The following is a 55,763-nucleotide window of genomic DNA, read 5'->3' as shown; positions in this document are numbered from 1 at the left end:
ACACGCTCGCCAACACGATCGGCCTGGCGGTCGGCTCGTTCACGATCGCCGAGGCACGCGCCGCCGTGCGCGAGATGGCCACGCCGGGCGCCGCGGTGCGCGTGGAGATCGACGGCCGTGAGGCGTTCGACACCGGCAACGTCGATCCGGCCTCGCCCAGCACCTCGTTCGCGTTCGGCGGCCGCACGTGGGCGGTGCAGACCCAGACGGCCGACGCCAGCGGCCTCAGGCTCGGCCCGGTGGCCGCGCTCGGCGGGCTGCTGCTGACGCTGCTGGCCGTCCTCGGCCGCTGGTGGCGGACCAGCCGCGTCGTGCTCGAAGGCCGGCGCGACCGGGCCGAACGCCGGTTCCGCCAGGTGTTCGCGGCCGCGCCGGTCGGGATGACGCTGGTCGACCGCTCCGGCGCCGTGCTGCAGGTCAACCAGGCGATCTGCGACCTGACCGGCCGGACCGAGGCCGAGCTGCTCGCGTTCCGTGGCCACGACGCCGCGCTCGCGGAGGACCGAGATCGGCTCATCGCCGCCTTCCTGGAAGCCCGGACGCGCCCCGGCGAGTCGATCGCCACCGAGGTCCGCGTCCACACCACCCGTGGCGCCCGCTGGACCGAGCAGCACGTCACGTTCCTCGGCGACGAGCAGGTCATGCTCATCCAGACCGTCGACATCGACGAGCGCCGCCGCTTCGAGGCTCAGCTCGTCCATCAGGCCGAGCACGACTCGCTGACGGGCCTGCTCAACCGTCGCGGGCTCACGCGCGTGCTCGCCGAGCGCCGGGAGCACGGCGGCGCGGTCGTGCTGCTCGACCTCGACCACTTCAAGGCCATCAACGACTTGCACGGGCACGAGGCCGGCGACGACGTGCTGATCGAGGCCGCGGCCCGCATCGCCCATGTCGTGCGCGACGGCGACACCGTCGCCAGGATGGGCGGCGACGAGTTCGCGCTGCTGCTCTCCGGCGCCGACGAGGCCGGGGCGCGGGCCACGGCGCAGCGCCTGGTGGAGGCGTTCGACGAGGCCCCGTTCGTGTCCGACAGCGGCTGCCACACCGTCACGGTCAGCGTCGGCGTGGCGATGCTCTCACCGACCATGCCCGAGCCCGACGACGCCCTGGTCGCCGCCGACCTGGCGATGTACGACGCCAAGGCCGCCGGCCGCGGGCGCTCCGCCGTCTACGACGAGACCTCCACCCGCTCGCACACGCGTGACCGGCTGCTGGCGGTGGCGCAGATCCGCTCCGCGCTGGCCGAGAGCCGCCTGTTCCTCGTCGCCCAGCCGATCCGCCACCTGCGCACCGGCGCGGTCGTCTACCACGAGCTGCTGCTGCGCATGCGCGAGCCGGACGGCCGCGTGCTCGCGCCCGGCGCGTTCCTGCACGTCGCGGAGGAGTTCGGGCTCATCGGCGAGATCGACCTCTGGGTCGCCCGCAACGCGATCGCGATCCTCGGCCTGCACCAGGACCGCGACCTCGCGTTCCACGTGAACCTCTCCGGCCGCTCGCTCGGCGACCCGCTGCTGCTGGCGAAGATCCACGCCGAGATCGAGCGCACGGGCGTCGACCCGCGCAAGCTCGTGTTCGAGATCACCGAGACCACCGCCGTCGGGAACTTCGAGCAGGCCCGGGCGTTCGCGACCGGCCTGAAGGCGATCGGCTGCCGGCTCGCGCTCGACGACTTCGGCGCCGGCTTCAGCTCCTTCCTGTACCTGAAGGAGCTCCCGTTCGACATCCTCAAGATCGACGGCGCGTTCGTCCGCCAGTGCACGACGACGCCCGCCGACCGCGTGATCCTCGAGAGCCTCGTCCACACGGCCGCCGGGCTCGGCAAGGAGACCGTCGCCGAGTTCGTCGAGGACCAGGAGACCGAGGACCTGCTGCGCGAGCTCGGCGTCGACCTCGTGCAGGGCTACCACGTCGGGCGCCCGACCGACGTGCACGAGGCGATCGCCGCCCTCGTGCGCGCCACGGCCGGGCGCGGCGAGTAGCTACGGCGTCTGGGTGAGCACCGGCTCGTCGGTCTCGGCCGACTCGGCGGCCGTCAGCACCTTGCGCTCCACGTTGCTGAGCGCGCGCACATAGGCGAGCGCGGCGGCCTCGATGATGTCGGTCGAGACGCCCTGGCCGGACGCGTTCTGGCCTGAGAGCTCGAGCACGACGCTCGCCTCGCCGAGCGCGTCCTGGCCGGACGTGATCGCGTCGATGCGGAAGTCGCGGAGCTTGACCTCACGCGTGGTGGCGGCGTTGATGGCGCGGAAGATCGCGTCGATCGGGCCGTCGCCGGTGAAGTCGCCGCGGACGGTCTCCCCCGCGGGCGTCTTGATCTCGACGGTCGCATGCGGCGGCCGGCGCGAGGAGGCCTCGACGTCGAACCACTCGAGCGTGTAGGCACCCTCGTCCGTGCGGAGCTCGTCGGTGACAAGCGCCTCGAGGTCCATCGCGGTGACCTGCTTCTTCTTGTCCGCGATCTCCTTGAAGCGCTTGAACGCCTGGTTGAGCGTCTGGCCCGTGACCTCGTAGCCCAGGTCGCTCAGCGCCGACTGCAGCGCGTGGCGGCCGGAGTGCTTGCCGAGCACGATCGAGTTCGTGTCGTCGAAGCCGACGGACGCGGCGGACATGATCTCGTAGGTCGAGCGCTCCTTGAGCACGCCGTCCTGGTGGATGCCGGACTCGTGCTGGAACGCGTTGCGCCCCACGACCGCCTTGTTGGGCTGCACGCCGTAGCCGGTCAGGCGGCTGATCAGGCGGCTCGTCCGCGCGATCTCCCGCGTGTTGACGCCGGTCTCGAAGCCGATGTGCTCCTCGCGCGTCTTGAGCAGCATCACGATCTCCTCCAGCGACGCGTTGCCCGCGCGCTCGCCGAGGCCGTTGATCGCGCACTCCACCTGGCGGGCGCCGGCCTGCAGCCCCGCGAAGGAATTGGCGACGGCCAGGCCGAGGTCGTTGTGGCAGTGCACGGACAGCACGACGTCCTTCAGGCCCGAGACCCGCTCGTACAGGCCGGCGAGGAACGCGGCGTACTCGATCGGCATCGCGTAGCCGACCGTGTCCGGGATGTTGATCGTGGTCGCGCCCTCTTCGATCGCGGCCTGCAGCACCTCGGCCGTGAAGTCGACGTCAGCGCGGGTGGCGTCCATCGGGGAGAACTCGACGTCGTCGACGAGGCTGCGAGCGTGCGCGACGGCCGCGCGCGCCTGGCCCAGCACGTCCTCGCGCGTGGACTGCAGCTGGTGCTGGATGTGGATGTCGCTCGTGCTGATGAACGTGTGCACGCGCGGGCGCTCCGCGTCCTTGACGGCTTCGGCGGCGCGCTCGATGTCGGCCGCGTGGGCACGCGCGAGGCCCGCGATGACCGGGCCGTGCACCTCCCGCGCGATCGCCTGTACAGCCTGGAAGTCTCCCGGCGAGGCGATCGGGAATCCAGCCTCGATCACGTCCACGCCGAGGCGCGCGAGTTGATGCGCGATCTCGAGCTTCTCGGTCGTGTTGAGGCTGATCCCCGGCGACTGCTCGCCGTCGCGCAGCGTGGTGTCAAAGATGATGACCCGATTGGGGTCCATGGCGCAGCTCCTTTTCTGGACTTTCTCGCTTCTTCTTCGGTGTGAGTTCGCGGCTAGCGGCCGCCCACGCAGTAATCCCCCTAGCGGGGGAGGAGAAGAAGAAGCAGGGAAAGACGCAGCTGCGGCATCGCGGCTTCGGACTGTAGCTCAGACATGCCACCCGTGCCAACGGTCGATCTCGATCCAGGCGCTCGTGCGAGGTTTGTCGCGGACCGGGTAGGCCTCGCCGCGGTAGTGCGTCGAGAGCCGGTCGATGTCCTCCAGGTCCGTGTCGGGCTCGAGCGAGACGACCCGGCCCTGCAGGCTCACGTGCCGGTACCAGTCGCTGTCGAGGACCGTGAGCGACACGCGCGGGTCCTCGCGGATGTGCTTGAGCCGGGCCCGCGAGTCGTCGAGGTTGACGAGCAGCCGGCCGTCCTCGAACAGGTACCAGGTGGCCACCGTGAGCGGCGAGCCGTCGGGCTTGAGGCTCGCCATCACGGCCGGATGCGGCTGGGAGAGCAGCGCCTGGAGCTCTTCGGGAAGCGGGGACTTCGGCATCGTCGGGTTCTATCAAGCGTGCGTTGTGGTATGCGTTTTTCGTTATATAGTGATGTTGGTATGCCTTACGTGCCGGTGCTCAAGGCCGAGTTCTTCAAGGCGATCGGCCACCCGATCCGCATCCGCGTGCTCGAGCTGCTGAGCGAGGACGAGCAGTCGGTCTCGGACCTGCTCGCGGCGATCGACGTCGGCCAGGCCCATCTCTCCCAGCAGCTCGGGGTCCTGCGCCGTGCCGGGCTCGTCCATGCCCGGCGTGAGGGCTCGCACGTCCTGTACGCGCTGACGGACGCGCGCATGGCTGAGCTGCTCGCCGTGTCACGGCAGATGCTGGTCGACATGGCCACCGCGACGCGCGACGAGCTGCTGAACGCGTGATCGGGTCCCTGCTCCCACGGCGAGCCGACTACGAGGGACTCCGACGCGGATGGGCCGGCGAGGTGCTGGCCGGCGTCACCGTCGCCGTCGTCGCGCTTCCGCTCGCGCTCGCCTTCGGCGTCGCCTCGGGGCTGGGCGCCGAGGCGGGACTGGTCACGGCGGTCGTCGCGGGGATCGTGGCCGGCGTGTTCGGGGGCTCCCGCGTGCAGGTCAGCGGCCCGACCGGGGCGATGACCGTCGTGCTGGTGCCGGTGGTCGCGTCCGTCGGCCCCGGCGGGGTCGTGGTCGTGGCGCTGCTGGCGGGGCTCATCCTGGTCGTGGCCGGCGCCGCCCGGCTCGGCCGCTACGCCGGCGTGCTCCCCTGGCCCGTCGTGGAGGGCTTCACGCTCGGCATCGCCGTGCTGATCTTCCTTCAGCAGGTGCCGCCCGCGCTCGGCGTCGCCACGCCGGACGGCGAGAACACGGCCACGGTTGCTGTGCGCGCGATCGCCGACTGGGCGCCCGCCCAATGGCACGCGCTCGCGATCGCGGCGCTGGTGGCGGGCCTGATGAGCGTGCTCCCGCGCGTCCACCGCTCGCTGCCCGCCGCGCTCGTCGCCGTGGGCGTCGCCACCCTGGTCGCCGAGGGCGCCGGCCTCTCGGTCGCCCGGATCGGGGAGATCCCGTCGGGGCTCCCCCTCCCCGAGCTGCCGGAGCTCGCGGCGGGCGACCTGCCGAAGCTGCTCTCGGCCGCGTTGGCCGTGGCCGCGCTGGGCGCGATCGAGAGCCTGCTGTCCGCGAAGGTCGCCGACGGCATGGCCGACGGCGACCCGCACGACCCGGACCGCGAGCTCTTCGGCCAGGGTCTGGCGAACGTGTCGGTCGCGTTCTTCGGTGGCATGCCGGCGACCGGCGCGATCGCCCGGACCGCCGTCAACGTGCGGGCGGGAGCGCGCACCCGCGCCGCGACCGTCATCCACGGCGTCGTGCTGGCCGCCTCGATGGTCGCGCTCGCCTCGACGCTCGAGCGGATTCCGCTCGCCGCGCTGGCCGGCGTCCTGATGGTCACGGCCGTGCGGATGATCGAGTTCGGCACGATCGCCCACCTGGTCCGCTCGACCCGAGGCGACGCGCTGCTCGTCGTCGCCACGGCGTTCGTCACCGTCGCGTTCGACCTCGTGCTCGCCGTCGGCGTGGGCGTCGGGCTCGCATCGCTGCTGGCGCTGATCGCGGTCGCCGACAGCACGTCCTTCGAACGCGAGCCGATCGAGTCCGTCGACGTCGACCCGGCGCTGGAGCACGCGCTGCTCCACGAGCACATCGTCGCCTACCGCCTCGACGGCGCGCTGTTCTTCGGGGCCGCCGAGCGCTTCCTGCTCGAGCTCGCGGACGTGAGCGACGTAGAGGTCGTGATCCTGCGGCTCGGGCGCCTGCGCATCATCGACAGCACCGGGGCGCAGGCGCTCAGCGACCTGATCGCCCACCTCGAACGCCGCGGCATCACCGTGCTGCTCACGTCGGTCCGCCCCCAGCACCAGCCGTTGATCGAGCACGTCGGCGTGATCGGCCGCCTGGCGCACGAGAACCACTTGCTCCCGACCCTCGCCGACGCGCTCGTCCACGCGCGCCGGCATGTGCGCAGCGTCGAGGGCGCAGCGGCCGCTCCGCTCTAGTCGATGACGTCGGCGATCAGCCGCACGATCCGGCGGGCGTCCAGGCCGGTCGGGTCCTGGTCCGGGTCGTAGATCACGAAGCTCATCCCCACGCAGCCCCCGGCTCCGACCGCAGCAGCGAGCAGCGCGGTGAGGCGGTCCCATGTGAGGCCGCCGGAGGTGCCGTCGTCGCCGGGGACGCCCTGTGCCGGGAAGTCGGCCGGGTCGAGCACGTCGAGGTCCACGTGCAGCCACCACGGCCTGCCGACGTGAGCGACGGCCTCGGCCCCCGTGGCATCGGTGATGTCGGGCAGGGCGCGCGCCCAGACCCCGTGGCCGGCGAGCGACCCGACGTTGAAGCGCGCCCGCCAGCGATCGTCGCGCGGACCGATCATCGCCAGCGCGTTCCGGTCGAGCACGGCGAAGCGGTCGCGCAGCTCGACGGGCAGCAGCCGACCGGTCAGCCCCAGCAGCAGGCCGATCTCGGTGTTGGCGGCCTCGCCGTCCTCGGACACGTCGAGCGGCATCGTGTCCTCGTGGCCGTCCACGCACAGCAGCCCGACCGGGGCGAGCGCGGGGATGATCCCCAGCAGGACGGAGCAGTCGCCGCCGACGACGACCGGAAACCGCGACGTCGCCCGCAGGCGTTCCCCGAGCCGCTCGGCCATCACCAGCAGCGCGCCCTCGTTGACCAGCCCGGTGCGGGGCCCGCGGGTCGGGTCGCCGGGCGGCAGCTCGACGTCGCCGCCGTCGTGTGCGCCGAGCGCCGCCTGCAGGCCGGCTGCGCGCAACGCCGCGGCCGCGCGGGCCTGGTTCCCGGGGCGCCCGTACCCGTCGAAGGGGACGCCGATCAGTTCGATGTCCATCGCGCCTGAACGCTACGGATCGTGGGTATCCCCCGCGCCGTGGCCGCGATCTCCCCCTCTCCCCGTCGTCGTCGCCAGGACCTCCCGCAGTGGGCGGGCACGGTCGGCATGGCGCTCGGCACCGCTCTCGGCGGTGCCGCTTGCTACGGGCTCGCGCTACTGCTGTGAGCGTGGACCGAACGCCCAGTCCGTGAGCTTCGCGTGGGCGGCGCGAAACGGCACGCCCCGCTGCTCGCGCGACTCCGCCCCCTCCAGGACGTCGACGTCGAAGTGCTCGGGCGTGGCCGTGACGGACACGCGGAAGCGGTCGAACGGCGCGTCGAACCGCTGCACGGTGAGCCACTGGTTGCCCTGGTCCAGATCGCTCATGTACTCGAAGAGGGCGCCCTCGGGGGGCTCGTCCCAGACGTCGGCGAACGTGCGGTGCACGAGCGCAATGATCGCGGCGTAGCCCGCCGGGCCGGGGGCGAACCAGCACGTCCAGTTCCCGCCTTCTTCGGGGGCATGCCAGCCGACGGCGGCGAGCGTGGCGTGCTGTCGCTCGCCGAGCTGGTCGGCCGGGTCGAGGAACGCGTTCGAGACCGCCTCGCACAGCAGCTGCTCGCCCACCGGCGAGAACTGCACGTAGTAGTTGCGGGTGGCGTCGCCCTCCAGGACGACGAACGTGCCGGAGTCCTCGGGATCGCGTGAGAGCTGCTCCAGCCCCGCGACGATCGCGGCGTCGGTGGCATCCTCGATGACCATGGGCGGTAGCGTGACAGCCGTGCAGGCGGCGGCGAAGGCACTCGGGTTCGTGGCGTGGGTGCTGCTCGCGGCCTTCGTGGCGCTGCTGTTCACCGACCACGAGGAGGCCGCCGGCGCGTGCCTCGTCGGTGCCGGCATCCTCCTGTTGGTGGCGGGCCCGATCTACCGGCGCTCCGACGACCGGTCGACGCGGCTGTCGGGCGCGGTGATGATCGGCGCGGCGGTGTTCTTCGCCGCGCTGGGCCTCGTGTACCTGCTCTAACGAGCCACGTGCATGCCCAGCGCGCGTGGGGCGGCGACCGCCGCGCGGGTGACCAGGTCAACACGCGCGCCCGCTTCTTCAAGGCGTTCCTTACGTAAAAAGGCGCGGCGTACGAGCGTTCCACCGGTGATCGCGAGCGGCTCGCCCGGCACGCGGACGGGGTTCGGATCGGTCACCGCGAGGTCCGTGGACTCGCCGCTCGCCAGCGCCGCGAGCGCGCGGCCGGCCAGGTGCGAGGGGCCGACGCCGTTGCCGGTGAAGCCGAACGCGTAGTGCACCGGGCCGTCGTCCAGGGTCCCGATCTGCGGGAGGTGGCTCGGGGAGACGTCGATCGGGCCGCCCCAGGCGTGGGTGATCGCGCGGCCTTCGATCTGCGGGAACATGTCGACGAGGTGGGCGTGGGTCTCGGTCGCGACCTCCGGGTCGACCTCGACCTTGCCGTGCAGGCGTGCCCCGGCCGCGAGGCGTCCTCCACCCCAGCCGAACGCGATCCGGCCGTCGCGCGTCGTGCGGAAGTAGTGCACGAACGTGCGAGCGTCGGTGATGCACTCGCCGCCGGTCCAGCCGAGGTCTTCGATCACGTCCGGGACGGGCTCGGTGAGGACGATGTGGGAGGAGGTCACGCTCAGCCGATGGCGGAGCGGAGGGACGCCGCGCGTGGCCGCGTTCATGGCCAGCACCGCCGCGCCGGCGCGGACGCGACCGCCGCTCGCGGTCTCGACCACGACCTCGCGCGGCCCCGACCGCACCGCGGTCACCCGCGAGCGCTCGCGGATCACGTCGAGGAGCTTGGCCCGCAGACCCAGCGCGAGCCGCGCGGGCTGGACGGTCGCGTCGTCGGCGACCAGCAGGCCGCGCCGGAAGCGCGGCGAGTCGCAGCGGGCCCGGGTCTCCTCGGCACTCAGCGGCCGTACGCGGTCGCCCGGCGCGGCGGCGAGGATCTCGTCCAGCACCGCGTCGTGCGCGGGCGCCGTCGACGCCATCACGTAGCCGCCCGGCGTGAACCAGGCGTCGACGCCCTCCTCCTCACACCAGGCGCCGATCGAGCGCACGCTCTCTCCCGACGCGAGGCACAGCTCGAGCGCCCGCTCACGGCCGAAGCGCTCCACCAGCGAGGGCAAGTGCGTCCACAGCGTCTCGCAGAAGCCGCCGTTGCGGCCGCTCGGCCCGTGCCCGCACAGCTCGCCCTCGAGCAGCAGCACGGACGCGCCGCGCTCGCGCAGCTGCCACGCCGTCCACATCCCGGTGTAGCCGCCGCCGATGATCACGACATCGGCGCTCGCCTCCTCCTCGAGCGCCGGCGCGGGCGTGACCGGGCCGGCTTCGGCGAGCCAGTACCCGTGGGCCGTATGAACCATCTATCCCTCGTAGAAGCGCTGCGAGGCGTCGGCCAGCACGGCCTCCGTCTTGGCCGCCATCTCCTCGAGCTCTTCACGGCTGGCGGTGAGGGGCGGGGCGAGGTGCAGGACGGCGTCGCCGCGGTCGTCCGGGCGGGCGATCAGGCCCTCCTCGAGCAGCCGGCCGGCGAGGAAGCCGCGCAGCAGCTTCTCGCGCTCCTCCGCGCTGAAGCGGGACTCCTCGGCGTCGCGCACGAGCTCCAGCGCCCAGAAGAAGCCGGCGCCGCGCACGTCGGCGACCATCGGGACGCGCTCCTTGATGCCGTTCAGCAGCTCGCCGATGTACGGCTCGAGCTCGCGGACGTTCTCGAGCACGCCGTCGCGCTCGAAGATCTCGATGTTCCGCAGCGCGATCGCGCTCGCGACCGGATGGCCGGCGAACGTGATCCCGTGCATGAGCATCCGGCCGTCCTCGTAGAGCGGCTCGGCGATCTTGTCGCTCACCAGCACCGCGCCCATCGGCGCGTAGGCGGACGTGATGCCCTTCGCGCACGTGATCAGGTCCGGCGCGACGCCGTAGCGCGAGGAGGCGAACCACTCGCCGATGCGACCGAACCCCGTGATCACCTCGTCGGCGACGAGCGCGATCCCGTACTTGTCACACAGCGCGCGCAGCCCGGGCCAGTAGCCCTCGGGCGGGACGAGGCAGCCGCCGGCGTTCTGGACGGGCTCGGCGATCAGCATCGCCACCGTCTGCGGGTCGGCCTCGATGATCGTGCGCTCGGCGTCGTCGAGCAGGCGCTGGCAGAACGCGGCCTCGTCGTGCCCTTCCGGATCGCGGTAGCGGTTCGTGTTGGCGATCCGCGTGACCGGGATCGGCGCGGCGCCGAACGGCTCCTTCATCGGCCGCACGCCGGTGAAGCTCAGCGCGCCGAGCGTGACGCCGTGGTAGGCGATCTCGCGCGCGATCGCCTTCACGCGCTGCGGCTCGCCCTTGGCGAGGTAGTGCTGGCGAACGATCTTCCAGGCGGCCTCGACCGACTCCGAGCCGCCGTTGGTGAAGAACACGCGGTTCAGGTCGCCGGGTGCGCGCTCGGCGAGCGCGGCGGCGAGCTTGATCGACGGCGGGTGCGCAGTCGCCCAGTTCGTGTTGAACGCGAGCGTCGACATCTGCGCCGACGCCACCGCCGCCATCTCCTCGCCGTACGAGTAGCCGATCTGGCAGCAGAACAGCGAGCTCAGCCCGTCGAAGTACCGGTTGCCCTCGGTGTCGAACACGTAGGAGCCTTCACCGCGCTCGAGCACCAGCAGCGGCTTCCCGCCCGGCCCGAACGCGCCGTTGCGGGTGAAGTGCATCAGCAGGTGCCGGTGTGCCTGCTCCTGCAGCGAGTCGGTTCCCACCATGTCGGGCACAGTCATGCACGACATGCTCGCCCTGGATCGGCGAACGAGGCAATAGGCGGAGCGTCGCATTTCCGCAGACTGCGGCCGACACTCCGTCAAGCTGGACGAAAAGGCCGCTTGTCGCTTTTCCGACGAACGCGCACCATTTGACCCAGTGACGCGATGGATCGCTCTTGCCGTGCTCGCCGCCGTCGGCGCCACGCTGCTGCTCACCTGGCCCGACGTCAAGGAAGAGACGGGGCCGCAAAAGGCCGCCTCGCTCTACGGCTTCAACTGCAAAGCGCCGTGCGCGTACGGCCCGTCATGGGTCGCCTACCGCGTGAGCAAGCTCTACGCCACCGACGTCAAGCCCGGCTCCTGGGCCGGCAAGCCGCTCAACCCGACGCCCGCGATCGGCGCGATCGCCTCGTTCGGCGGCGACCGCGTCGCCTTCGTCGAGGACGTGCTCTCCGACGACGCGATCGAGATCACCGAGCTGAGTGCCAAGACGTTCACGCGGCGCACGGTCACGCGTGGGAACGGCTGGCCGCGTGGCTTCATCCTCGCCGGTCCGCGGCCGTCGACGAAGCCGACGACGCCTCTCGATGATGGTGGCGGGGCACTGATCTAAGACGCCGTTCCGTTTGGGCTCGGCGTGATCGATTTCCGGTCGACGAACGCGTGCTGGGAAGGGGGTGTGTCCCGAAACTCCCGCTATGCGGGAGTTTGTGACCACACCCCCTTTCCTCGGAGCGCGGTCGTGCGCGATCTTGGTCGACCGGACGTGGAGCGGACCAAAGCAACCACGACCGCTCCTCCCCTTCGCCCTCGATGGCCGTTGAACGACGCGCTCACAACCCGAGGCGCGCCAACCGAGGTGCCTACCGCGCCCCCCCACGCCTGAATCGCCGCGCCCGCACGGCCAGGTGCAGCCCGAGCACCACGTCCTCGTCCTCTAAGGACACCCCGAGCGCCTCCTCGATCCGCCGCAGCCGCAGATAGAGCGACTGCCGCTCCAGGTGCAACGCTCGCGCCGCCTCGGCCTTCCTCCCACCCGCGGCCAGGTAGGCCTCCAAAGTTTCCAGCAGCACGCGCGTTCGCGGCGCCCCGTCCCCGATCAGCGGCCCCAGCTGCTCCTCGACGAACACCTCGAGCTCGGGCGTGTCCCGCAGCTCGTGCAGGAGGTCGGTGACGCCGGGCCGCCGCGCGTCGTACCAGCGCCGCACGTCCAGCGCCGTGGCCGCTCCCGCCGAGCGCCGCACGCGCCGTAGCCCCTGGCCAGCCGCCGTCCAGGTGTCCGCGGGCGCGCCGACGGCGAGCGCGGCGTCGGAAGGCCCGAGCCCATGCCGGTCCAGCGCACCGTGGAAGAGATGGGCGACGTGCTCGACGAGCGCCTCATCGTACTCGCGCGAGCCGAGCGCCAGCAGCACGAGCAGGTCCACGTCACGCGGGCCGAGCAGGACCGCGAGGCCGGTCGAGGCGAGCGCGCCGCGCAGGTCACCGGCGAGCCGGGTCCAGGTGACGCCGTCCGCCCCGTCCGAGCGGCCCCGTGTGTATGCCGGGCGCCGCCACGCGGCGACCAGCGGCAGCAGCGCACCGCGACCCGTGCCCGGGAAGCCCAGAGCGTCCGCGCGACGCCGCGCGTCGGCCTCCTCCACGCGGCCGTCCGCGAGCTCGGAGAGGAACGCGCCGCGCGAGCGGGCTCGGAGCTGCTCGTCGTGCTGCTGGGAGAGCAGATCGATGGCAACGGCCAGCGCCGCGCGCTCCACCGCGACGCGGTCGAAGTCGTCCAGCCGGTTCTCGAGCGAGAGCGCCATCAGGCGTCCCCAGCTCGAGTCGAGTAGCCGGACGTCGGCGCTGAAGACGCCCTCGGCCACCTCGCCGCGGTCCTCGGCGCGGTGCACGTCCGTCCAGGCGCTCAGCGCGAGATCGTCGCCCGGGGGCCCGGAGACGTAGTAGACCAGCGCCCCGCCCGCGTCCTCGAGGACGACCGGGTTCCCGACCGCCAGGCACAGCTCGGCGAGGATCTCGGGCACGCCGCGCCCGCGCAGGATCAGCTCGGTGAAGCGCCGGTGGATCTCCTCCCCGCGCGCGAGCAGCGCGTACTGGGCGTTTATGACCGCGGCGTGGACGGCCTCGGTGATCTCGATGAACCGCACCGGGCGGTGGAACGCGATCACCGGCACGCCCGCCCGCGCGCAGCCCGCGACGACGGCCGGCGGGACGTCGCGCCACGTCGACCCGAGCTCCACGGCCAGCGCGGCCACGCCCTGCTCGACCAGCGAGCGCGTCCACGCGGTCTGGTGCGCGGGATCGGTCGCCGGGCCGAGTCCCGTCGTCAGGACGAGCTCGCCGCCCTTCAACAGATCGTCAGGTTGGGGCATCTCGATCACGTGCGCCCAGCGGATCTGGCGGTCCAGAGCGGTATCGCCCACCACGACCTCGGGGAGCGCACGCCGGACCACCGGCAGTTCGAGCACGTCGGCGAGGCTCAACATGACGTTCTGTCAGTCATGATGGCGGAACATCCGACCCACTGTCCATTGCGACGGCTCGACGCAACCGGAAAGGTGGGCAACGGTCAGAGGAAGGGAGCGAGGGTGGCAGCAACTGAGGCCGAGGCCGACATCCATCTGGATGGCGTCAGCAAGCGCTTTGGGGACATGACGGCGGTCGACGACCTCACGATGTCGATCCCGCGCGGGAGCTTCTACGCGATGCTCGGCCCGTCCGGGTGCGGGAAGACCACGACGCTGCGGATGATCGGGGGCTTCGAGGACCCGACGGCCGGCAAGGTCTACCTCGGCGGCTCCGACGTCACCCAGCATCCGCCCTACCGGCGCGACGTGAACACCGTGTTCCAGTCGTACGCGCTGTTCCCGCACCTGAGCGTGGAGAAGAACGTCGCTTTCGGGCTCGAGCGCAAGAAGGTCGGCAAGGCGGAGGCGCTCAAACGCGCGGGCGAGGCGCTGGAGCTCGTGCAGCTCAGCCACGTCGGCAAGCGCAAGCCGGCGCAGCTCTCCGGCGGCCAGCAGCAGCGCGTCGCGCTCGCCCGGGCACTCGTGAACCGCCCCCGGGCGCTCCTGCTCGACGAGCCGCTCGGCGCGCTGGACCTGCGCCTGCGCAAGCAGCTGCAGATCGAGCTCAAGCGGATCCAGCAGGACGTCGGCATCACGTTCGTGCACGTGACCCACGATCAGGAGGAGGCCATGAGCATGGCCGACACGATCGCGGTCATGAACAAGGGCCAGATCGAGCAGGCCGGCTCGGCCACCGACCTCTACGAGCGCCCGCGGACGGCGTTCGTGGCCAACTTCCTCGGCATCTCGAACCTGATCGAAGCCAAGGTCACCGGTGACCAGCGGGTCACCACGCACGACGGCGCCCAGCTCCACGCGCCCGAGTGCGCGGGGCTGACCGGCGACGTGCGGATCGGCGTGCGGCCGGAGAAGATCACGCTGCTCCCGGACGGCGAGCCCGTGCCCGACGGCTACAACGCGCTGCGCGGCAAGGTCGTCGTGGCCGCGTTCCTCGGCGTCTCGATCCAGTACGTCATCCAGGCCGCGGGCGGCGAGGAGCTCAACGTGTTCGCGCAGAACACGGACGGCTCGGAGCCCGAAGGGCTGGCGGTCGGCCGCGAGGTGCAGCTCGTCTGGCGGCCGGAGCATACGTTCGTGGTGGAACGTGGCTGAGCAGACGCGCCGCAAGTTCCTCGGCCGCGGCGGCTCGCTCGCGCTGGCCTACGCGCTGGCGGGCTGCGGGATCGAGGGGACGCTCGAGCGGGCCCAGAAGGCCGCGACGCCGATCCCCGAGATCACCCACAAGAAGGTCCCGATCGGCAACTGGACGTTCTCGAACTGGCCGCTGTACATCGACAAGGACATCCTCAAGGAGTTCGACGAGCAGTACGGCGGGCACGTCAAGTACCTCGAGGACATCAACGACAACGACGAGTTCTACGGCAAGGTCCGCCAGCAGCTCACGGCCGAGCAGCCGATCGGCCGCGACATCGTGACGCTGACGGACTTCATGGCCGTCAAGTGGGTGCGCAACCGCTACGTGCAGCCGCTGGACAAGAAGAACATCCCGAACGTCGTCAAGAACCTCGTGGACAACCTAAAGTCGGTTCCGTACGACAAGAAGCGCGACTACACGGTGCCGTGGCAGTCGGGGGCCGTCGGCATCGGCTACAACCCGAAGAAGACCGGTCGCGAGCTCAACTCGTTCAACGACCTGTTCGACCCGGCGTTCAAGGGCCGCGTGACGATGCTCAACGAGGCCTACGACTCGTCGGGCGTGACGATGCTCGCGCAGGGCGTGGACCCGACCACCGCCAAGATCGACCAGATCCTGGCCGCGATCGAGAAGATCCAGCAGGCCGCCGACTCCGGCCAGTTCCGGCGCTTCACCGGCAACGACTACTCGACCGACCTCGCCAAGGGCAACATCTGGGTCGCCCACGCCTACTCGGGCGACATCGTCCAGCTGCAGAGCGACAACCCGGACCTGAAGTTCATCTACCCGGACGAGGGCGCGATGCTCTTCACCGACAACATGATGATCCCGGCCAAGGCCGAGCACGTGTACGCGGCCGAGACGATGATGAACTTCGTCTACGAGCCCGAGGTCGCCGCCAAGCTCGCGATCTACGTCAACTACCTCTCGCCGTGCAAGGGCATCAAGGAGATCGTCGAGAAGACCGATCCCGATATCGCCAACAACCCGCTGATCTTCCCGTCGGACGAGATCCGCAAGAAGCTGCACCCGTACCCGGCGCTGTCGGACGCCGACGAGCGCACGATGAAGGAAGCGATGGCGAAGGTGACGGGGGCCTGATGAGTCTCAATACCCGTCGCAAGCTGCTCCCCTGGCTGTTCATCGGCCCCGGTCTGCTGTGGCTGCTGCTGTTCTTCCTCTACCCGCTGCTCAACCAGGCGTCCGTGTCACTGATGACCGGCAACCCGGAGCAGGGCTACGACCTGACGTGGGCGTTCCACAACTACTGGGACGCGATCTCCGAGTACAAGGAGCAGTTCGGCCGCTCGATTCTCTACGCGGGGGTCTCGACGCTGCTGTGCCTGATCATCGGCTTCCCGCTCGCGTACTTCACGGCGTTCCACGCGGGTCGCTGGAAGAGCTTCATCCTGCTGCTGATCATCCTGCCGTTCTTCATGAGCTACGTGCTCCGGACGGTGGCCTGGCAGCTGATCCTGTCCGACGACGGCACCGTGGTGAGCTTCTTCCGCACGATCGGCCTGCTCGGTGACGACGGGCGCCTGCTCGCCTCGCGCACAGCCGTGATCGCCGGCATCACCTACAACTTCCTGCCGTTCATGGCGCTGCCGCTGTACGTGGCGCTGGAGAAGATCGACCCGCGGCTGCTCGAGGCGGCGACCGACCTCTACGCCTCGCGCACGACCGCGTTCCGCAAGGTGACCGTGCCGCTCGCGCTGCCGGGCATCTTCGCCGGCTCGCTGCTGACGTTCATCCCGGCGTGCGGCGACTTCATCAACGCGGCGCTGCTCGGCACACCGCAGCAGTACATGATCGGCAACGTCATCCAGTCGAAGTTCTTGAACATCCTCGACTACCCACAGGCGGCGGCGCTCAGCTTCACGCTGATGCTGTTCATCCTGGTCGGCATCTTCCTGTACGCCCGGTTGCTCGGCACGCGCAACCTGACCGAGGCGGCGATCTGATGTCGGCAGTCACGGAAGTCACCCCGCCCGCCCCGGCCGAGGAGACCGCACCGCCGTCGGGCGGCAGCGCGAGGACGCGCGACCGGCTCCGCCACGGCGGGCTCGCCCTCTGGTCGGTGCTCGCGCTGCTGTACCTGTTCATCCCGGTCTTCATCGTCGTCCTGTTCTCGTTCAACGACAACCAGGGCCGGTTCAACTTCACCTGGCAGGGCTTCACCTTCCGCCACTGGGCCGACCCGTTCGCGGATCCGGACCTGGCGAAGGCGCTCACCAACAGCGTGGAGATCGCGCTGATCTCGACGGCGATCGCCACCGCGCTCGGCACGTTCATGGCGATGGCGCTCGTGCGCTACCGCTTCCGTGGCCGCAGCACCGTGGACTTCTTCGTGTTCATGCCGCTGTCCTCACCGGAGGTCGTGCTCGGCGCGGCCCTGCTGGCGATGTTCCTGACACTGAACATCAACACCGGCTTCGTCACGGTCGTGATCGCCCACGTCATGTTCACCGTCTCCTACGTGGTGGTGACCGTGAAGGCGCGATTGGAGGGCATGGACCGACACATCGAAGAGGCGGCCATGGACCTCGGTGCCACGGAATGGACCACGTTCCGAAAAGTCACCCTGCCGATGATCGCGCCGGGCGTCGCCGCCGCGGCGATGCTCGCGGCCGCGATCTCCTTCGACGACTACGTGATCACGTCGTTCAACGCCGGCCAGACGCAGACGTTCCCGCTGTTCATCTTCGGCGCGACCCGCCAGGGCGTGCCGGCCGAGGTGAACGTGCTGGCGACGATGCTGCTGCTGGGAGTGCTGCTCCTGATGGCCGGGAACGTGCTGATCCAGAAGTCACTGGCGCGCCGGGACACGATGCGCGCCGACTAGGAGTCGCCGGCGGACCCGACCACGCACGATTCTGGCGGCCGCCGATCACCGCCTGACGCCACCCAGTGACCGGTCATATGCGCACCGGCATACTCCCGGTCACCGGGCGTCGCCAGCCGGCGCCGGCGACCCCCAGCGATCGCGCGCGGCCGGGTCCACCGACGACATGGGCAGCGCCTTCCCGCTCTCGACATCGAACCCGTGCAGGCGGTCGGGGTCGACGGTCAGCTCGATCTGATCGCCGACCGCGACCGGCGCGCGGGCGTCGAGGACGACCGTGAAGGACGCGCGGTCCTCGTCGGCGAGCAGGACCTCGTCGCCGGAGGCCGCGGCGTCGACCGCGTCGGTCAGCGCCGCGGACCGCAAGCGCGGGGCGTCGATGCCCGCGACCACGTGGGTCTCGGTGCCGAGCCGCTCGACGACCTGGACGACGGCCGGGATGCCCGGGCCGAGCTTGAGGTCGTGCGGGCGCACGCCGAGGATGAACGGGCCGTCGAACGCGCTCGGGACCTGGCAGGAACCGAACCGCGCTGTGCCGTTCTCGCCGTGCGCCTCGACGAGGTTCATGGCCGGCGAGCCGATGAACGCCGCCACGAACAGGTTGGCGGGGTGGTCGAAGAGCTGCTCGGGCGTGTCGCACTGCTGCAGGACGCCGCCGCGCAGGACCGCGACGCGCTGGCCGAGCGTCATCGCCTCGACCTGGTCGTGGGTGACGTAGACCGTCGTCACGCCCAGGCGCTCGTGCAGGCGTGACAGCTGAGCCCGCATGGAGACGCGCAACTTTGCGTCAAGATTACTCAAGGGCTCATCCATGAGGAAGGCTTGGGGCTCACGGACGATCGCGCGGCCCATGGCCACGCGCTGGCGCTGTCCGCCGCTCAACTCCCCGGGCTTGCGCTCGAGCATCTCCTCCAGGCCGAGGATGCGGGCCACGTCGTCCACGCGCTGCGCGATCTCCGCCTTGCTCGTCTTGCGCAGCTTCAGGCCGAAGCCGAGGTTCTGGCGCACGGACAGGTGCGGGTAGAGCGCGTAGGACTGGAAGACCATCGCGATGTCGCGCTTGCGGGGATCGAGCAGCGTCACGTCGCGGCCGCCGATGTGGATCGAACCCGAGGTGACCTCCTCGATGCCCGCGATCAGCTTCAGCAGCGTCGACTTGCCGCAGCCGGACGGGCCGACGAGCACCATGAACTCGCCGTCGGCGACCTCGAGCGACACCTCGTCGACGGCCACCGGCCCGTTCTTGTAGGCCTTCGACACCGCGTCGATCCGGATGCTCAACTTCGTCCTCCCACGCGTTCGCGGCCATCGACCAAGACTTGCCGGATCTCGAGGCGATCGTCGAGCACCACGACGTCCGCCGGCGCCCCGGGGACGAGGCGTCCGAGATCCGGCCGGCCCGCGATGCGGGCGGGCACTGCACTCGCAGCCGCCAGGGCGGCTTCGAGACTCACGCCGAGGGAGTGCAGGTTGCGCACCGCCTCGATCATCGTCAACGCGCTCCCCGCGAGCTGGCCCTCGGGGCCGCGGACGACGCCGTCCTCGGCCTCGATCCGGCGCCCGCCGAGCACGAACTCGCCGTCACCCATCCCGGCGGCCGGGGCGGCGTCGGTCACCAGGGCAAGGCGACCGCCGGCCGCGTTCCAGGCGACCCGCACCGTGTCCGGCGCCACGTGGTGCAGGTCCACGATCATCTGCACCAGCACATCGTGACGCGCGAGCGCGGCGAAGCCAACACTCGGGTCGCGCGACGTGGACGGGCGCATGGCGTTGAAGAGGTGGGTGACCGTGGTGATCCCGCGGTCGAACCCGAGGTGCGCCTCGGCGGCGGTGGCGTCCGTGTGGCCGGCGCTCACGGTGATCCCGCGCGCGACCAGCTCGTCCACCAGCTCGAACGCGCCCGGCAGCTCGGGCGCGACCGTCATCTGGGACACCGGCGCGACGTCGAGCAACCGGCGCAGCAGCGCCACATCGGGAGCCGAGAGGTGCGACGGGTCGTGCACGCCCGTCCGGCGCGGCGACAGGAACGGGCCTTCCAGGTGCGCGCCGAGGACGCGCGCGCCGATGCCGCCCACCGGCATCGCGCGCAACGCGTCCAGCAGCACGGACTCCGGCGCGGTCACGAACGTCGGCTGGAACGCCGTCGTGCCCGTCGCCAGGAGGGCCTCCCCCACCCGCACGTACCCCTCGTGGTCGGTGGCCATCAGGTCCACGCCCGCGAAGCCGTTGACCTGCAGGTCGATGAACCCCGGCGCGGCGATCCCGCTGCCGTTGGACGACGCGAGCCCGACCTCGACGATGGCGCCGCCGTCGATCGCCACGTCGCCAGGAACGAACGTTCTGTCCACCAACGCGGCTGAGACTCCAAGCCTCACGAGGTCCACCTCCCGCGGGGGAATCGCCCCCTGGGCGATTCCCCCAGCTGATGCGAGCGCGCAGCGCGAGTCATCAGCCTTTGACCGCCCCCGCCGTCCGCGCCGTCATCAGATGCTTGCGCGCGAGGACGAACACGATCGCCACCGGCAGCGTGTAGAGCACCGACGTCGCCATCACCGCGCCCCAGTCCGTGTCGCCGCGCCCCACGAACGACTGCAGGACCAGCGGCACCGTCTTGCGGTCCTCGTCGTTGATGAAGGTCAGCGCGAGCAGGAACTCCTTCCAGCCCTCCAGGAACGACAACACCGCCGTCACGGCCAGGCCCGGCGCCGCCAACGGCAGCACCACCCGCCACATCGCCCCGATCCGCGTCGCGCCGTCGATCCGTGCCGCGTGCTCGAGCTCCTCCGGGATCGACAGGACGAACCCGCGCATCACCCAGATCGCCAGGGGCACGCTGAACGCCAGGTAGGTGATGATCAGCGACCAGTACGTCCCGAGCAGCCCGGCCTTGCGCATGGTCACGAACAGCGGGATCACGAGCACGACGAGCGGGAACATCTGCGTCATCAGCACGAGGATCAGCAGGATCCGCGTGATCCGCACCCGGTAGCGCGCGAGCACGTACGCCGCGCCGGCGCTCACCAGCAGGCAGATGACCATCGTCCCACTCGCGACGATCAGCGAGTTCAGCAGCGCCCGCCCCACGTGGCCCTCGCCGAGCACGCGCGGGTACTGATCCCACTGCGGATCGGACGGCCACAGGTCCGGCGTGCGCGTGTAGATCTCCGACCGCGGCTTCAGGGACGTGATCACGACCCAGTACACGGGGAACAGCGCGAACGCCGACACCGCGACCATCGCCGCGTACATCCAGCCGCGCTTGAGCAGCCAGCGCACTAGGAGAACTCCCCCTCACGGCCGACCAGCCGCACGTAGATCAGCGCGAAGGCCAGCAGGATCAGGAACAGCACGACCGCGACCGCGCTCCCGAGCCCGTAGTGCGAGAGCGCAAAGCCCTCGCGGTAGGCCGCGACCGCCGCGGTATCGGCCGACCGGTCCGGCACGCCCGCCGCCATCACGTAGACCTGGTCGAAGATCTTGAAGTCCCAGATCGTCGAGAAGATCACCAGCACGGCGACGATCGGCCGCAGCAGCGGCAGCGTCACGAGCCGGAAGCGCTGGAACGCGTTGGCGCCGTCCACCGCCGCCGCCTGCAGCGTCTCCTTGGGGATCGTCTGCAGGCCGGCGAGCAGCGACAGGGCCACGAACGGGAACGACTGCCAGACGACCGTGACGAAAATCGCCACGTACGCGCTCTCGCGGTCCGCGAACCACGCGTAGTCCTGGAAGCCGTCGAAGCCGACGTTCACCAGCGCCCAGTTGACGAAGCCGTAGCGCGCGTCGAAGAGCCACTTCCAGATCGCGCTCGCCGCCAGCGCCGGCACCGCCCACGGCAGCAGCACGGCGATCCCGAAGAACAGGTTCCCGCGCAGGCGCTGGTTCAGGAGCAGCGCGACGCAGAACCCGAGCACCATCGTCCCGACCACGCACGCCGTGCCGAACACGACGGTGTTGATCAGCGACGTCCGCAGGTGCTCGTCCGCGAAGACCTCCTTGAAGTTCTCCAGGCCCACCCAGGTCGAGCCGCCGTAGATCAGCTCGCCGAGGCCGGTGTCCGTGAACGACAGGTAGACCGTGCGGACCAGCGGGTAGCCGACCAGGCCCGCGATGATGACCAGCGCCGGGAGGAGAAGGAGAACCGGGAGGGTCAACCGGCTCACCAGACGGCGCGCGATCACCATCGCGGGCGGACGCGGGGCGTTCCGTCGCCCCGCCTGGACGGCTGCCGGAGCCGTGCTCACCCGGCGAACTCCTCGTCCATCTTCTGCGCGAGCTCAGCGACCGCGTCCTGGGGGCTGATGTCGTTCTTCATGACCTTCTGGATCTGGCCGTCGAAGATGTTCGCGCCCTCCAGGCCGCCCCACTTGGGCGACGGCGGGTACACCGCGGAGGCGTTGAGCAGCTGCTCGGCGAACGGCTTGCGCTGCGGGTCCTCGAGGTAGCCGGAGGCCTCGATGCCGGCGGTCGTGCCCGGCAGGAAGCCGATCTCGCTCGTGAACTTGTTCAGCTGGTCGGCCTCGAGCATGAAGTCGACGAACGCCGCACCGAGGTCATGGTTGCCGGACTCGGTGAACTGCACGAGGTGACTGCCGCCCGCGAACGCGGTGCCCTTGCCGGACGGACCGGTGGGCGTGAGCGCCGTCCCGATCTTCTCCTCCAGCTCGGGCTTGGTGGCGATGATCGAGTTGTAGCCCCAGCCGCCGGCGATCAGCATCGCGACGTCACCGTTGATGAACGCGGTCTGCGCGTCCGGCTCCTCCCAGCCGATCGAGGCCTTCGGGGCCAGGCCCGCCTTGTAGAAGGACGTGTACCAGTCGATCGCCTTCGCGGCCTCGGGCGAGTTGAGCGCGCTCTTCCAGGTGTCCCCGTCCTGGGTCGCGATCTCGCCGCCCGCCTGCCAGATGGTCGGCAGGTACATGTGCTCGGACAGGCCGGTGAAGCCGACCGGGAACACGCCCTTGACCGTGCCGTTGATGGCCTTGGCCGCGGCGCTCATCTCCTCCCACGTCTTGGGCGGCTCGACGCCGGCCTTCTCCAGGTAGTCCTTGCGGTAGATCAGCGAGCGCGCGCCCGCGTACCACGGCTTGCCGTAGACCTTCTCGTTCAAGGTCGCCGCGTCCACCAGGCTGGAGACGTAGTCGCCCTTGGTGATCCCCGGCTGCTCGAGCAGCGCGCCCTGGTCGGCGAACTCGGGCGTCCACGTCGTGCCCATCTCGGCCACGTCGGGCACCTTGCCGCCTGCGATCGCGGTCACGAACTTGTCGTGCGCCTGTGCCCAGGGCACGAACTGGATGTCGACCTTCGTGCCGGGATGCGCGGCCTCGAAGTCCGTGCCGTACTGGTTCACGACGTCCTGGATCTTCGGTGACCCCGGGTCCATGATCCACACGCTGATTGAACCCTCGAGCTTGGCCTTGCCGCCGTCCGAAGAGGCGTTCTGGGCCGTGCCGTTGTCGTCGCCGCCACCGCATGCCGCTACCACGCCCGCAAGCACCGTCGCGAGCGCCACGCTGAACTTCCTCATGTTCCCCTCTCTCCTTCTCTCTCCCGAACAACCCGCGCGCTATCGCAGCGCGGGGCGCAGCTCCGTCACCAACCGGTACCGGTCCCCGCGATACACGGACCGGACGAACTCCACCACCTCCCCTCCGTCGCTCGTGGTGGTGCGTTCGAACAGGAAGGCGGGCGAGTGCACGGGCACGCCGAGCAGCTCGGCTTCCTCCGGTGAGGTCACGGTCGGCTCGATGGTCTGCACGCCGGAGGCGATCGTGATCGCCTGGCGCTCGCGCAGCAGCTCGTAGTACGAGTGGTCCGAGAGCTCCTCGCGGCGCAGGTCGCCGAGCAGGCGCCGCGGCGCGTGCAGCCACTCGATCGCCATCGTCTCGTCGTCGGCCAGGCGCAGGCGGGTGATCACCCAGACCTCGTCGACCGGCGAGATCTGCAGCCGCTGGCCGAGCTTGGCGCCCGCGGCCAGGCACTGGAAGTCCACGACGCGGCTGCCGGGACGCATCCCGCGGCGCGTCATGTCCTCGCTGAAGGACGTCATCGTCAGCGGGAGCGCGATCTTCGGCTCCGCGACGTAGGTGCCGCTGCCGTGGCGGCGCAGCAGGAGGCCTTCGCGGACCAGCTCGTCGATCACGGCCCGCAGCGTCGGGCGGGACACGCCGAGCTCGGTCGCGAGGCGCCGCTCGCTCGGCAGCGCGTCGCCGACCTGCAGGTCGTCGAGCCTCCCGAGGATCTCGTCGCGCACGAGGGCCTGCTTGTTCCCCCGACCGTTGGTGTTGGCCAGTCCCGTCATCTCTCCGGGGCGGCAAGCTACCAACTGGTCAACTAGTGGTCAAGACCACTTTCGCTCGGATCAAGAAACATCAGGTCCTTCCGATGATCCGGGCATGGCTCGGACACGGCTGCTTCCCGCCCTCATGCTCCTCGCGGCCCTCGTGCCCGTCGCCGCCGTCGCGCTCGTCGGCACCCGCCACGCGATGATGAGCCCGGAGATGCACTTCGGGCTGGTCGTGACGGCCGCCGCGTTCGCCTGTGCCGGCGCGCTCGCGTTGACCATCGCCGGCGCCCGCGGCCGTGACGGCCGTGCCGTGCTGATGGGCACCGCGTTCAGCACGATGACCGCGCTGTTCCTCGTCCACGGCCTGGCGACGCCCGGCATCTTCGCCGAGTTCAACGGCATGCTGCCGCTCGCCGGCGGGCTCTCGGTGCCGGTCGGCGCCGGCCTGCTCGCGCTCACGGCGCTGCCCGCGCTGCGCCGTCCGCTGGACGTGCGCCCGCTCGTCGGGCTGCAGGTCGCGCTGTTCGTCGGCGTGCTCGTGTTCGGGCTCTACGGCCTGCTGAACCCGACGGTCATGCCGTCCGTGCCCAAGGCCAAGTCGCACCCCGCGATCGGCCTGCTGATGGCCGGCGGGTTCTTCCTCATCGTCCTGGTGACGCGCGCCGCGCGCACCTACCTGCTGACCCGCCGCACCGCCGACCTGACCGTCGCCCTCGGCTGCGTGTGGCTGGGCGTCACGCTGATCGCGAACCTCGTGATCGGCCCGATGACGATCGGCTACTACGTCGGGCACGTGCTCGAGATCGCCGCCGTCGCGCTCGTCGGCGTCCCGGTCGTGCTCGACCTGCGCCGCGCCGGCGCCTCGCGCCCGCTCGTCGGCGACCTCACCGCGACCGAGCTCGTCGCCTCCGAGGAGGCCTACCTCGGGCCGCGCGTCCGCGCGCTCATGGTCCAGCTCGAGCGCCGCGACGTCTCGACCGAGGAGCACACCCGCCGCGTTGCCTTCCTCGCCGCCCGCGTCGGCGAGGAGCTCAAGCTCTCCGCGACCTCGCGTCGCCACCTCGCCGTCGGCGGCCTGCTGCACGACATCGGCAAGCTGTCGGTGCCGCTCGAGATCCTCAACAAGCCGGGCAAGCTGACCGACGCCGAGTTCGCTGCGATCAAGCGCCATCCGGACGACGGCCGCCGGCTGCTGGAGGAGCTCGGGGGCTTCCCGGAGACGGTGAAGGCGCTCGTCTCCGACCACCACGAGCGGCTCGACGGCAGCGGCTACCCGCGCGGGCTGACCGCCATGGACATGAGCCTCGAGACCCGCATCCTCGCGGTCTGCGACGTCTACGACGCGCTCGTCTCCGACCGCGTGTACCGCGCGGCCTGGTCGCCGGAGCGCGCGTTCGCGCTGCTCGAGGACGAGGTCGACGGCTACGACCAGCGCGTCGTGGCGGCCCTGCAGCGCGTGATCACGCCGGAGGCCGCGCCGAGCTGGGTCGCCGACCTGAGCGCACGTGCGGCCGAGGCGGCCGGGAACGTCGTCCCGGCCCCTCGCACCACTCCAGCTGGTTAGAGCTCGATCGAGCGGCCGCTGACGAAGCCGTCGCTCTTGGCGATCTGGTCGATCACGGTCTCCGGCACGGGGCCGTCGGTCGTGATCGCCATGACGGCCAGGTCACTGGCCTCGCCCTCGCCCGGAGCCTGGCGGCCCACCGCGGCGGCGGAGATGTTCACGCCGGCCTCGCCGAGGCTGGAGCCGACACGGCCGACCATGCCCGGGACGTCGCTGTAGCGGAACAGCGTCAGGTACGGGTCGTCGATCTGCAGGTTGAAGCGCTGGCCCCACGCCTCGAGCAGGTGCGGGCGGTGCTTCTGGCCGAGCGTCGTGCCGACGACGCGGACGGTGCCGTCCTTGCCGACCAGGGTCACGCGGACGAGGTCCGAGTAGTCCTTGGCCTGCGCCTCACGCGTCTCGGAGATCGTGATCCCGCGCTCCTCCGCGAGCGTCGGCGCGTTGACCAGGTTCACGGCCTCCTCCGTGCGGCCCGAGAACAGGCCGGTGAGGACGGAGAGCGTGAGCAGGCGCGTGTCGCGCTCGGCGATCCGGCCCAGGTGCTCGATCTCGACGCGCTCGACGGAGTCCGCGAGGCTCGCGGCGATCTTGCCGAGCTTCTCGGCGAGCGGGACGAACGGGCCGAGGACCTGCATGTCCTCCGGGGCGATCGCCGGGATGTTCACGGCGGTCGTGACGGAGCCGCCGGTGAGGGCGGCGACGACCTGCTCGGCGGTCTGCACGCCGGCGCGGTCCTGGGCCTCCGCGGTGGAGGCGCCCAGGTGCGGCGTGACGATCACGTTCGCGTAGCTGAACAGCGGGTGATCGGTGATCGGCTCCTTCGTGAAGACGTCCAGCGCGGCGCCGGCGACCTTCCCGGAGTCCAGCGCGGCCTGCAGGTCCTCGTCGACGATCAGCGGCCCGCGGGCGACGTTGATGATGCGCACGCCGTCCTTGGTCTTGGCCAGCGTCTCGGTGTTGATGAAGCCCTGCGTCTCCGGGGTCTTCGGCAGGTGCAGCGTCAGGAAGTCCGCGGCGCCCAGCACCGCGTCGGCGCTCTCGGCCTTCTCGGCGCCGATCTCGCGGTAGCGGCTGTCGGCGGTGAAGGGGTCGAACGCGACGACGCGCATGCCGAAGGCCTTGGCGCGGATGGCGACGAGCTGGCCGATGCGGCCGAAGCCCAGGACGCCGAGCGTCTTGCCGTCCAGCTCGGTGCCGCCGAGCTTGGAGCGCTCCCACTTGCCGCTCGTGAGGCTCGCGTGCGCCTGCGGGATGTTGCGGGCGAGGGCGAGGATCAGGGCGACCGTGTGCTCGGCGGCGGCGACCGTGTTGGCCTCCGGCGCGTTGGCGACGATGATGCCCTTCTTGGAGGCGGTCTGGACGTCGACGTTGTCCACGCCCACGCCGGCACGACCGACGACCTTCAGGTTGTCCGCGCGGTCGAGCACTTCGGCGTCGAGCTGCGTGGCCGAGCGGATCAGGATGCCGTGGAAGGAGCCGATGCGGTCCAGCAGCTCCTCGCGGGACCAGTCGGTGCCGACCTCGACGTCGAAGCGCTCCTTGAGCATGTCGACGCCGGTGGCGGCGATCTTCTCCGCGACGAGAACCTTGTAGGGCTCGGTCAGTGCGTTCATGGGGAGAGGGGTTCCTGACAGTGAGAGGGGGACCCCTCGCAGGGTAGAAGCCGGGATCGTGCGCCGTTGAGCGATTCGGCGCACGAACCCGACGAATGCACTAGCCCTCTTCGAACTCCGTGTCGATCCAGGCCATCATCGAGCGCAGCTCCTTGCCCTCGGTCTCGATGGCGTTGCTCTGGCCCTCGGCGCGCATGCGCTGGAAGTTCTCCTGGCCGGCGCGGTTCTCCGCGATCCACTCGCGGGCGAACGTGCCGTCCTGGATCTCCGTCAGGACGTCCTTCATGTTCTGGCGGGTCTGGTCGGTGATGATCCGCTTGCCGCGGGTCAGGTCGCCGTACTCGGCCGTGTTGGAGATCGAGTGGCGCATGCCCGTGATCCCCTTCTCGTACATGAGGTCCACGATCAGCTTGAGCTCGTGGAGGCACTCGAAGTAGGCCATCTTCGGGTCGTAGCCCGCGTCGACCAGCGTCTCGTAGCCGGCGGTGACGAGCTCGGAGACGCCGCCGCAGAGCACGGCCTGCTCGCCGAACAGGTCGGTCTCGGTCTCGTCCTTGAACGTGGTCTCGATCACGCCGCCGCGCGTGCCGCCGATGCCCTTGGCGTAGGCGAGCGCGAGGTCCTTGGCGTTGCCGGTCTCGTTCTTGTGGATCGCGATCAGCGCGGGGACGCCGGAGCCCTCGGTGTACTGGCGGCGCACGAGGTGGCCCGGGCCCTTCGGGGCGACGAGCGCGATGTCGACCTCCGGCGGGGCCTCGACCTCGCCGTAGTGGATCGAGAAGCCGTGGCCGAAGAGGAGCAGGTTGCCCGGCGCGATGCCGTCCTTGATCGACTCCTCGTAGACGTCATGGTGCTTCTCGTCGGGGAGCAGGACCATGACGATGTCGCCGCGGCTCGACGCATCCTCGATGGTCGTGACTTCCAGGCCGGCGGCCTGCGCGTGCTCGACCGACTTGCTGCCCTCGCGAAGGCCTACGACGACGTCTACGCCCGAGTCCTTGAGGTTGCGGGCGTGCGCGTGGCCCTGGGAGCCGTATCCCAGGATGGCCACGGTCTTGCCCTTCAGCAGGTCCAGATCCGCGTCGTCGTCGTAGTACATGGTTGGCGATCTTAGGCGGTCGCCGTCGCCACCCACGTCCGCGCGGGGATGATCAGGCTGTCGTCCGGCTGGGTGAACGGCTGCGCCGCTTCCTCCAGCTCCGCGAGGACGTCGCTGCGCGTGGCGAAGTCGAGCCGGGCGTCCGCGTCGGCCGTTCGGGTGGACAGCTTGGTCTGCGCGACCCACCAGTCGTCGACGTCCTCGTAGCGCATCGTGAAGTCGACGGCCTCGATGCTCGGCTCGATGAAGCCGGCCGTGGCCATCGTGTCCTCGATGTCGTTCGGGTTGGCCCAGGCGAACTGGCCGGGACCGGGTTGATCGGGGTCGAGGATGCCGCGGTTCTGGAGGATCCGGACGGGCAGGACGCTCCAGAGGTTGTCGTCCGGGCCGGTCCAGGCCGCGAGCGCGACCGGGGCGTCGTGCTTGAGGATCCGCCGGGTCTCCCTGAGTGCGAACTCGGGATCGTCGAGCAGCATGTAGCCCCAGCGGCACAGGACGCCGTCGACCGAGGCCGCCTGGATGTCGATCGGCGCGCCCAGGTCGATCTGCTTGAAGCGGACGTCGATGTTCGCCGGCGCGCGCCGTTGCGCGGCGGTGAGCATCTCGGGTGCGAAGTCGCTCGTGATCAGCGTGCCGCCGGGCTGGATCAGCTCGGCGGCGAGGAACCCCGTGTCGCCGAGTCCGGCGGCCAGGTCAAGGATCGTGTGGCCGGGTTGCGGTGCGATCCGGTCGACCAAGCGCGCGGACACGGGCATCGTGTCGCGCGCCAGCTGGGAGGCGCGTGCCTCCCAGCCTTCGGCCGCTCGGACCCAGCGGTCGCGGGATTCGAGGGTCAGAGGTTCTCCACCACGTAGTCGATGCAGGCCGTGAGCGCCTTGACGTCGTCCGGCTCGATGGCCGGGAACATCGCGACGCGCAGCTGGTTGCGACCGAGCTTGCGGTACGGCTCGGTGTCGACGATGCCGTTCTCGCGCAGCGTCTTGGCCACCGCGGCGGCGTCGACGGCGTCGTCGAAGTCGATCGTGCCGACGACCAGCGAGCGCTTGGCGGGGTCGGCGACGTAGGGCGTCGTGTACTCGGTCTTCTCGGCCCACTCGTACAGGTGGTTCGATGAGGCCGTGGTGCGCGCGACCATGCCGTCGAGACCGCCGTTGCCGTTCATCCACTCGATCTGGTCGGCGAGCAGGATCAGCGTGGCGAGCGCCGGCGTGTTGTAGGTCTGGTCCTTGAGGCTGTTGTCCAGCGCGGTGGTCAGGCTCAGGAACTCGGGGATCCAGCGGTCGGTGGCGCCGATCTCGGCGATCCGCTCCTGCGCCGCCGGGCTCGTCAGCGCGATCCACAGGCCGCCGTCGGACGCGAAGCACTTCTGCGGCGCGAAGTAGTAGACGTCGGCGTCCGCGGCGTTGACGGGCAGGCCGCCGGCGCCGGACGTCGCGTCGATCAGCACCAGGCCGTCGCCGACGCGCTCGACCGGGACCATCACACCGGTCGACGTCTCGTTGTGCGCCCACGCGACGACGTCGGCGGACGGGTCGGACGTCGGCGCGGGCGCGTCACCCGCATCCGCCTTGACGTTGATCGAGTCCTTCAGGAACGGCGCGTCGTTCGTCGACTTGTAGAACTTCGAGCTGAACTCACCGTACGTCAGGTGCAGCGCGCGCTCGCGCACGAGCCCGAACGTCGCGGCGTCCCAGAACGCGGTCGTGCCACCGTTGCCGAGCATGACCTCGTAGCCCTCGGGCAGCTGGAACAGCTCGCTCAGCCCGCTGCGGACCTGGCCGACCAGGTTCTTGACGGGCTTCTGCCGGTGCGACGTGCCCATCAGCGCGGCGGCGTCGCCCTCGGCGAGACGCGCGAGCTGCGCGGGACGGACCTTCGACGGACCGCAGCCAAAGCGACCGTCGGCGGGCTTGAGCTCGGCGGGGATGGAAAGGGACACTTGACTCCTCGTGAGATCGCGTTGAAAGGTGCCCAGGCGCGCGACCATGCCACGCCCGTCGCTCCCCGGTGGTTCTCCACCTAAGCGCCAGTTGCGACGGCCGTTGGTCAATGTAGCGGGGGCGAGTCTTTCCGCCCGTGACCTACGTGTAACGAACGTTTCGCTATGCGAAAGCTTCGTTACATCCGCCACGGAGTCGTCTGTGCACGCGGAGGGTGACGGCACCGCGCTCACCGGGTTCAGTGCCGGCGCGTACTGGAAGATCTCGCGCTTCCGGGAACGCGCGATCCAGGTCGCCGTCCCGAAACGGCGCCGCACGCAGCCGGGCTTCGAGATCGTCCCGGACCGGCTCCTTCTCGGTGAGTCGTTGACCCGTGACGCGATCCCGGTCTGCACCGTCCCGCGCGTGCTGTTCGACCTGAGCCGCGAGTTGAACGTCGAGCAGGTCGCGAACGTGATCCACGCGGCCGCGTTCATCAAGCGCTGGAACGAACGGGCGGTGACGCGGAGGACGCCTGCGCTGGAGCGTGCGATCGCGCTGTACAACAGCGGCAGCGGGGCTTCGAGCTGGACTTCCGCTGGCCGGGACTGAACGTCGAGATCGACGAGGACCACCACGACCGGCCGGGCGAGGTTCTACGCCAGCTCGCGGCGCAGGATCTTTCCCGCGGCGTTGCGGGGTAGCTCCGCTACTTCCTCAATGGCTTTTGGCACTTTGAACGGCGCCAAACGAGACCGGGCGAACTCACGGAGGTCAGGCGCTTCGTCTCGCAGGACGACGAACGCGGTCACCGCTTCACCCCACTCCGCCGAGGGACGGCCGAACACCGCGGCCTCGGCGACTGCGGGGTGCGAGAGCAAGACCGCCTCGACCTCCTGCGGCATCACGTTCTCGCCACCGCTCACGATCGTGTCGACCTTGCGGCCGTGCACGACGAGGCGATCCCCGAGCCACGCGCCGAGGTCGCCGGTGGCGTGCGTGCCGCCGACCACCGACGGGCCGGACACGATGATCTCGCCGTCCGCGGCCAGGTCGATCGTCACGCCCGGGAGCGGACGGCCGCTCGTCTCGAGGTCACCGACGTCGGCCAGCGCGACCGCACTGCAGGCCTGGGTGAGCCCGTAGGACGGTCGGACGGGCCAGCCCGCGTCCCGCGCGCGGACGAGCAACGTGGGGTCGGCGGGCGCGCCACCGAGCATCACGCACTCCAAAGACGACGGCGGCGGGCGGTCAATCAACCGGGCCAGTTGAGTCGGCACCAAAGACGCGACCGTGACGTCCGGCGTGTCGGCGGGCCCGAGCACCGCGGTCGTGCGCGTGAGCCACGAGCGCAGGAGCACCATCAGCCCACCGATGTGCGACAACGGCAGCGGGCAGAGCCAGCGACCAGGCGAGATCACCGACGTCACGGCGTCCGAGTTCGCCTGGATCTGCGCGTGGGAAAGACCAATTGGCCGGGGCGTGCCGGTCGTCCCGCTCGTGTGCACCACGAGGCCGAACCCGGCGCCCTTTTCCTGTCTGCCGTTGTCTATCTGCTCAAGCACCTGGCCCGCTCCGGCGAGCCGCCGCGACGGCTCGCGCAGGTCGACCGGCACCGCCTCGACGCCCGCGAGCATGCACGCGCGCAGCGCGATCGCGAACTCGAGCCCGGGCGGCAGCGCGAGCGCCACCCGCGGCGCGCTGATCCGCACCGCCGACGCGCGTTCGTCCAGCTCGTCGTACGTGAGTGAGCCGGCGGGTGTCTCGATCGCAAGCACGAGAGCCGAGACTAGCTATGGTCATCCGCCGTGAACTGGACCTCCGCCGCCGATTACCAGGACATCCGGTACGAGCTGTCCGGGGACGGGATCGCCAAGATCACCATCAACCGGCCGGAAGTCCGGAACGCGTTCCGCCCCGAGACGATCATCGAGATCTCCGACGCGCTGGAAGTCGCGCGCGAGGACGAGTCGGTCGGCGTGATCATCCTCACCGGCGAGGGCCCGCTGGCCTTCTGCTCCGGTGGCGACCAGAACGTCCGCGGCGACACCGGGTACGTGCCGGGCGGCAAGTCCGTCGGGCGTTTCCACGTGACCGACCTGCACGTCCAGATCCGCCGGTTGCCGAAGCCGGTCGTCGCCATGGTCGCGGGCTACGCGATTGGCGGCGGGCAGATCCTGCACCTCGTGTGCGACCTCACGATCGCGGCCGACAACGCGCGCTTCGGGCAGACCGGCCCGCGCGTCGGCTCCTTCGACGGCGGCTACGGAGCGAGCCTGCTCAGCCGCCTCGTCGGCCCGAAGAAGGCCAAGGAGTTCTGGTTCCTGTGCCGGCAGTACGACGCACAGCAGGCGCTCGACATGGGGCTCGTGAACACGGTCGTCCCGCTCGACGAGCTCGAGGCCGAGACCGTCAAGTGGTGCCACGAGATGCTCGCGCTCTCCCCGTTCGCCCTGCGACTCGTAAAGCTGAGTTTTCACGCCGAGGAAGACGGCATGGCGGGGATCCAGCAGCTCGCCCACGACGCCAACCTGCTCTTCTACGGCTCCGATGAGGCGAAGGAAGGGCGCGAGGCCTACAAAGCCAAGCGCCGCCCCGACTTCTCCCAGTTCCCCAAGCGCTCGTGAATCCGCACATCTGGTTGATGGCCGCGCGGCCGCGCACGCTGCCCGCCGCCGCGGCGCCGGTCTTCGTCGGCACCGCCTACGCCGCCGCGCTCGACACGTTCCAGCCGCTGGTCTTCATCGCGACCCTGCTCGGGGCGCTGCTGATCCAGATCGGCACGAACCTGTCCAACGACTACAGCGACGCCCGCCGCGGCGCTGACACCGAGGACCGCCTCGGCCCGGTGCGCGTCACCGCCGGCGGTCTGGTCCCGCCCAAGCAGGTGCTGATCGCGACCTACGTCGCGTTCGGGCTCGCCGTGCTCGTCGGCGTCTACCTGATCGTGGTGGCCGGCTGGCAGCTGCTGCTCGTCGGCATCTTCTCGATTCTCGCGGGCGTGCTCTACACCGGCGGCCCGCGCCCGTACGGCTACGAGGGTCTCGGCGAGGTGTTCGTGTTCCTGTTCTTCGGCATCGTCGCCGTGACCGGCACGTTCTTCGCCCAGGTCGAGGAGCTGCGGTGGGAGGCGTTCGTCCTCGCGGTGCCGGTCGGCCTGCTCGCGACCGCGATCCTGATGGTCAACAACATCCGCGACCAGGAGACCGACCGCCGGGCGGGCAAGCGCACACTCGCGGTCCGGCTCGGGCGCGACCGATCGCGCGTCGGCTACGCGATCACCGTCTACCTGGCGTTCGCGACCGCGCCGCTGGCGTGGGCCTTTGGCGGCGAGCACCTGACGCCCTGGCTCCTGCTGCCGTGGCTGGCGCTGCCGCTGGCGGCGCCGATCGTCCGCGTCGTGCGCAACAAGGTCGACGGTCCGTCGCTGAACGGCGCGCTCGCGCGCACGGGGATGCTGCAGCTCGCGTTCTGCATCCTTTTGTCGGCGGGGCTGCTGCTGTCCAAGTGATCGCGCTGAGCGTTCGCACCGAGCGGTTCACGCTCGCGGCGCCGCTGCGGGCGTCGTGGGGCGAGTTGCGCGAGCGCGAGGTGTTGGTGGTCCGGCTGGACTTCCCGGACGGGCTCTGGGGCGAGGGCGAAGCGGCGCCGCTCGAACCGTACGACGGGGTGTCGATGGCGTCGGTGCGGGAGGCGTTGGACGCGTACGCGGACGTGCTCCGCGGGCTGGAACCGACCGCGGACGTGCTCGAGGCGTGCCGTGTCGTATCCGATCTCCCCCAGGCTCTGGCCGGAATCGACCTCGCGCTGTGGGACCACGCCTCGCGCCGCACAGGAACGCCACTCGCGCGACTGATCGACCCGCGTGCCGTCGGCGCCGTGCCGGTGAACGCGACGATCGGCGTGTCGGATCGCGCGCGTGCCGCCGAAGCCGCGGCCGCCGCCGCGCGCGAGGGGTTCCGGTGCGTGAAGGTCAAGGTCGGGATCGGCGACGACGCGGGCCGTCTGGCGGCCGTGCGCGCCGCGGTAGGGCCGGAAGTCGGCATCCGGGTGGACGCGAACGGCGCCTGGGGCACGGTCGAGGTCGCGCTGGAGTCGCTGGCCGCGTTGGAGCCGGTCGGGCTCGAGCTGTGCGAGGAGCCGGTACACGGCGCCGAGCTGCTGCGCGCCGTCCAGGCGGGGACGAAGGTGCCGATCGCGATGGATGAGACGCACGCGCCGGGCGCCGGCGGGGTGCGCGCCGTCTGCCTGAAGATCACGCGCGGCGGGATCACCGGCGTGCTGGCCGACGCCCGCGCGGCCCGGGCCGCCGGCGCCGACGTCTATCTGGCCTCGACCTTCGACGGTCCGCGCGGGATCGCGGCGGCCGTGCACACTGCGGCGGCGTTGCGGGTCACGCGCTCCTGCGGACTGGCCACGCTGACCGCGGCCGGAGCCCTCGCGCCGCAGGCCGGCGTCATCCAGGTGCCCCAGAGCGTCGGTCTGGCCTGAGCGGCTTGTAGTGTTCCGGCCATGGCACCCGAATGGCCTGAAACCCCTGATGACAAGGTCGATCCCGCACTCGCACCCCTGATCGAGGCGGGCGAGGGCGAAAGCGAAGGCTTCGAGCTCGCTGAGGGCGATCTGATCGAACACGCCGAACACGGCGATCAGCACGGCACGGACCCGATCACGCGCGACGCGGCCGGGTTCGACTCGATCCTGGAAGAGGACTTCGAGGGCGACGACTACGCGGAAGCCGACGAAGAGGGCGACCCCAACTGGTAGGCGACCGCGTCGGGATCTTCGAGCTGCGGGGCGTGTCCCGTGCCGGGGATCACGACGTGGTTCGCGTTCGGTAGCCGCTCGGCCATCTGCTCGGCGATCGCGCGGAACTTCGCGTCGCGCTCGCCCGTGATGAGCGTGACCGGGACGGTGAGCTCGGGCAGCCGGTCCCAGAGCGGCTCCATGGTCCCAGTCCCCAGGCCACGCAGCGCCTGCGCGAGGCCGTGCGGCGTGTTGCGCAGCCGGTCGGCGTAGGCGGCCGCGCGGACCCGGTCGGGCTGGCCGTCCCACAGCGGCAGCTCCCCCCACTCACGGGCGAAGGCCTCGACGCCGAGCGTCTCGATCTTCGCCGCGAGCGCGTCGTCCGCCTGCTTGCGGGCCTCCCGCTCCTTCGGGTCCGGAATGCCGGGGCTGGCGCCGATTAGGACGAGGCGGTCGAGCGGCAGGCTGAAGGCGGCGTTCAGGGCGATCCGGCCGCCCATCGAATAGCCGACGAGCGTGAACGGGTGCGTTGGGGCGAGCGCTCGGATGTAGGCCGTGACGGCGTCGAAGCTCGGCGTGCGGTCCGCCGCTTGGCCATGGCCGGGCAGGTCCGGGGTGATCGCGCGATAGCGTGGGCGCAGCGCCGTCGCCGTTCGCCGCCAGCTCTGGCGGGTCTGCGTGAAGCCATGCAGCAGGACGAGCGGCGGAAGCATCTCTTGGGGAATCATGCCTGGAACTGACACGTACCTCTCCCTGCGCGCCTTCGTGGACGAGCTCGTCCGCTGCGGCCTACGCGATGCCTGCACCTCTCCGGGGTCCCGCTCGACCCCGCTCGCGCTGACGTTCGCGTGGGCGCCCAAGGTGCGCGCGACGTCGCATCTCGACGAGCGCTGCGCGAGCTTCTTCGGGCTCGGCCTGGCGAAGGCGACCGGCGTGCCGCCCGCGTTGGTGTGCACGTCGGGGACCGCGGCCGCGAACTACGCGCCGGCCGTGCACGAGGCGTACGAGGCGCGGGTGCCGCTGTTGGTGTTGACCGCCGACCGGCCGCCGGAGCTGCGCGAGCTCGGCGCCGGGCAGACGATCAACCAGACCGGGCTCTACGGGCGCGCGGCGAAGTGGTTCTTCGAGGTCGACGACTTCCCGGCCTCCCCCGCCCGCGTGCGCTGGCTCCGGCAGCTCGCGTGCCGGGCGTTCTGGACCGCGGTCGACGGGCGTCCCGGGCCCGTGCACCTGAACTTCGCGTTCCGTGAGCCTCTGGTGCCGGACGGGGAGTCGGGCGTGCCGGCCGAGGACGTCGTGGCCGGCCGGCCGGACGGTCGCCCGTGGGTCGCGCGGACGCGCGTGCCGCGACTGCTCGCCGACGAGCAAGGGCTGGAGCTGCGCGCTGCGGTGCGAGGTGCCGCGCGCGCCGTGCTCGTCGCCGGCCGTTCGGAGCGGGATCCGCGACTCGGCGCGTCCTTGGCGGCGTTCGCCGAGCGGGCGGGGATTCCGCTGCTCGCCGATCCGCTGTCGGGCGCGCGGCGCGGGCCGGCGGCGATCGCGCACTATGACGCGCTGCTGCGGTCCCCGGAGTTCGCGGCCTCGGTCGTGCCCGACCTGGTGCTGCGCGTGGGCGATCTGCCGACGTCGAAGCCGTTGCGGGGCTGGTTGGCGGGGCTGTCCGCGCCGCAGATCGTGTTCGACCCCGAGACGGCCTGGCAGGACCCGGACGGCTCCGTCGAGACGATCGTCCCCGCGAACGTGCGCGCGACGATCGACGCCCTGGCGGACTCGCTGCCCAAGCGCCGCCGGGAGCAGTCCTGGTTGGAGCAGTGGCACAACGCCGACCGGGTCGCCTCGGGCGCGATCATCTCGACGCTGGGGCCGGAGCTCAACGAGCCGCGCGTCTCGGTCGAGCTGGGCTCGGTGCTTCCGGACGAGGCCGTGATGGTCGTCGCCTCCTCGATGCCGGTGCGGGACGTGGAGACGTTCTTCCCGGCGCGGCCCGCCTCCTCGGTGCGCGTGTTGTCCAATCGCGGCGCGAACGGGATCGACGGGACGGTCTCGACCGCGTTCGGCGTCGCCGCCGCGGGGCACGGTCCCACGGTGCTGCTGATCGGCGACGTGGCGCTGGCGCACGACGTCGGCGGGCTGATCGCCGCCGGTCGCCTGGGCCTGAAGCTCGTGATCGTCCTGATCGACAACGACGGCGGCGGCATCTTCAACTTCCTCCCCGCCGCCGGTCAGGGCGAGCCGTTCGTCGAGCACATCGCGACCCCGCACGGCCTGGACTTCGCCCACGCCGCCGACCTCTACGGGCTGGGCTGGGAGCGGGTCGCCGAGGTCCCCCAGTTCCGCGACGCGCTCGCCCGCGCGCTGGCGTCCGATCAGACGACGATCATCTGCGTGCGCACCTCCCGCGAGGAGAACGTGGACCTGCACCGCCGCGTGTGGGAGTCCGTCCGCGCCGCGACGTAGCGTTCTTTCCGCCGTGTCGTCCGACATCCATCAGGTCTCGCTGCTCAAGATCGAGCCGTCCGCGCCCTCGACCAAGCGCACGACCTCCAAGGGCATCGCCCCGGGAGACATCGTCGAGATCGACAAGCGCGGCCGCCGCTTCCACGCCCTGGTCCTCGAGCTCCAGCAGCTCGAGACCAACCGCTTCGAGCTCAACGTCCGGCCCCTGGATTCCCGCATCTCCTACCGAACGGCCAGTGTCCGCGAAGTCGTGGAAGTCTGGCGCCGCGGCGGTCGCTAGCCTGCCCGCCGTGATCGACGACGACGACCACCAGATCGGCTACCAGGCCCTCCCCCGCGGCGTCCCCGTCGTCACCGCCGACGGCGTCCAACTCGGCGTCGTCCACCGCGTCCAGGACAACGCCCGCGAACACATCTTCGACGGCATCGTCGTCAAGACCGACAAGGGCCGCCGCTTCGTCGACGCGCCCGAAGTCGCCCGCATCACGCTCCGCCAGGTCACGCTGAACATCGACCACGAGCAGGCCCTCGAGCTCCCCGAGCACCGCGGCATGCTCGGGTCGGTGGAGACGAACCTGAAGCGCTCTGGGCGGCGCTGGAAGCGCCGCCTCGGCGGTTAGCTGCAGACGACGATCAGGTGGAACCCGGCGCCGACCAGGCTTGCGCCCTGGTAGGTCCGGACTCGCACACCGTCGTTCTCGGAACTGACGACGACGCGATCAGCCTGCGGTTCTCCCTGAACATTCGCAAGCGTTGCCGAATAGACGCACTCGTCTGTCGACCGTGGGAACGTCACCAGATAGTCGCCGCCGTTCCCGACCGCACGATCACTGACGGTCGTCCCAGCTGTGCCTCTCCACACGACAGCGTTAGCGCTCACAGCGGCTCGGAATGTCGTGGCCGGAGCGCCTGGTACCCCGGAGTCGCCTCTGGGGCCTGGAACGCCGGACGCACCGGGCGCTCCTTGAGGTCCTTGCGGTCCCGCGGGGCCGATAGAGCCTGCACGACCTGAAAGTGCCGCTCGGGCAGTGTCTGAGAGGTCGCGAACGTCGATCGAGCCGTTGCGAATGCTGCTCGACGTCACCGCATTCGGCCGTAACTCCGCTGGCCCGACGGACCGCGATCGGAGTTCCCGCGCGCCCACACTGTCGCGGGGCAGTGAAAACGCGGCGTAGCTCGTCCCGCCCAGCGCGATGAAGAGCGCCAGCGATGCACAAACGTTCGCGTACGTGAGGTGTGCTCTGGCTTTGGTCTTCATCATTGGTCTCCACGAACCAACACACTCGTAATGGTCGATGACCCCGAAGCGTAGGGGTAGCTCGACTCTTCGGGAACCACAACGCGGAATCGGTAACGCGACGTAACGGTGGTGCTCAAGAAGCGGTAAGGCACGCTGAACCGGCCGTCGGTCGCGCGAGCGCGGGGCGTCGCGAACGTCCGCCATCCTCGCGACGTTTGCGCTTGCAGTGCGAGAATCTTGCCTGCAGGAGGAATCGGCCCTCCGAGCACACGACCACCGAACGTGATCTGCGCGCCGTTGCGCACACGGCGTCGGCTCGGAATCAGAGTGACGCCCGCCCGCACGCGGAGTTCAACGTCCTGGCTGTGCGGCCGGGTCGTGGCCGTGCCCACGTACTGAAACCGCAGGGCGCGAGCCGGCCCGGGGAGAGCCCGGAACTTGAACGCGCCTCCGCTGCCGGTGCGGACGCTCGCGATCTCTTGCCAGTCGCGACCGGGAAGTCCCACGCGCTCCAGCACCTTGACCTCGGTCCCAGCTCGAGGATTCCCGACTCGGTCAGACAGGGTGCCCTCAATCTCTACGGGGTCGCCATATCGCGTCGTCGGCTTGGGCACGAGCACCGTGCGGTAGCGCTTCCTCTTACCCTTCGCGGACTTCACACGCACCCGTTCGGGGCGACCAACGGCGAGCGCGCTATCTGCTCGAACCGGCAGTCGAATCTCAAGCGACGTTCCGTCGCCGAGCGTCATCGCCGTGCGTTCGTGCCCGGCGCGGTCTCGGACCAACGCGCGCAAGCTGTAGACGCCCTCCGGTAGCTCCGCGTCATTGAGCAGAGCGGTGAACCGACCGTTGGAGTGTGCTGTCGGCAACGAGTGCCACGTAGTCGCTCCCTGTCGCCGCGCCTCGATCTCGACGCCGGCGACTCCCGACATGTCGTCCGCCGCGGTAAGCCACACACGCGCCGGATCGGCCGGGTCGAACGGGAGAAATGAGGCGGACGGAGCATCGCTGTCGAACTCGATCCCTTCGCGGTCCGCCGTCTGGTCCCAGTCGATGTTGCCGGCTTCGTCGCGCAGCGCAATCCTCAACCGCCATGCCCCGGAGTGAGGAACGGCCAGGTCGTCGATCCGTGCGATGTCCGCTCCAGATCGCTCACCGCGGACGCATCCATCTAGGTCGCCAACGTCGTTGTCGTTCGGACACAGCTCGTACTCGGCCGCCACCACCCCCGCGTTCTCTCTTGGCGGATTCAGCCAAGTGACTGCCATCGTGTCACCCGCATGCCATCCGTCGCCCCCGACCACTGTGAGCCTCCGGGGCGCACGCGGAGCCGCACGATCCAACCAGACTGGTATGACCCGGGTCGTCTCGTTCCCACTGGCATCGGCCGCCAATATTTTGACCTCGTGCCGTCCGTCGTCGAGCGACGAGAGATCGAGCGTGGTCTCGACGGTCGGCGCGGTACGAGTGCAGGGCATGCGCAGCGTGTTCATGCCTCCACTGCACTCGCCGGTGGAGGTCGCCTTGGTCGTCGTATTGAGAAGGGCGTTGATCCGAGCCACGCCGACATTGTCGGTGGCATCAACGCTCAGATGCAGTGAATTGGAGCTCGTCCACGCGTGCGAGGGTGCTTGTCGGAGATTGACCGTCGGTGACTCGTCGTCACGGATCGTCAGCGTGATCGAGTGTGCCGCCACATACTGGATGTAGTCCGTCCTGCCAATCCCAGGCCCGTAGGGTCCTGACCAGCCCGGGAACCAGCAGTAGAGGTCGAGACACCGGAGGCCGAACACGACTCGTTCGGCGTTGAGATTTCCGAGCGTCACCGGCTTCTCGCTTCCCTCTATCGCCGCCGCGGCGGCGGAGTCCGGGTCCCATACCCCCCTGAACCAGGGCCGAGCGATCGAAACTCTGGAGTTGCCCGCACTGCTCCAACCGACGGCCGTGAACTTGGTGATGCGAGTCCCGCGTGGAGCTGTAAACGCCCACCCTGTCGACGCGCCGCTGGGCCATACCGCGTCGATCGGCCACGCAGTTGCTCGCATCGGCGTGCCCGTCGACACGCCGGCGCAGTCGCTTCGAACCTCAGTGGAGGGTCCGAGTATCACCGGGTGCCAGCCGTCGTAAGTGGCTTCCCAGCACGCACGCACCGTATAGGTGCCAGCCTGCGCCGGCGAACCGCTGATACAGGCCGCGACCATGGCTGTCGCGACGTATATGACTCGACCGATTCTGCTCACCAATCCTCCCTCGTGCTCCTCGAGACTCGCGCCTCGCAATCAAGGTCGCAACGCGCTCAATGAACGCGCACTGCCGTTCGTCTAGGCCGAGCAGGGAAAAGTTCGCCCCCCAGAAACCGGGGCGTTGTCAGCGCGCTGACTGGTGAGGTCAGCCTGCGAGGATCGGGAGGAGCGCGCCGAGCTTGATCTCGGTCTCGTTGAGCTCGGACGCGGGGTCCGAGTCGCGCACCACGCCGACGCCGGCGTAGAGCCGGGCTTCGGTGCCTCGCAGCAGAGCGCAGCGGAGGGCGACGCAGAACTCGCCGTCGTCGTTGGCGTCGGTCCAGCCGATCGCGCCCGCGTACCAGCCGCGGTCCAGGCCTTCGAAGGCCGGGATCAGCGGGGCGGCCGTGGCGTGGGGTTCGCCGCCGACCGCCGGGGTGGGATGGAGCAGGGAGGCGAGCTCGATCGCGCCGACCGGGTGCGCGAGTTGCGCGCGGATCGGGGTGGCGAGGTGCTGGATGTTCGCGACCTTGATGACCTCGGGCTCGTCCGGGGCGGCGACCCAGACTGCGTGGGGACGCAACGCGCGGGAGATGCGACGCACGACGATCGCCTGCTCTTCGCGGTCCTTGGTGGACCGTAGGAGCTGCTCGCCGAGGTGGTCGTCGACGGCGGGGTCGGCGCTGCGGCGGGTCGAGCCGGCCAGGGCGACCGTCTGGGCGCGGGCGCCCTCGCGGCGGACCAGGAGCTCGGGTGAGGCGGCGACGAAGGCCGCGTCGCCTCGGCCGGCGCAGAAGACGTAACAGGACTCGAAGCCGGCTCGGAGCACGCCGAAGACGGCGGCCGCGTCGTGGGCCGTCGGGGCCTGGACCGTCACCTCGCGCGCCAGCACGATCTTCTCGAAGGCGCCGGCCCGGATGCGCTCGACGGCTCGGGCGACGGCCGCCTCGTAGTGCTCGGGCGGCGCGACGGAGTCGACCCTGAAACGCCCGACCGGCGCCGGGTCGAGCAAGGGGAGCGGTGCCAGCGACAGGCCGGCCGCTCGCGCCGCCAGTCGGGCGGCGACGTCTTCGGCCACATCGTCGGGCGCGACCATCGCCGCGAGCGTGAGGCGCACGTCGTCGCCCCGCCGCGCCAAGGACACCTCGGGCACCACCAGATCGGCCGACGCGAAGCCCGCCCAGTGGGGCGCTTTGCCGCCGTCCGGCGCGAAGGCGAAGCCGCCGACGGCGACCAGGCCGGCACCAGCGGGACCGTCGGGCACGTCGCAGACCGCCTCGGAAGCGAGCTCGCGCCAGGCCGCGGCGATCTGCTTGAAGCGCGACGGTCCTGAAGCCGTCAGGCGCTCGACGATCCCCAGTGCGGCGATGGCGGAGCCGTCGCGGTCCGGCTGCTCGAAGCAGAACCAGTGCTCGTCGGCACCTCGGGAGGCGAAGACGACCGCGCTGGGGTCGACGGACGCCGCCACCCGCTCGGTGTGGCCGAGCAACACGGGCGACCCCGCCTTGCGGGCGGCACGAACCGCCCGCTCGGCGCGTCGCGCCAAGGCGGCCCCGTCAACCGCGAGGCCGCCAGAAGGCGTGAGGCTGCCGACGCTCAGGTCTCGCCCCGTCCTCGGGAGATGGCGATCTCGCCGGTGCGGGCCATCTCGATCAGGCCGAACGGGCGGACCATCCGCTCGAAGGCCTCGATCTTGTCGAAGGAGCCCGTGACCTCGATGATCACGGACCGCTTGGAGACGTCGATGATCTTCCCGCGGAAGATCTCGACCATCTGCATGACCTCGGCGCGGGTCGAGCCGTCGGCGGACACCTTGAACAGCGCCAGCTCACGCGCGACCGTCTCGGACGGCTCGAGGTCGCGGATCTTGATCACGTTGACCAGCTTGTGCAGCTGCTTGGTCACCTGATCGATGGGGTGCATCGCGCCGTCCAGCGTCAGCGTGATGCGCGACAGCGTCGGGTCGTCGGTGGGGCCGACCGCCAGCGTGTCGATGTTGAAGCCACGCCGCGCGAACAGGCCCGCGATCCGCGTGAGTACGCCGGGCTTGTTCTCGACGAGGATCGAGAGGATGTGCTTGCGGCCGGTGCGCAGGCCGACGGAGGCCTCGAGCTCCTCCAGCGACAGGACTTCCTTGGTTCCGGGTTCGCCCATGCGATCAGCCCACCATTTCCCGGGCCGCGGCGCCCGGCGCGATCATCGGGTACACGTTCGCCTCGCGCGTGACCTTGACGTCCACGACCACGGGGCCGGGAGTCGCGAGCGCGGCCTTCAGGTCCTCCACCAGCGTGCCCTTGTCGGTCAGCTGGATGCCGGTGGCGCCGTACGCCTCGGCGAGCTTGACCCAGTCCGGGAACGAGCCCATGTCGACGTTGGAGTAGCGGCGATCCCAGAACAGCTCCTGCCACTGGCGGACCATGCCCAGGTAGCCGTTGTTCATGATCACGCACTTGACCGGGACGTCGAACTGGCGGGCGGTCGCGAGCTCCTGGATGTTCATCTGGAACGAGCCGTCGCCCGTGAGCAGCACGGACGGGACCTCCGGTACGGCGATCGCGGCGCCGATCGCGGCCGGCAGGCCGAAGCCCATCGTCCCCAGGCCGCCGGAGTTGATCCAGCGGCGCGGCTTGTTGAAGTGGAAGTACTGCGCCGCCCACATCTGGTGCTGGCCGACGTCGGAGCTCAAAATGCACTCGCCGTTGTCCGTCGCCTTGTAGAGCGACTCGACCAGGAACTGCGGCTTGATCTCGCTGTCGGCCGAGTCGTCGTACTTGAGCGGGTGCGTCGAGCGCCAGTGGTCGATCCGCTCCCACCAGCCCGTGAGCCGCGCGTTGTCGGGCTCCAGCGCCCGGTACTCGCCCACGAGCCGGGCGAGGATGCGCTTGGCGTCGCCGACGATCGGGATGTGCGCCGGCACGTTCTTGGAGATCTCGGCCGGGTCGATGTCGATGTGGATGAACTTCGCGCGCGGGGCGAACTCGCTCAGCTTGCCTGTGATGCGGTCGTCGAAGCGGGCGCCGATCGCGACGATCAGGTCGGCCTCGTCCATCGTGTAGTTGGCCGCGCGGGTGCCGTGCATGCCGAGCATGCCGACCCACTGCGGGTCGGGCGCCGGGTAGGCGCCGAGGCCCATCAGCGTGCAGGTGACCGGGAAGTTGCCCGAGCGGGCGAGCTCCCGCAGCTCCTCCGACGCCTCCGCGTTGATGACGCCGCCGCCCGCGTAGAGCACGGGCCGGCGCGAGTTGGCGAGCGCCTTCGCGGCCAGGCGGATCTGCTTGGAGTTGCCGTCCAGCGTCGGCTGGTAGCCGGGCAGGTGGACGTCCTCGACCGGCTGGTAGTCGATCTCCGCGCGGGACAGGTCCTGCGGGATGTCGATCAGCACGGGGCCGGGACGGCCGGTGCGGGCGATGTGGAACGCCTCGTGCACCACGCGCGGGATCTCCGCCGGGTGCTGGATCACGAACGAGTGCTTGACGATCGGCATCGTGATGCCGAAGGTGTCGGCTTCCTGGAAGCCGTCCGTGCCGAGCAGCTCGGTGCGCACCTGGCCGGTGAAGGCCACGAGCGGGACTGAGTCCATCATCGCGTCGGTCAGCGGCGTGACGATGTTCGTCGCCCCTGGGCCGGAGGTCGCGAACACGACACCCACGCGGCCCGAAGCCTTGGCGTACCCCTCGGCGGCGTGACCGCCGCCCGCCTCGTGACGAACGAGGACGTGCTTGATCCCCGCGTCCACGAACGCGTCGTAGGTAGGCAGGTTGGCCCCGCCCGGGTAGCCGAATACGACGTCGACGCCTTCGGCCTTGAGGCATTCCATGATGGCGTCGACAGCACGCATCATCGGCGTTGTCAGCTCCTTCCAGAGACTTGCGAGGGGAACGGCGAACAGCCGAGTTTACCGGCGAACAGCAGCCGATTCAGGCTCGACCGCGAAGTCCGGGAAGTCCAGATCGGTCCCACAGCGCATGCACATCTGGTCGTGGAGCTTGATCACCTTGCCGCAGGTGGGGCACTGACGCCGCACCTCGTCACGGTCCGAGCGGTACAGCAGCGCGATAAACAGGCCGATGACCGGCACCACGACGCCGATCACGAACCAGATGAAGAACGAGGATCCGCGCACCCGCCCGATGAGCCCTGTCGCGAGCCCGAACCAGGCGCTCAGCAACAGGTAGATCACAGCTTGCGGAGCAACTTGCCCGCGATGAAGATGACCGCGACGATCAGGGCGAGCGTCAGGAAGAGCTTCACGATGCCGGCGATCGCGCCGATGACGACGTTGATCAGGAAGATCGCGACGAACGCCACGATGGCGACGGCGATCAGCTTGAGGACGATCGAACCGGACGTGTTCTTGCTCATGAGGCGCAATGTAACGCGCCGCGCTGAAGACCGGCTAATCGTGGGAGCGCTTCAGATGCGCGAAGCGCTCGGCGCGAGCGACCTCGCGGTCCTCGAGGCGCAGACGCGCGAGGCGATAACGACGCACCGCGGCGTCACCGCGGCCGGACGTGGGCACCAGAGACAACCGGCGCACGGGCAGCGCGGTGGCGGAAGCAGTCGCGGTCGGGTTGATCATGGACAACATCCTGCTCTTTGCGGGCATCGATCCCCATGGCCCGACTGCTGAAGTTTGGCGGGGTCGAACTATCCACTCTGTCGAGTGGCGGCATCCAGGGCCGCGCGCTGGCCCTTGGGCAGGCGTCGGCGCACGCGCCAGCGCGCGCCCGCGAAGGCGTGGTTGGCCACGGTGGCGAAGCCCTCCTCGTCCTCGCGCAGCGCGAGCAGCAGGTGGGCGATGCGATCGGATGACGGCAGCGAGGGCTCCGGGACGCGGACGCACCAACAGTGCACGCGACGGCCACGGACGAGCAACGCGCCCGCCTCCCCCACGAGCCAGACGCCCAGCGCGCCGCGCTCGAGCACCAGCCCGGTCCGCGCGTGCAGCTCGCGCGCCTCGTGGCCGACCAGGTCGCCGAGGAGGCCCAGCGCCGTGCGTTCCGCGTCCTCGCCCGTGCGCGCGCGAGGCTTGACGACCTTCGCGCCGCGGTTGGCATACAGCTCCGGAATCGCCCACGCGTGCGCGAGCAGGATGAGCGCCACCACCGCGGCGACCGGGTGCAGCGTGGCCAGCAGCGCCGCCACGGCGACCATCGGGACGACCTGGGCGGCGGTGGTGACCGTCCACGAGCGCGCGTACGAGGACAGCCGCTCCGGCGTCATCGGCGCGCGCCAGGACACCGACGCGCGCTCGGGGAGAGCTCCAGCGCTCACGCGAAGGTAAAAGGTCTGACCCTTACCCGCCGGCGATCGGCCTGCGCAGGATCACGAGATCGGCGTCCAGCGGCAGCTCGGACACCTGCGTCGCGTGGCCCTCACCCTGCGTCACCACCGCGTAATACCCCTGCTCGAGCGAGCTTCGCAGCTCGGCGGCGGCGTGCTCGGCGTCCTTGGCGGACGTCCATTCCGCCAGCGTGGTGTGCCCCGTCTGATCCATGCGTACGAGCCGTGCCATGCACCCATCGTACGCCCAACATGGTCAAGAAGTCCTTGTGTTTAGCCGATCAAGGAATCGATGGACGAGTCGACGACCCTGCTGCGCCGGTTGCATCTCTCGCCGCGCGAGCTGCTGGTCTGGGCGTACGTGCTCACGTTGACCGTCGCGGCGGTGCTCGCGTGGGCGCTCGTGACCCACAACGCGGTCCCGCACGGGGAGCCGCACCTGCCGTGGTGGGCCGTCGCGCTGGGCTTCGCGGCCGCGGAGCTGTGCGTCGTCCACGTCCGCTTCCGCCGCAGCGCGCACTCGTTCAGCCTCGCCGACCTGCCGTTCGTGTTCGGCCTCGTGTTCGCGACGGGTGACGACTTCATCCTCGGCGCGATCGTCGGCCACGCGATCGTCCTCGGCCTGATCCGCCGGCTGGAGATCGTCAAGCTCCTCTTCAACCTCGCCCAGCTCGCGCTCGCCGCTACGCTCGCCGCCGGGATCCTCAACGCGATCGCCGGGAACGCGAGCGCGATGGAGCCCGCCACCTGGATCGGCCTGTACGTCGCCACGCTCGCTTCGGGCGGGCTGACGATCGTGCTGCTCGGCGTCGCGATGGCGTTCGCCGAAGGCCGCCCGAGCAGCTCGATGCTCGCGCAGATGTTCGCCACCGACGCGCTCGTGACGCTGATCAACGCGTCGATCGCGATCGCCGCCGCGCTCGTGGTCGCGACCGACCCGCGCGCCGTGCCCGTGCTGCTGATCCCCGCCCTGACCGTCTTCGCCGTCTATCGCGCGTACATCTCCGAGCGCCAGCGCCATGAGCGGCTGGAGTTCCTCTACGACGCGAACCGCACGCTCTCCCGCTCCCCCGAAGTGGCCGAGGCGCTCGAGGCGCTGCTCGCCCGCTCCCTCGAAGCCTTCAACGCCGACGTCGCCGAGGTCATGCTCCACACCGCCGACGGCGACCCGCTGCGCACCACGCACGGCCCGGGTGACCTGCGCACGTCGATGGAGCCCGCCGACCGCGCGATCGCCGAGGAGCTCGCCGGCTTCGTCGACGCCGACCACCCGGTCGTCAGCCTCACGCCGCCGTTCGGCTCCCCGCACCTGCGCGCGCACATGCAGGCCCGCGGCATCCGCCACGCGATGATCGCGATGCTCCCGGGCGAGGAGCGCGTGATCGGCACGATCCTGCTCGCCAACCGCGTCGGCCTCGAGCGCTCGTTCGGCGCCGACGACCTGCGCCTGCTGGAGGCGCTCGCCAACAACGCGGCCGTCGCGCTCCAGTACGACCGGCTCGAGCAGGCCGTCAACAAGCTCCAGTCGCTGCAGGACCAGCTCCACCACCAGGCCTACCACGACCCGTTGACCGACCTCCCGAACCGCACGCTGTTCATGGAGCGCGTGCGCACCGAGCTGGCCGACGACGGCTCCGCCGCGGTGCTGTTCGTCGACGTCGACGACTTCAAGACGATCAACGACTCGCTCGGCCATCACGTCGGCGACGCGCTGCTCGTCTCCGTGGCCGAGCGGATGCGCGGCTGCGTCCGGCCCGAGGACACGATCGCCCGCCTCGGCGGCGACGAGTTCGCGGTGATGATCCCGGGCGTCGGCGATCCGCTCGTCGACGGTCGTGCCGTCGCGCGCCGGATCCTGAAGGCGTTCGAGCTGCCGGTCGAGGCCGGCACCGAGCTGGTCAGCGTCCACCTGAGCGTCGGCCTCGCGTCCTCGCACCAGAGCGGCGGCGACGGTGACGAGCTGATCCGCAACGCCGACGTCGCCATGTACCAGGCCAAGGCCAAGGGCAAGGCGCGCTTCGAGCTCTTCGAGCCGCAGATGGCCGCCGCGATCCTGCGCCGCCACGACCTCAAGGAGGAGCTGGCGAAGGCGATCGAGCGCGAGCAGATGATCGTCCAGTACCAGCCGATCGTCGCGCTGGACTCCGGCCGGATCGTCGCCGCCGAGGCGCTCGTGCGCTGGGAGCACCCCTCCCGCGGGCTCATCCCCCCGGGGGACTTCGTGCCGCTCGCCGAGGAGACCGGCCTGATCGTGCCGCTCGGCCGCTTCGTCCTGCGCGAGGCCTGTCAGCAGGCCCGCCGCTGGCAGGACGCGGAGACCGACGCGAACGTCGAGCCCTTGCGCATGCACGTGAACCTGTCCGTCGCCGAGCTGCGCGACCCGGACCTGGTCAAGAACGTGCTGGCTTCGGTGAACGAGGCCGGGATCGACCCGCAGCAGCTCGTGATCGAGATCACCGAGTCCCAGCTGCTGGCCGCCGCCTCGGTCGAGCGCTTCCACGAGCTGCGCGCGCTGGGCGTGAAGATCGCGCTCGACGACTTCGGGACGGGCTACAGCTCCCTCAGCTACCTGCACTCGCTGCCGCTGGACACGCTAAAGATCGCCAAGCCGTTCATCGACGGCCTGACCTGCGGCCGTCGCGAGTCCAGCTTCGTCGGCATGATCGTCGACCTGGCGCGCACCCTCGAGCTCGAGGTGATCTCCGAGGGCATCGAGACCGCGGCGCAGCTGGCCGCCCTGCGCGAGATGAACGCGGGCCTCGGCCAGGGGTTCTTCCTCGGCCGGCCCAGTGCCGCCGCGCCGCGCCTGGCGCGGACGACGTACTAGCTAGAGGTGCTTGTACGCGAGGCGCGTGATCGCCCAGGTGACGATGAGGCCGGCGACGCAGGCGACGGCGGAGCCCAGGTGCGACGTGGTCGTGTAGCTGAAGGCGTAGATCGCCAGCGCCGGGCCGACGATGAAGAAGCCGAGCAGGAACGTCAGGGCGCTGAGCCCGGTGATCAGAGCGTGGCGACGCTCCGTGGTGACCTCGACCTTGCGGTCCTTCTCGAATGCGATGACCTGACCCATGAGGTCATGATGCTTGAGCCGGCCCCCCACCTGAATAGGACGAGTGTCCATTCGGACTACACTGGGGTCTTCACCCCATGCCAGGGCTCCCTGGTCGTGGCCTACCGCGCTGCTAGGGTGGACGCGATAATTTCGAACGCAGTAGGAGACCATGGGGCGTTATACCGGACCAGTTGAAAAGCTCTCGCGCCGCGAGGGCGTCGAGCTCTTCCTGAAGGGTGAACGTGCCCTCAACGGCAAGTCCGCTCTCGAGCGTCGTGGCGACAATCCGCCCGGCCAGCACGGCGCGAACCGCCGCCGCAAGCAGTCGATTTACTACACGCAGCTGCGTGCGAAGCAGACCGCGAAGCGCTACTACGGCGTGCGCGAGAAGCAGTTCCGCATCTACGTGGACAAGGCCAACCGCGCCCCGGGCGTGACGGGCGAGGAGCTCCTGCGTCTGCTGGAGCGTCGCCTGGACAACGTCGTGTACCGGCTCGGCTTCGCCGGCACGCGCGCGCAGGCCCGCCAGTTCGTGAACCACGGCCACGTGCTCGTGAACGGCAAGAAGGTCGACATCGCCTCCTACCTGGTCACGCCGGGCGAGGCCATCAAGATCAAGGACAAGGTCCGCGAGAGCGCCTCGCAGGCGACGGAGCTCACGGGCTCGGTGGCCGGCTGGCTGCAGACGGACTTCGACGCCCTCGAGGGCAAGGTCCTGCGGTTCCCGGAGCGGATGGACATCAACGCGCCGGTCAACGAGCAGCTCATCGTCGAGCTCTACTCGCGCCTCTAAGCCTTAACGCGAAAAGGGCCCGCACGGATTCGTCCGTGCGGGCCCTTTTGCGTTTAAGCGACTACGCCGCGCGGATCTCGCCCTTGACGATCCGGTAGAGCCCGACCGCGAGCGGCAGCGCCAGCCACACGAGCAGCGAGACGCCGAGCTGGGCCCACTCGGTGCCGGTCATCCCCGGCTCGGTCAGCGGGCCGGTCGTCTCGATCAGGTTGACCCACTTGCCGATGTCCTCGACGGCGGGGATCGCGGCCAGCGCCGTGAAGACGAACGGCAGCACGAAGTAGAGGACGATCGCCGTCGCGGAGTTCATGAACGCCGCGCCGAAGGCGACGCCCTGCAGCATCCCGGTGACCACCAGCAGGCAGATCTGCCCGAACACGGCGGCGCCCATCGTCCACGCCCCACCGACGGCGGCGACGGCCACGACGGCGACGACGAGCGCGATCACCAGCACGGCCACGCCGAGCACGATCCCGGCGGCGACCTTCGCGCTCATCACCCGCATCCGCTTCGGGACGAGCGTGAACGTGATCAGCGCGGTCCGCTGCGACCACTCTGAAGAGACGAGCAGGATCCCGATCACGGGGAGCAGGATGCTCGCGGGCAGGATCGCGAGCGCGAACATGTCGCGGAAGACGAAGTCCGAGGTCTCACCAAAGATGCAGACCAGGATCACGATCGCGAGCGTGAGGATCGCGACGATGAGCTGCAGCCAGAAGCCGGCGCGGGTGTCGACCATCTTGCGCAGCTCGACCAGCGTGAGCTTGGGGAATGAGATCGCGGGGTTCATGCGGGGGTCTCCGTGAGCTGGAAGAAGAGCTGTTCGAGCCCGGCGCCCTCGGACGGGGCCAGGTGGGTGAGGACGACGCCGCCGTTGAGCGCGGCGCGGCCGACGGCCTCGGCGTCCGCGTCGACGACGTAGGCGCCGTCGTCGATGCGCTGCGCGGTGAGGCCGGCGCTGTGGAGCGCGTTCTCGAGCTCGCGCGGGTCGGTGGCCTTGACCAGCACGCCCGTGCCGGCCAGCAGCTCGTCGCGCGTGCCGTCGGCGACGATCTTGCCCTGGCCGATGATCAGCATCCGGTCGGCGACCGCGTCGACCTCGCTGAGCAGGTGGCTGGAGAGGAACACGGTGCCGCCGCGGTCGGCGAAGTCGCGCAGCAGGCCGCGCATCCAGCGGATGCCCTCGGGGTCCAGGCCGTTGGCGGGCTCGTCGAGGATCAGCACCTGCGGGTCGCCCAGCAGCGCGTTGGCGAGGCCGAGCCGCTGGCGCATGCCGAGCGAGTACTGGCGCACGCGCTTCTTCGCGGCGGACTTGTCCAGGCCGACGAGCGTCAGCACCTCGTCCACGCGCGCGTCGGGCACGCCCATCATCCGCGCGCTGATCACCAGCGCCTCGCGGCCGGAACGGCCCGGGTGCTGCGCGGAGGCGTCCAGCAGCACGCCGACGTGGCGCCCCGGGTTGGGAATCGCGTGGTAGTCGCGGTCGAGCACCGCGGAGGTGCCGGCGTCGGGCGTGGAGAGGCCGACCAGCATCCGCATCGTCGTGGTCTTGCCGGCGCCGTTCGGTCCGAGGAAGCCCGTGACGGTGCCGGGCTCGCAGCGGAACGAGACGTCGCTGACCACGGCACGCCCTCCGAGGCGCTTCGTCAGTCCTGTCGCTTCGATCATGGGTGGAGCATCGACGCGCTGAGCCGGTTTGCAATCGGTCCGTCGTTCATGGTGGGACCGACTTCGGTAGGGGGTGTCGGGCCCCGCGCGTGCGTACGCTGACGCTCTGTGAGCCGGCAGATGCTTCCCGGGGCGCTCCTCCAGGAGCCAGGCAGCAAGCGCACCGCGCGCGACTGGCTGGTCGACGTGCTGATGACCTTGATCGCGCTGACCGTCGGCGTGCTGGTCTACACCGAGTCCGAGCAGGCGCACTCGGACTTCGAGGACCTGATCGACCTCACGCTCGGCGTGACGTCGCTGATCGCGCTCTGGTGGCGGCGGCGCTGGCCGGGTGCGATCGGCATCCTGATCACCGCGGCGAGCGCGTTCTCGGCCTTCTCGGCGGGCGCGGCGCTGATCGCGCTGTTCAACGTCGCGCTGCGCGGCACGCGGCGCCAGATCATCACGGTCACGGCCGTCGGCATCGCCGGCGGAATCGTCTACACAGTGATGTACCCCACCGAGGACGACGTCCCGCTCGCGATCGAGCTGGCCTTCGCCGTCCTGATCACGCTCGTCGTGGTCCCATGGGGGCTCTTCACGCGCACGCAGCGCGACCTCGTGCACACCGAGCGCGACCGGGCGAAGAAGGCCGAGGCGGAGCAGCTCGCGCACGTCGAGGCCGCACGGGAGGCCGAGCGGCGCCGGATCGCCGGCGAGATGCACGACGTGCTTGCCCACCGGCTCTCGCTGCTCTCCGTGCACGCCGGTGCGCTGGAGTTCCGCCCCGACGCGACGCCGGCCGAGATCTCCGAAGCCGCCGGCGTGATCCGCGCCACGGCCACCGAGGCGCTGCGCGACCTGCGCGACGTGATCGGCGTCCTGCGCACGAGCGACGGCGTCACCGCGCCCCCACAGCCGACGCTCGACGCCATTCCCGCGCTCGTGGAGGAGTCGCGCGCGGCGGGCATGCACGTGCGCGCGCGGATCGAGGCCAGTGGCGGCGAGGTGATGGTCGGCCGCACGGCCTACCGCGTCGTACAGGAAGGCCTGACCAACGCGCGCAAGCATGCCCCGGCGGCCGCCGTGGAGGTCACCGTCGGCCCGTCCGACGCGTCGCTCGTGGTCGAGGTGGTCTCGCGCAAGTCCGCGCTCGCCCCCGAGGCCGGGCCGGGCGGGAGCGGGCTGATCGGCCTCACCGAGCGCGTCGCGCTGGCCGGCGGCTCGCTCGAGCACGGGCCGAACCGGCGCGGGGACTTCGTCCTGAGGGCGGTGCTGCCGTGGACGTGATCCGGGTCCTGCTGGTGGACGACGACGCACTGGTGCGCAGCGGGCTGCGGATGATGCTTGCGGGCGCGCCGCAGGTCGAGGTGGTCGGCGAGGCCGACGACGGCCGTGGCGTGCTCGCGGCGGTCGACAAGCACCACCCGGACGTCGTGCTGATGGACATCCGCATGCCGCTGCTGGACGGGATCGAGGCCACGCGCCTGCTGCGCGCGCAGCCGTCGCCGCCCGAGGTGATCGTGCTGACGACCTTCGACGCCGACGAGCTCGTGCTGCGGGCGCTGCGCGCGGGCGCCGCCGGCTTCCTGCTGAAGGACACCCCGCCGCCCGAGATCGTGCGCGCGATCGAGCACGTCCACGCCGGCGAGGGCACGCTCTCCCCCACCGTTACCCGGCGGCTGATCGCGCTGGTCGCCGACGACGGCGGGCGGCGCGAGAGCGCCCGCACGAAGCTGGAGTCACTCAGCGCCCGCGAGCGCGAGGTCGCCTGCGCCGTCGGGCGCGGCGCGTCCAACGCGGACATCGCGGCGGAGCTGCACATGAGCGTCGCGACCGTGAAGGCGCACGTGTCGCGGCTGCTCGTCAAGCTCGAGGTCGAGAACCGCGTGCAGGTCGCGCTGCTAGTGCAAGACGCCTCGTAGCGCCGCGTCGGCCAGGCGCTCGGCCTGGTCCGGGCCGGCCGCGCGCCAGATGCAGCTCATCAGCAGCAGCACGTCGCTCTCGTCCAGGCCCGCGCGCAGCTCGCCGGACCGCTCGCCCGCGTCGAGCAACCGCCGGATCGCGCTGAGCACCGGCGCATAGGTCCCGTCGATCACCTCACGGGCGGCGGCGGAGTCCAACGCCTCCCCCAGGCCGTGCTTGATGTGGATCAGCTCGGCGAGGCGCAGGAACCACGTGCGCAGCGCCTGCGCCGGCGGCTGCTCCTCCAGCAGCGGGCCGACCGCGGCGCTGAGCTGCTCCACCTCGTGCCCGTAGACCGCCAGCACGAGGTCCTCGCGCGTCGGAAAGTGGCGGTACAGCGTGCCTGGGCCGACCTGCGCACGCTTGGCGATCTCGTTCAGCGACGTGCCTGGATCGTCCGCCAGCGACTGCGCGGCGACCTCGAGAATCCGGAGGCGGTTGCGTTGGGCGTCTGACCGTGGAGGCATAAACGGAGAACTCTCCGCTATCGTCAAGCGGAGACCTCTCCGCAAGAGCATAGGAGCATCCGCATGGAGTACATCAAGCTGGGCGCGACCGGCCTCGACGTGTCCCCGATCGCCATCGGGGCGATGACGTACGGCGAACCGGACCGCGGGCACCCGATCTGGTCGCTGGACGAGGCCGACGCGCGACCGCTGATCCGGCACGCGCTCGACGCCGGCATCAACTTCTTCGACACCGCCAACCTCTACTCGCTGGGGTCGAGCGAGGAGATCCTCGGGCGTGCGCTCCGGGACTTCGCCGACCGCGACAGCGTCGTGATCGCCACCAAGCTGCGCCACCCGATGCGGTCCGGTCCCAACGGCAAGGGCTTGTCGCGCAAAGCGATCCTGACCGAGGTCGACCACAGCCTGCGCCGGCTCGGCACCGACTACATCGACCTCTACCAGACGCATCGCAACGATCCCTCCACGCCGATCGAGGAGACGCTCGAGGCGCTCAGCGACCTCGTCACCGCCGGCAAGGTCCGGTACCTCGGCGCGTCCTCGATGCCCGCCTGGGAGTTCTCCCGAGCGCTGCACACCCAGCGTGCCCACGGTTGGCACCGCTTCGTGTCGATGCAGGACCACTACAACCTGCTCGCGCGCGAGCAGGAGCGCGAGATGCTCCCGCTGTGCGCCGCGGAAGGCATCGGGACGGTGGTCTGGAGCCCGCTCGCCCGCGGCCGGCTCGCCCGCGCGTGGGACGACGCGAAGGCCACCGCGCGCGCCGAGACCGACGGCGGGTACGCCGACCTGCTGTACACGTCGGCCGGCAGCGACCGCGCGATCGTCGCCGCCGTCGGTGCGATCGCCGAGGCCCGCGGCGTCTCCCGCGCACAGGTCGCCCTTGCTTGGCTGCGGTCCAAGCCGGTGGTCGCCGCGCCGTTGGTGGGCGCGAGCAGCGCCGCGCAGATCGACGACGCCGTCGCGTCTCTCGACCTCGTGCTGACGCCCGACGAGATCGAGGCGCTCGAAGCGCCGTACACGCCCCGGCACGACTTCCAGGGAATCAGCGACGATCGCGAGCTGGCCGCGATCGCCGCGCGGATCCCGCAGATGACGGCGGCCTGACTCGGACCTGCGACTGTGGGGGTCGTGAGCGAACCTCAGACATCCGACCCCGTGGCGACGAACCGGCACGGCATCGGGCTGCTCAACGAGGGACGGTTCGCCGAGGCCCTGACGGTCTTCGAGGCCGGGCTGCAGGACCATCCGCGCAACAAGATCATGATCCGGCGGGCCGCGGAGGCGCGTGCGGCGATCGAGCAGGAGGCGGCGCCGGTGGGCTCAGCGTCGTCGGGCGGCGCGCTCTGGACCGACTTCGAGCCGGCGGAGCTCGTCGAGCGGGCGCTCGCCGGTCCAGGTCGGGACACGTCGATCCGGTTCTGCGCCGCCGCGCTGCGTGCGAGCGAGGCGATCGACAAGGACCGGACCGTCGTCACGCCGATCAAACACGGCCGGCGCTTTCAGATCATCGGCGGCGTCTTCACGGGCGTGGCGCCCTACCAGGACAAGCTGACCGTGGCCATCCCGATCGCCCTGCGCGGGCTCATCGACGACGTGGTCTCCCTCGGCGGGTTCGCCTGGGACCCCGCGACCGCGGTGCCCTGCGTGCAGGTGGCCGTGCCGCGCGACAAGCTGGAGCTACTCGCCGGGCCGCTGCTGGAAGCGCACACGCAGCATCTGCGCCTCAGCCTGGCCGCGGGGCCGCCGGAGCACCTCCGAAGCCACCATCAGGGGCTCCGGAGGTACCTGCTCAAGCACGGCCACGCCGCTCGCTGATCGCCCAGCGGGACTATCGCCCCCTGGGCGATAGTCCCAACGACGCGAGCCGCCAGGCGAGCGTCGTCAGACGCCGAGCTGCTCGCGTAGGAGGCGGTTGACCTCGCCGCCGTCCGCGCGGCCCTTGGTCTCGCGCATGATCGGGCCGACCAGCGCGCCCATCGCCTTGGCGTTGCCGCCACGGATGCGCTCGACGACATCCTGGTTCTCGGAGATGACCTTGGCCACGATCTGGGAGAGCTCGCCGGAGTCCTCCATCGCGGTCAGGCCCTCGGCCTCGGCGATCTCGGCGGGGTGATCGCCGGTCTCGACCATCTTGTCGAGGA

General features: G+C 70.4%; 58 protein-coding genes and 1 riboswitch (2 of these 59 cut by a window edge). Of the genes, 25 read left to right on the top strand and 33 right to left on the bottom strand.

Annotated features, from left to right (window positions below):
• Window positions 1-1,979, top strand: the 3' portion of a protein-coding gene (locus OJ997_RS11865; protein WP_270025310.1) for a bifunctional diguanylate cyclase/phosphodiesterase. The gene continues 628 nt to the left of window position 1, outside the view; the window shows 1,979 of its 2,607 coding nt (coding positions 629-2,607); the start codon falls outside the window, past its left edge; the stop codon is at window positions 1,977-1,979.
• Here the strand turns inward: OJ997_RS11865 and OJ997_RS11860 are convergent, their stop codons facing one another.
• On the bottom strand, window positions 1,980-3,551 hold the full coding sequence (locus OJ997_RS11860) for a 2-isopropylmalate synthase (protein ID WP_270025309.1): 1,572 nt from the start codon (window positions 3,549-3,551) through the stop codon (window positions 1,980-1,982).
• A gap of 147 nt (window positions 3,552-3,698) precedes the next feature.
• Window positions 3,699-4,091, bottom strand: a complete 393-nt coding sequence (locus OJ997_RS11855; RefSeq protein ID WP_270025308.1) for a PPOX class F420-dependent oxidoreductase — start codon at window positions 4,089-4,091, stop codon at window positions 3,699-3,701.
• A 60-nt stretch (window positions 4,092-4,151) separates the two neighbouring features.
• Between OJ997_RS11855 and OJ997_RS11850 the strand changes: the two genes are divergently transcribed.
• Entirely contained in the window at window positions 4,152-4,466 is a 315-nt protein-coding gene (locus OJ997_RS11850) for an ArsR/SmtB family transcription factor (RefSeq protein ID WP_270025307.1), read from the top strand.
• Window positions 4,463-6,118: a SulP family inorganic anion transporter gene (locus tag OJ997_RS11845; RefSeq protein WP_270025306.1), complete on the top strand. Its 1,656-nt coding sequence runs from the start codon at window positions 4,463-4,465 to the stop codon at window positions 6,116-6,118. Before OJ997_RS11850 ends, OJ997_RS11845 begins: the two co-directional genes overlap by 4 nt.
• Here OJ997_RS11845 and OJ997_RS11840 read toward each other — a convergent pair.
• Window positions 6,115-6,963, bottom strand: a complete 849-nt coding sequence (locus OJ997_RS11840; protein WP_270025305.1) for an arginase family protein — start codon at window positions 6,961-6,963, stop codon at window positions 6,115-6,117. The two genes, OJ997_RS11845 and OJ997_RS11840, sit on opposite strands and share 4 nt — an antisense overlap.
• A gap of 39 nt (window positions 6,964-7,002) precedes the next feature.
• On the opposite strand from OJ997_RS11840, the gene OJ997_RS11835 reads away from it, so the two are divergent.
• On the top strand, window positions 7,003-7,131 hold the full coding sequence (locus OJ997_RS11835; RefSeq protein ID WP_270025304.1) for a hypothetical protein: 129 nt from the start codon (window positions 7,003-7,005) through the stop codon (window positions 7,129-7,131).
• Here OJ997_RS11835 and OJ997_RS11830 read toward each other — a convergent pair.
• Window positions 7,120-7,707 carry a TY-Chap domain-containing protein gene (locus OJ997_RS11830; RefSeq protein ID WP_270025303.1) on the bottom strand — a complete coding sequence of 196 codons (588 nt, stop codon included), beginning with the start codon at window positions 7,705-7,707 and terminating at the stop codon, window positions 7,120-7,122. The two genes, OJ997_RS11835 and OJ997_RS11830, sit on opposite strands and share 12 nt — an antisense overlap.
• A gap of 10 nt (window positions 7,708-7,717) precedes the next feature.
• On the opposite strand from OJ997_RS11830, the gene OJ997_RS11825 reads away from it, so the two are divergent.
• On the top strand, window positions 7,718-7,969 hold the full coding sequence (locus OJ997_RS11825; RefSeq protein ID WP_270025302.1) for a hypothetical protein: 252 nt from the start codon (window positions 7,718-7,720) through the stop codon (window positions 7,967-7,969).
• Here the strand turns inward: OJ997_RS11825 and OJ997_RS11820 are convergent.
• Both OJ997_RS11820 and OJ997_RS11815 read right to left on the bottom strand, forming a co-directional pair.
• Entirely contained in the window at window positions 7,966-9,327 is a 1,362-nt protein-coding gene (locus OJ997_RS11820; RefSeq protein WP_270025301.1) for an NAD(P)/FAD-dependent oxidoreductase, read from the bottom strand. The two genes, OJ997_RS11825 and OJ997_RS11820, sit on opposite strands and share 4 nt — an antisense overlap.
• Window positions 9,328-10,725 carry an aspartate aminotransferase family protein gene (locus OJ997_RS11815; RefSeq protein WP_270025300.1) on the bottom strand — a complete coding sequence of 466 codons (1,398 nt, stop codon included), beginning with the start codon at window positions 10,723-10,725 and terminating at the stop codon, window positions 9,328-9,330.
• A 139-nt stretch (window positions 10,726-10,864) separates the two neighbouring features.
• Between OJ997_RS11815 and OJ997_RS11810 the strand changes: the two genes are divergently transcribed.
• On the top strand, window positions 10,865-11,320 hold the full coding sequence (locus OJ997_RS11810; RefSeq protein ID WP_270025299.1) for a hypothetical protein: 456 nt from the start codon (window positions 10,865-10,867) through the stop codon (window positions 11,318-11,320).
• Window positions 11,321-11,570: 250 nt separating this feature from the next.
• Here OJ997_RS11810 and OJ997_RS11805 read toward each other — a convergent pair whose 3' ends face one another.
• Window positions 11,571-13,169, bottom strand: coding sequence for a PucR family transcriptional regulator (locus OJ997_RS11805; protein WP_270025298.1), 1,599 nt, complete (start codon window positions 13,167-13,169; stop codon window positions 11,571-11,573).
• 120 nt (window positions 13,170-13,289) lie between these two features.
• Between OJ997_RS11805 and OJ997_RS11800 the strand changes: the two genes are divergently transcribed.
• From OJ997_RS11800 to OJ997_RS11785, 4 genes are read left to right on the top strand one after another with little or no spacing between them, the layout of a single operon-like run.
• Complete coding sequence (locus tag OJ997_RS11800; RefSeq protein WP_270025297.1) at window positions 13,290-14,381, top strand: ABC transporter ATP-binding protein; 1,092 nt, start codon at window positions 13,290-13,292, stop codon at window positions 14,379-14,381.
• Window positions 14,374-15,525: a polyamine ABC transporter substrate-binding protein gene (locus OJ997_RS11795; RefSeq protein ID WP_270025296.1), complete on the top strand. Its 1,152-nt coding sequence runs from the start codon at window positions 14,374-14,376 to the stop codon at window positions 15,523-15,525. Before OJ997_RS11800 ends, OJ997_RS11795 begins: the two co-directional genes overlap by 8 nt.
• The gene (locus tag OJ997_RS11790) at window positions 15,525-16,388 is read left to right on the top strand and encodes an ABC transporter permease (protein WP_270025295.1); all 864 of its coding nucleotides are present in this window, start codon (window positions 15,525-15,527) and stop codon (window positions 16,386-16,388) included. The genes OJ997_RS11795 and OJ997_RS11790 overlap by 1 nt, the downstream gene beginning before the upstream one ends.
• Window positions 16,388-17,269 carry an ABC transporter permease gene (locus OJ997_RS11785; RefSeq protein ID WP_270025294.1) on the top strand — a complete coding sequence of 294 codons (882 nt, stop codon included), beginning with the start codon at window positions 16,388-16,390 and terminating at the stop codon, window positions 17,267-17,269. The genes OJ997_RS11790 and OJ997_RS11785 overlap by 1 nt, the downstream gene beginning before the upstream one ends.
• Before the next feature lie 99 nt (window positions 17,270-17,368).
• On the opposite strand, the gene OJ997_RS11780 is transcribed toward OJ997_RS11785, so the two are convergent.
• From OJ997_RS11780 to OJ997_RS11755, 6 genes are all read right to left on the bottom strand, one after another.
• A complete protein-coding gene (locus OJ997_RS11780; RefSeq protein ID WP_270025293.1) occupies window positions 17,369-18,550 on the bottom strand; it encodes an ABC transporter ATP-binding protein in 1,182 nt (393 codons plus the stop codon).
• Entirely contained in the window at window positions 18,547-19,617 is a 1,071-nt protein-coding gene (gene nagA, locus OJ997_RS11775) for an N-acetylglucosamine-6-phosphate deacetylase (RefSeq protein ID WP_270025292.1), read from the bottom strand. The genes OJ997_RS11780 and nagA overlap by 4 nt, the downstream gene beginning before the upstream one ends.
• Before the next feature lie 100 nt (window positions 19,618-19,717).
• Window positions 19,718-20,545: a carbohydrate ABC transporter permease gene (locus tag OJ997_RS11770; RefSeq protein WP_270025291.1), complete on the bottom strand. Its 828-nt coding sequence runs from the start codon at window positions 20,543-20,545 to the stop codon at window positions 19,718-19,720.
• On the bottom strand, window positions 20,545-21,420 hold the full coding sequence (locus OJ997_RS11765; protein ID WP_270025290.1) for a carbohydrate ABC transporter permease: 876 nt from the start codon (window positions 21,418-21,420) through the stop codon (window positions 20,545-20,547). Before OJ997_RS11765 ends, OJ997_RS11770 begins: the two co-directional genes overlap by 1 nt.
• Window positions 21,421-21,506: 86 nt before the next feature.
• Window positions 21,507-22,793: an extracellular solute-binding protein gene (locus OJ997_RS11760; RefSeq protein ID WP_270025289.1), complete on the bottom strand. Its 1,287-nt coding sequence runs from the start codon at window positions 22,791-22,793 to the stop codon at window positions 21,507-21,509.
• A gap of 39 nt (window positions 22,794-22,832) precedes the next feature.
• Window positions 22,833-23,567 (bottom strand): GntR family transcriptional regulator, encoded by a 735-nt coding sequence (locus OJ997_RS11755; protein WP_270025288.1) that lies wholly within the window; start codon window positions 23,565-23,567, stop codon window positions 22,833-22,835.
• A gap of 94 nt (window positions 23,568-23,661) precedes the next feature.
• Here OJ997_RS11755 and OJ997_RS11750 point away from each other — a divergent pair, with 94 nt between their 5' ends.
• Window positions 23,662-25,116 (top strand): HD-GYP domain-containing protein, encoded by a 1,455-nt coding sequence (locus tag OJ997_RS11750; RefSeq protein WP_270025287.1) that lies wholly within the window; start codon window positions 23,662-23,664, stop codon window positions 25,114-25,116.
• Here the strand turns inward: OJ997_RS11750 and serA are convergent.
• From serA to serC, 4 genes are all read right to left on the bottom strand, one after another.
• Complete coding sequence (serA, locus tag OJ997_RS11745) at window positions 25,113-26,729, bottom strand: phosphoglycerate dehydrogenase (RefSeq protein WP_270025286.1); 1,617 nt, start codon at window positions 26,727-26,729, stop codon at window positions 25,113-25,115. The two genes, OJ997_RS11750 and serA, sit on opposite strands and share 4 nt — an antisense overlap.
• Window positions 26,730-26,829: 100 nt before the next feature.
• Window positions 26,830-27,828 (bottom strand): ketol-acid reductoisomerase, encoded by a 999-nt coding sequence (ilvC, locus tag OJ997_RS11740; protein ID WP_270025285.1) that lies wholly within the window; start codon window positions 27,826-27,828, stop codon window positions 26,830-26,832.
• An 11-nt stretch (window positions 27,829-27,839) separates the two neighbouring features.
• Window positions 27,840-28,577 (bottom strand): class I SAM-dependent methyltransferase, encoded by a 738-nt coding sequence (locus tag OJ997_RS11735; RefSeq protein WP_270025284.1) that lies wholly within the window; start codon window positions 28,575-28,577, stop codon window positions 27,840-27,842.
• Window positions 28,578-28,660: 83 nt separating this feature from the next.
• Window positions 28,661-29,767, bottom strand: coding sequence for a phosphoserine transaminase (gene serC / locus OJ997_RS11730; RefSeq protein ID WP_270025283.1), 1,107 nt, complete (start codon window positions 29,765-29,767; stop codon window positions 28,661-28,663).
• A gap of 23 nt (window positions 29,768-29,790) precedes the next feature.
• Window positions 29,791-29,872: riboswitch (ZMP/ZTP riboswitch) on the bottom strand.
• Between the two features lie 97 nt (window positions 29,873-29,969).
• On the opposite strand from serC, the gene OJ997_RS11725 reads away from it, so the two are divergent.
• Window positions 29,970-30,359 (top strand): hypothetical protein, encoded by a 390-nt coding sequence (locus OJ997_RS11725; RefSeq protein ID WP_270025282.1) that lies wholly within the window; start codon window positions 29,970-29,972, stop codon window positions 30,357-30,359.
• A 44-nt stretch (window positions 30,360-30,403) separates the two neighbouring features.
• Here OJ997_RS11725 and OJ997_RS11720 read toward each other — a convergent pair whose 3' ends face one another.
• Window positions 30,404-31,525, bottom strand: a complete 1,122-nt coding sequence (locus OJ997_RS11720; protein ID WP_270025281.1) for a class I adenylate-forming enzyme family protein — start codon at window positions 31,523-31,525, stop codon at window positions 30,404-30,406.
• 30 nt (window positions 31,526-31,555) lie between these two features.
• On the opposite strand from OJ997_RS11720, the gene menB reads away from it, so the two are divergent.
• From menB to OJ997_RS11700, 4 genes are read left to right on the top strand one after another with little or no spacing between them, the layout of a single operon-like run.
• The gene (menB, locus tag OJ997_RS11715; RefSeq protein ID WP_270025280.1) at window positions 31,556-32,374 is read left to right on the top strand and encodes a 1,4-dihydroxy-2-naphthoyl-CoA synthase; all 819 of its coding nucleotides are present in this window, start codon (window positions 31,556-31,558) and stop codon (window positions 32,372-32,374) included.
• Window positions 32,371-33,258 (top strand): 1,4-dihydroxy-2-naphthoate polyprenyltransferase, encoded by an 888-nt coding sequence (locus OJ997_RS11710; protein WP_270025279.1) that lies wholly within the window; start codon window positions 32,371-32,373, stop codon window positions 33,256-33,258. The genes menB and OJ997_RS11710 overlap by 4 nt, the downstream gene beginning before the upstream one ends.
• On the top strand, window positions 33,255-34,238 hold the full coding sequence (locus OJ997_RS11705) for a mandelate racemase/muconate lactonizing enzyme family protein (protein WP_270025278.1): 984 nt from the start codon (window positions 33,255-33,257) through the stop codon (window positions 34,236-34,238). The genes OJ997_RS11710 and OJ997_RS11705 overlap by 4 nt, the downstream gene beginning before the upstream one ends.
• A 21-nt stretch (window positions 34,239-34,259) precedes the next feature.
• Entirely contained in the window at window positions 34,260-34,514 is a 255-nt protein-coding gene (locus OJ997_RS11700) for a hypothetical protein (RefSeq protein WP_270025277.1), read from the top strand.
• Here the strand turns inward: OJ997_RS11700 and menH are convergent.
• Window positions 34,475-35,206, bottom strand: coding sequence for a 2-succinyl-6-hydroxy-2,4-cyclohexadiene-1-carboxylate synthase (gene menH / locus OJ997_RS11695; protein ID WP_270025276.1), 732 nt, complete (start codon window positions 35,204-35,206; stop codon window positions 34,475-34,477). The two genes, OJ997_RS11700 and menH, sit on opposite strands and share 40 nt — an antisense overlap.
• 13 nt (window positions 35,207-35,219) lie before the next feature.
• Here menH and menD point away from each other — a divergent pair, with 13 nt between their 5' ends.
• Genes menD through OJ997_RS11680 form a run of 3 tightly spaced genes read left to right on the top strand, consistent with a single transcriptional unit; the run spans window position 35,220 to window position 37,570 of the window.
• A complete protein-coding gene (menD, locus tag OJ997_RS11690) occupies window positions 35,220-36,950 on the top strand; it encodes a 2-succinyl-5-enolpyruvyl-6-hydroxy-3-cyclohexene-1-carboxylic-acid synthase (RefSeq protein ID WP_270025275.1) in 1,731 nt (576 codons plus the stop codon).
• Between the two features lie 13 nt (window positions 36,951-36,963).
• The gene (locus OJ997_RS11685; RefSeq protein ID WP_270025274.1) at window positions 36,964-37,230 is read left to right on the top strand and encodes a hypothetical protein; all 267 of its coding nucleotides are present in this window, start codon (window positions 36,964-36,966) and stop codon (window positions 37,228-37,230) included.
• A gap of 10 nt (window positions 37,231-37,240) precedes the next feature.
• Entirely contained in the window at window positions 37,241-37,570 is a 330-nt protein-coding gene (locus OJ997_RS11680) for a hypothetical protein (protein WP_270025273.1), read from the top strand.
• A gap of 637 nt (window positions 37,571-38,207) precedes the next feature.
• Here OJ997_RS11680 and OJ997_RS11675 read toward each other — a convergent pair.
• The 9 genes from OJ997_RS11675 to OJ997_RS11635 all read right to left on the bottom strand — a co-directional run bounded on the left by OJ997_RS11675 (window position 38,208) and on the right by OJ997_RS11635 (window position 45,927).
• Window positions 38,208-40,430 (bottom strand): hypothetical protein, encoded by a 2,223-nt coding sequence (locus OJ997_RS11675; RefSeq protein WP_270025272.1) that lies wholly within the window; start codon window positions 40,428-40,430, stop codon window positions 38,208-38,210.
• A gap of 148 nt (window positions 40,431-40,578) precedes the next feature.
• Window positions 40,579-41,958: an isochorismate synthase gene (locus OJ997_RS11670; protein ID WP_270025271.1), complete on the bottom strand. Its 1,380-nt coding sequence runs from the start codon at window positions 41,956-41,958 to the stop codon at window positions 40,579-40,581.
• Between the two features lie 50 nt (window positions 41,959-42,008).
• The gene (gene ilvN / locus OJ997_RS11665; protein WP_270025270.1) at window positions 42,009-42,566 is read right to left on the bottom strand and encodes an acetolactate synthase small subunit; all 558 of its coding nucleotides are present in this window, start codon (window positions 42,564-42,566) and stop codon (window positions 42,009-42,011) included.
• A 4-nt stretch (window positions 42,567-42,570) separates the two neighbouring features.
• Entirely contained in the window at window positions 42,571-44,250 is a 1,680-nt protein-coding gene (gene ilvB, locus OJ997_RS11660; protein WP_270025269.1) for a biosynthetic-type acetolactate synthase large subunit, read from the bottom strand.
• Between the two features lie 57 nt (window positions 44,251-44,307).
• Window positions 44,308-44,580, bottom strand: a complete 273-nt coding sequence (locus OJ997_RS11655; protein ID WP_270025268.1) for a hypothetical protein — start codon at window positions 44,578-44,580, stop codon at window positions 44,308-44,310.
• An 8-nt stretch (window positions 44,581-44,588) separates the two neighbouring features.
• Window positions 44,589-44,774, bottom strand: coding sequence for a hypothetical protein (locus OJ997_RS11650; RefSeq protein WP_270025267.1), 186 nt, complete (start codon window positions 44,772-44,774; stop codon window positions 44,589-44,591).
• Between the two features lie 34 nt (window positions 44,775-44,808).
• Entirely contained in the window at window positions 44,809-44,991 is a 183-nt protein-coding gene (locus OJ997_RS11645) for a hypothetical protein (protein ID WP_270025266.1), read from the bottom strand.
• 68 nt (window positions 44,992-45,059) lie between these two features.
• Window positions 45,060-45,686, bottom strand: coding sequence for a hypothetical protein (locus OJ997_RS11640; protein WP_270025265.1), 627 nt, complete (start codon window positions 45,684-45,686; stop codon window positions 45,060-45,062).
• A gap of 22 nt (window positions 45,687-45,708) precedes the next feature.
• Window positions 45,709-45,927: a hypothetical protein gene (locus OJ997_RS11635; protein ID WP_270025264.1), complete on the bottom strand. Its 219-nt coding sequence runs from the start codon at window positions 45,925-45,927 to the stop codon at window positions 45,709-45,711.
• Window positions 45,928-45,987: 60 nt separating this feature from the next.
• Between OJ997_RS11635 and OJ997_RS11630 the strand changes: the two genes are divergently transcribed.
• Window positions 45,988-48,522, top strand: coding sequence for a putative bifunctional diguanylate cyclase/phosphodiesterase (locus tag OJ997_RS11630; RefSeq protein WP_270025263.1), 2,535 nt, complete (start codon window positions 45,988-45,990; stop codon window positions 48,520-48,522).
• Here OJ997_RS11630 and OJ997_RS11625 read toward each other — a convergent pair whose 3' ends face one another.
• Window positions 48,523-48,765: a hypothetical protein gene (locus tag OJ997_RS11625; protein WP_270025262.1), complete on the bottom strand. Its 243-nt coding sequence runs from the start codon at window positions 48,763-48,765 to the stop codon at window positions 48,523-48,525.
• Between the two features lie 151 nt (window positions 48,766-48,916).
• Between OJ997_RS11625 and rpsD the strand changes: the two genes are divergently transcribed.
• On the top strand, window positions 48,917-49,540 hold the full coding sequence (rpsD, locus tag OJ997_RS11620; RefSeq protein WP_270025261.1) for a 30S ribosomal protein S4: 624 nt from the start codon (window positions 48,917-48,919) through the stop codon (window positions 49,538-49,540).
• Window positions 49,541-49,601: 61 nt separating this feature from the next.
• On the opposite strand, the gene OJ997_RS11615 is transcribed toward rpsD, so the two are convergent.
• Both OJ997_RS11615 and OJ997_RS11610 read right to left on the bottom strand, forming a co-directional pair.
• A complete protein-coding gene (locus OJ997_RS11615; RefSeq protein WP_270025260.1) occupies window positions 49,602-50,330 on the bottom strand; it encodes a hypothetical protein in 729 nt (242 codons plus the stop codon).
• Window positions 50,327-51,208: an ABC transporter ATP-binding protein gene (locus OJ997_RS11610; protein ID WP_270025259.1), complete on the bottom strand. Its 882-nt coding sequence runs from the start codon at window positions 51,206-51,208 to the stop codon at window positions 50,327-50,329. Before OJ997_RS11610 ends, OJ997_RS11615 begins: the two co-directional genes overlap by 4 nt.
• Before the next feature lie 108 nt (window positions 51,209-51,316).
• Here OJ997_RS11610 and OJ997_RS11605 point away from each other — a divergent pair, with 108 nt between their 5' ends.
• Together OJ997_RS11605 and OJ997_RS11600 are read left to right on the top strand one after the other, a co-directional pair.
• A complete protein-coding gene (locus OJ997_RS11605) occupies window positions 51,317-52,477 on the top strand; it encodes a sensor histidine kinase (RefSeq protein WP_270025258.1) in 1,161 nt (386 codons plus the stop codon).
• Window positions 52,468-53,112, top strand: a complete 645-nt coding sequence (locus tag OJ997_RS11600; RefSeq protein WP_308213572.1) for a response regulator transcription factor — start codon at window positions 52,468-52,470, stop codon at window positions 53,110-53,112. Before OJ997_RS11605 ends, OJ997_RS11600 begins: the two co-directional genes overlap by 10 nt.
• Here OJ997_RS11600 and OJ997_RS11595 read toward each other — a convergent pair.
• Entirely contained in the window at window positions 53,092-53,619 is a 528-nt protein-coding gene (locus OJ997_RS11595) for a TetR/AcrR family transcriptional regulator (protein ID WP_270025257.1), read from the bottom strand. The two genes, OJ997_RS11600 and OJ997_RS11595, sit on opposite strands and share 21 nt — an antisense overlap.
• Window positions 53,620-53,682: 63 nt before the next feature.
• On the opposite strand from OJ997_RS11595, the gene OJ997_RS11590 reads away from it, so the two are divergent.
• Together OJ997_RS11590 and OJ997_RS11585 are read left to right on the top strand one after the other, a co-directional pair.
• Window positions 53,683-54,726, top strand: coding sequence for an aldo/keto reductase (locus OJ997_RS11590; RefSeq protein WP_270025256.1), 1,044 nt, complete (start codon window positions 53,683-53,685; stop codon window positions 54,724-54,726).
• 24 nt (window positions 54,727-54,750) lie between these two features.
• On the top strand, window positions 54,751-55,437 hold the full coding sequence (locus tag OJ997_RS11585) for a hypothetical protein (RefSeq protein ID WP_270025255.1): 687 nt from the start codon (window positions 54,751-54,753) through the stop codon (window positions 55,435-55,437).
• A 66-nt stretch (window positions 55,438-55,503) separates the two neighbouring features.
• Here the strand turns inward: OJ997_RS11585 and gatB are convergent, their stop codons facing one another.
• Window positions 55,504-55,763, bottom strand: the 3' portion of a protein-coding gene (gene gatB / locus OJ997_RS11580) for an Asp-tRNA(Asn)/Glu-tRNA(Gln) amidotransferase subunit GatB (RefSeq protein ID WP_270025254.1). 1,168 nt of this gene lie beyond the right edge of the window; only the last 260 of its 1,428 coding nucleotides appear in the window; the start codon falls outside the window, past its right edge — the gene reads right to left on this strand; its stop codon occupies window positions 55,504-55,506.

It is taken from the genome of Solirubrobacter phytolaccae (assembly GCF_027587195.1).
GTDB classification, from domain to species: Bacteria; Actinomycetota; Thermoleophilia; order Solirubrobacterales; family Solirubrobacteraceae; genus Solirubrobacter; species Solirubrobacter phytolaccae.
This window is presented reverse-complemented; position numbering and strand designations above follow the sequence as displayed.

What these genes read in the sequence shown, in the direction of transcription:
- OJ997_RS11860 (WP_270025309.1), bottom strand. Translation starts at nt 3,551, where the DNA reads ATGGACCCCAATCGGGTCATCATCTTTGACACCACGCTGCGCGACGGC.
- OJ997_RS11855 (WP_270025308.1), bottom strand. Translation starts at nt 4,091, where the DNA reads ATGCCGAAGTCCCCGCTTCCCGAAGAGCTCCAGGCGCTGCTCTCCCAG.
- OJ997_RS11850 (WP_270025307.1), top strand. Translation starts at nt 4,152, where the DNA reads ATGCCTTACGTGCCGGTGCTCAAGGCCGAGTTCTTCAAGGCGATCGGC.
- OJ997_RS11840 (WP_270025305.1), bottom strand. Translation starts at nt 6,963, where the DNA reads ATGGACATCGAACTGATCGGCGTCCCCTTCGACGGGTACGGGCGCCCC.
- OJ997_RS11830 (WP_270025303.1), bottom strand. Translation starts at nt 7,707, where the DNA reads ATGGTCATCGAGGATGCCACCGACGCCGCGATCGTCGCGGGGCTGGAG.
- OJ997_RS11820 (WP_270025301.1), bottom strand. Translation starts at nt 9,327, where the DNA reads ATGGTTCATACGGCCCACGGGTACTGGCTCGCCGAAGCCGGCCCGGTC.
- OJ997_RS11815 (WP_270025300.1), bottom strand. Translation starts at nt 10,725, where the DNA reads ATGACTGTGCCCGACATGGTGGGAACCGACTCGCTGCAGGAGCAGGCA.
- OJ997_RS11790 (WP_270025295.1), top strand. Translation starts at nt 15,525, where the DNA reads ATGAGTCTCAATACCCGTCGCAAGCTGCTCCCCTGGCTGTTCATCGGC.
- OJ997_RS11785 (WP_270025294.1), top strand. Translation starts at nt 16,388, where the DNA reads ATGTCGGCAGTCACGGAAGTCACCCCGCCCGCCCCGGCCGAGGAGACC.
- OJ997_RS11760 (WP_270025289.1), bottom strand. Translation starts at nt 22,793, where the DNA reads ATGAGGAAGTTCAGCGTGGCGCTCGCGACGGTGCTTGCGGGCGTGGTA.
- OJ997_RS11755 (WP_270025288.1), bottom strand. Translation starts at nt 23,567, where the DNA reads ATGACGGGACTGGCCAACACCAACGGTCGGGGGAACAAGCAGGCCCTC.
- OJ997_RS11750 (WP_270025287.1), top strand. Translation starts at nt 23,662, where the DNA reads ATGGCTCGGACACGGCTGCTTCCCGCCCTCATGCTCCTCGCGGCCCTC.
- serA (WP_270025286.1), bottom strand. Translation starts at nt 26,729, where the DNA reads ATGAACGCACTGACCGAGCCCTACAAGGTTCTCGTCGCGGAGAAGATC.
- ilvC (WP_270025285.1), bottom strand. Translation starts at nt 27,828, where the DNA reads ATGTACTACGACGACGACGCGGATCTGGACCTGCTGAAGGGCAAGACC.
- OJ997_RS11700 (WP_270025277.1), top strand. Translation starts at nt 34,260, where the DNA reads ATGGCACCCGAATGGCCTGAAACCCCTGATGACAAGGTCGATCCCGCA.
- menH (WP_270025276.1), bottom strand. Translation starts at nt 35,206, where the DNA reads ATGCTTCCGCCGCTCGTCCTGCTGCATGGCTTCACGCAGACCCGCCAG.
- menD (WP_270025275.1), top strand. Translation starts at nt 35,220, where the DNA reads ATGCCTGGAACTGACACGTACCTCTCCCTGCGCGCCTTCGTGGACGAG.
- ilvN (WP_270025270.1), bottom strand. Translation starts at nt 42,566, where the DNA reads ATGGGCGAACCCGGAACCAAGGAAGTCCTGTCGCTGGAGGAGCTCGAG.
- ilvB (WP_270025269.1), bottom strand. Translation starts at nt 44,250, where the DNA reads ATGCGTGCTGTCGACGCCATCATGGAATGCCTCAAGGCCGAAGGCGTC.
- OJ997_RS11650 (WP_270025267.1), bottom strand. Translation starts at nt 44,774, where the DNA reads ATGAGCAAGAACACGTCCGGTTCGATCGTCCTCAAGCTGATCGCCGTC.
- OJ997_RS11645 (WP_270025266.1), bottom strand. Translation starts at nt 44,991, where the DNA reads ATGATCAACCCGACCGCGACTGCTTCCGCCACCGCGCTGCCCGTGCGC.
- OJ997_RS11635 (WP_270025264.1), bottom strand. Translation starts at nt 45,927, where the DNA reads ATGGCACGGCTCGTACGCATGGATCAGACGGGGCACACCACGCTGGCG.
- OJ997_RS11630 (WP_270025263.1), top strand. Translation starts at nt 45,988, where the DNA reads ATGGACGAGTCGACGACCCTGCTGCGCCGGTTGCATCTCTCGCCGCGC.
- OJ997_RS11625 (WP_270025262.1), bottom strand. Translation starts at nt 48,765, where the DNA reads ATGGGTCAGGTCATCGCATTCGAGAAGGACCGCAAGGTCGAGGTCACC.
- rpsD (WP_270025261.1), top strand. Translation starts at nt 48,917, where the DNA reads ATGGGGCGTTATACCGGACCAGTTGAAAAGCTCTCGCGCCGCGAGGGC.
- OJ997_RS11615 (WP_270025260.1), bottom strand. Translation starts at nt 50,330, where the DNA reads ATGAACCCCGCGATCTCATTCCCCAAGCTCACGCTGGTCGAGCTGCGC.
- OJ997_RS11610 (WP_270025259.1), bottom strand. Translation starts at nt 51,208, where the DNA reads ATGATCGAAGCGACAGGACTGACGAAGCGCCTCGGAGGGCGTGCCGTG.
- OJ997_RS11595 (WP_270025257.1), bottom strand. Translation starts at nt 53,619, where the DNA reads ATGCCTCCACGGTCAGACGCCCAACGCAACCGCCTCCGGATTCTCGAG.
- OJ997_RS11590 (WP_270025256.1), top strand. Translation starts at nt 53,683, where the DNA reads ATGGAGTACATCAAGCTGGGCGCGACCGGCCTCGACGTGTCCCCGATC.